55 protein-coding genes and 8 tRNA genes (1 of these 63 cut by a window edge) are annotated in these 54,055 nt (G+C 68.0%); 39 read left to right on the forward strand and 24 right to left on the reverse strand.

All coding sequences use genetic code 11. From position 1 onward, the window contains the following. Positions 1-135 precede the first annotated feature (135 nt). From fnr to ccoN, 11 genes are all read right to left on the reverse strand, one after another. On the reverse strand, positions 136-879 hold the full coding sequence (fnr, locus tag EKG36_RS09390) for a fumarate/nitrate reduction transcriptional regulator Fnr (protein ID WP_126483415.1): 744 nt from the start codon (positions 877-879) through the stop codon (positions 136-138). 92 nt (positions 880-971) lie between these two features. After that, positions 972-2,318: a radical SAM protein gene (locus tag EKG36_RS09395; protein WP_126483417.1), complete on the reverse strand. Its 1,347-nt coding sequence runs from the start codon at positions 2,316-2,318 to the stop codon at positions 972-974. 94 nt (positions 2,319-2,412) lie between these two features. Further along, positions 2,413-3,111, reverse strand: a complete 699-nt coding sequence (locus EKG36_RS09400; RefSeq protein WP_126483419.1) for a sulfite exporter TauE/SafE family protein — start codon at positions 3,109-3,111, stop codon at positions 2,413-2,415. Next, positions 3,111-3,320 (reverse strand): cbb3-type cytochrome oxidase assembly protein CcoS, encoded by a 210-nt coding sequence (ccoS, locus tag EKG36_RS09405; protein ID WP_126483421.1) that lies wholly within the window; start codon positions 3,318-3,320, stop codon positions 3,111-3,113. The genes EKG36_RS09400 and ccoS overlap by 1 nt, the downstream gene beginning before the upstream one ends. After that, on the reverse strand, positions 3,317-5,788 hold the full coding sequence (locus EKG36_RS09410; protein ID WP_126483423.1) for a heavy metal translocating P-type ATPase: 2,472 nt from the start codon (positions 5,786-5,788) through the stop codon (positions 3,317-3,319). Before EKG36_RS09410 ends, ccoS begins: the two co-directional genes overlap by 4 nt. A 9-nt stretch (positions 5,789-5,797) precedes the next feature. Continuing rightward, on the reverse strand, positions 5,798-6,307 hold the full coding sequence (locus EKG36_RS09415; protein ID WP_126483425.1) for a FixH family protein: 510 nt from the start codon (positions 6,305-6,307) through the stop codon (positions 5,798-5,800). Then, complete coding sequence (gene ccoG / locus EKG36_RS09420) at positions 6,307-7,740, reverse strand: cytochrome c oxidase accessory protein CcoG (protein WP_126483427.1); 1,434 nt, start codon at positions 7,738-7,740, stop codon at positions 6,307-6,309. Before ccoG ends, EKG36_RS09415 begins: the two co-directional genes overlap by 1 nt. 133 nt (positions 7,741-7,873) lie before the next feature. Further along, a complete protein-coding gene (ccoP, locus tag EKG36_RS09425; protein ID WP_126483429.1) occupies positions 7,874-8,803 on the reverse strand; it encodes a cytochrome-c oxidase, cbb3-type subunit III in 930 nt (309 codons plus the stop codon). Beyond that, positions 8,800-9,012, reverse strand: coding sequence for a cbb3-type cytochrome oxidase subunit 3 (locus EKG36_RS09430; protein ID WP_126483431.1), 213 nt, complete (start codon positions 9,010-9,012; stop codon positions 8,800-8,802). The genes ccoP and EKG36_RS09430 overlap by 4 nt, the downstream gene beginning before the upstream one ends. 2 nt (positions 9,013-9,014) lie before the next feature. Beyond that, positions 9,015-9,623 (reverse strand): cytochrome-c oxidase, cbb3-type subunit II, encoded by a 609-nt coding sequence (gene ccoO / locus EKG36_RS09435; RefSeq protein ID WP_126483433.1) that lies wholly within the window; start codon positions 9,621-9,623, stop codon positions 9,015-9,017. 22 nt (positions 9,624-9,645) lie between these two features. After that, positions 9,646-11,070, reverse strand: a complete 1,425-nt coding sequence (gene ccoN / locus EKG36_RS09440) for a cytochrome-c oxidase, cbb3-type subunit I (RefSeq protein WP_126483435.1) — start codon at positions 11,068-11,070, stop codon at positions 9,646-9,648. A gap of 164 nt (positions 11,071-11,234) precedes the next feature. On the opposite strand from ccoN, the gene EKG36_RS09445 reads away from it, so the two are divergent. From EKG36_RS09445 to EKG36_RS09490, 10 genes are all read left to right on the forward strand, one after another. Beyond that, positions 11,235-11,957 carry an alpha/beta family hydrolase gene (locus EKG36_RS09445; RefSeq protein ID WP_126483437.1) on the forward strand — a complete coding sequence of 241 codons (723 nt, stop codon included), beginning with the start codon at positions 11,235-11,237 and terminating at the stop codon, positions 11,955-11,957. A gap of 124 nt (positions 11,958-12,081) precedes the next feature. Then, positions 12,082-12,157: transfer RNA gene (locus tag EKG36_RS09450), tRNA-Val, on the forward strand. A 39-nt stretch (positions 12,158-12,196) separates the two neighbouring features. Beyond that, positions 12,197-12,273, forward strand: a tRNA-Asp gene (locus EKG36_RS09455). 25 nt (positions 12,274-12,298) lie between these two features. After that, positions 12,299-12,375, forward strand: a tRNA-Asp gene (locus tag EKG36_RS09460). 33 nt (positions 12,376-12,408) lie between these two features. Beyond that, a tRNA-Val gene (locus EKG36_RS09465) sits at positions 12,409-12,485 on the forward strand. A 3-nt stretch (positions 12,486-12,488) separates the two neighbouring features. Next, positions 12,489-12,565 (forward strand) — tRNA-Asp (locus EKG36_RS09470). Between the two features lie 164 nt (positions 12,566-12,729). After that, on the forward strand, positions 12,730-14,742 hold the full coding sequence (locus EKG36_RS09475) for an NADPH-dependent 2,4-dienoyl-CoA reductase (RefSeq protein WP_126483439.1): 2,013 nt from the start codon (positions 12,730-12,732) through the stop codon (positions 14,740-14,742). 203 nt (positions 14,743-14,945) lie between these two features. Then, positions 14,946-16,868 carry a PrkA family serine protein kinase gene (locus EKG36_RS09480; RefSeq protein ID WP_126483441.1) on the forward strand — a complete coding sequence of 641 codons (1,923 nt, stop codon included), beginning with the start codon at positions 14,946-14,948 and terminating at the stop codon, positions 16,866-16,868. Between the two features lie 73 nt (positions 16,869-16,941). Beyond that, entirely contained in the window at positions 16,942-18,225 is a 1,284-nt protein-coding gene (locus EKG36_RS09485; protein ID WP_126483443.1) for a YeaH/YhbH family protein, read from the forward strand. 19 nt (positions 18,226-18,244) lie between these two features. Next, positions 18,245-19,804: a SpoVR family protein gene (locus EKG36_RS09490; RefSeq protein WP_126483445.1), complete on the forward strand. Its 1,560-nt coding sequence runs from the start codon at positions 18,245-18,247 to the stop codon at positions 19,802-19,804. A gap of 66 nt (positions 19,805-19,870) precedes the next feature. Here EKG36_RS09490 and EKG36_RS09495 read toward each other — a convergent pair whose 3' ends face one another. Beyond that, entirely contained in the window at positions 19,871-20,185 is a 315-nt protein-coding gene (locus EKG36_RS09495) for a high-potential iron-sulfur protein (protein WP_126483447.1), read from the reverse strand. A 283-nt stretch (positions 20,186-20,468) separates the two neighbouring features. Here EKG36_RS09495 and EKG36_RS09500 point away from each other — a divergent pair, with 283 nt between their 5' ends. Both EKG36_RS09500 and EKG36_RS09505 read left to right on the forward strand, forming a co-directional pair. Then, positions 20,469-20,744, forward strand: a complete 276-nt coding sequence (locus EKG36_RS09500) for an Lrp/AsnC family transcriptional regulator (protein ID WP_126483449.1) — start codon at positions 20,469-20,471, stop codon at positions 20,742-20,744. A gap of 26 nt (positions 20,745-20,770) precedes the next feature. Continuing rightward, complete coding sequence (locus tag EKG36_RS09505; RefSeq protein WP_126483451.1) at positions 20,771-21,640, forward strand: DNA/RNA non-specific endonuclease; 870 nt, start codon at positions 20,771-20,773, stop codon at positions 21,638-21,640. 118 nt (positions 21,641-21,758) lie between these two features. Here the strand turns inward: EKG36_RS09505 and EKG36_RS09510 are convergent. From EKG36_RS09510 to EKG36_RS09520, 3 genes are all read right to left on the reverse strand, one after another. Beyond that, positions 21,759-21,845 (reverse strand) — tRNA-Leu (locus tag EKG36_RS09510). A gap of 43 nt (positions 21,846-21,888) precedes the next feature. Further along, a tRNA-Leu gene (locus EKG36_RS09515) sits at positions 21,889-21,975 on the reverse strand. Between the two features lie 50 nt (positions 21,976-22,025). Then, positions 22,026-22,112: transfer RNA gene (locus tag EKG36_RS09520), tRNA-Leu, on the reverse strand. 233 nt (positions 22,113-22,345) lie between these two features. Here EKG36_RS09520 and rnr point away from each other — a divergent pair. The 9 genes from rnr (at position 22,346) to EKG36_RS09565 (ending at position 30,081) form a co-directional block, all read left to right on the forward strand. Further along, positions 22,346-24,739 (forward strand): ribonuclease R, encoded by a 2,394-nt coding sequence (gene rnr, locus EKG36_RS09525; protein WP_126483453.1) that lies wholly within the window; start codon positions 22,346-22,348, stop codon positions 24,737-24,739. Between the two features lie 42 nt (positions 24,740-24,781). Continuing rightward, complete coding sequence (rlmB, locus tag EKG36_RS09530; RefSeq protein WP_126483455.1) at positions 24,782-25,567, forward strand: 23S rRNA (guanosine(2251)-2'-O)-methyltransferase RlmB; 786 nt, start codon at positions 24,782-24,784, stop codon at positions 25,565-25,567. Between the two features lie 170 nt (positions 25,568-25,737). Beyond that, a complete protein-coding gene (gene rpsF, locus EKG36_RS09535) occupies positions 25,738-26,112 on the forward strand; it encodes a 30S ribosomal protein S6 (protein ID WP_126483457.1) in 375 nt (124 codons plus the stop codon). A gap of 32 nt (positions 26,113-26,144) precedes the next feature. Next, positions 26,145-26,372, forward strand: coding sequence for a 30S ribosomal protein S18 (gene rpsR / locus EKG36_RS09540; protein WP_016853668.1), 228 nt, complete (start codon positions 26,145-26,147; stop codon positions 26,370-26,372). 12 nt (positions 26,373-26,384) lie between these two features. Next, the gene (locus EKG36_RS09545) at positions 26,385-27,236 is read left to right on the forward strand and encodes a hypothetical protein (RefSeq protein ID WP_126483714.1); all 852 of its coding nucleotides are present in this window, start codon (positions 26,385-26,387) and stop codon (positions 27,234-27,236) included. Between the two features lie 15 nt (positions 27,237-27,251). Beyond that, the gene (gene rplI, locus EKG36_RS09550; protein WP_126483459.1) at positions 27,252-27,698 is read left to right on the forward strand and encodes a 50S ribosomal protein L9; all 447 of its coding nucleotides are present in this window, start codon (positions 27,252-27,254) and stop codon (positions 27,696-27,698) included. 199 nt (positions 27,699-27,897) lie between these two features. Beyond that, a complete protein-coding gene (dnaB, locus tag EKG36_RS09555; RefSeq protein ID WP_126483461.1) occupies positions 27,898-29,286 on the forward strand; it encodes a replicative DNA helicase in 1,389 nt (462 codons plus the stop codon). Positions 29,287-29,362: 76 nt separating this feature from the next. Next, the gene (locus EKG36_RS09560; protein ID WP_126483463.1) at positions 29,363-29,656 is read left to right on the forward strand and encodes a hypothetical protein; all 294 of its coding nucleotides are present in this window, start codon (positions 29,363-29,365) and stop codon (positions 29,654-29,656) included. A 122-nt stretch (positions 29,657-29,778) separates the two neighbouring features. Then, positions 29,779-30,081 carry a DUF6482 family protein gene (locus tag EKG36_RS09565; RefSeq protein WP_126483465.1) on the forward strand — a complete coding sequence of 101 codons (303 nt, stop codon included), beginning with the start codon at positions 29,779-29,781 and terminating at the stop codon, positions 30,079-30,081. A gap of 3 nt (positions 30,082-30,084) precedes the next feature. Here EKG36_RS09565 and EKG36_RS09570 read toward each other — a convergent pair whose 3' ends face one another. Then, on the reverse strand, positions 30,085-30,477 hold the full coding sequence (locus EKG36_RS09570) for a thiol-disulfide oxidoreductase DCC family protein (RefSeq protein WP_126483467.1): 393 nt from the start codon (positions 30,475-30,477) through the stop codon (positions 30,085-30,087). Continuing rightward, positions 30,474-32,060, reverse strand: coding sequence for a cryptochrome/photolyase family protein (locus EKG36_RS09575; protein ID WP_126483469.1), 1,587 nt, complete (start codon positions 32,058-32,060; stop codon positions 30,474-30,476). The genes EKG36_RS09570 and EKG36_RS09575 overlap by 4 nt, the downstream gene beginning before the upstream one ends. A gap of 119 nt (positions 32,061-32,179) precedes the next feature. Here EKG36_RS09575 and hemH point away from each other — a divergent pair, with 119 nt between their 5' ends. Beyond that, on the forward strand, positions 32,180-33,265 hold the full coding sequence (gene hemH / locus EKG36_RS09580) for a ferrochelatase (protein WP_126483471.1): 1,086 nt from the start codon (positions 32,180-32,182) through the stop codon (positions 33,263-33,265). Between the two features lie 136 nt (positions 33,266-33,401). On the opposite strand, the gene EKG36_RS09585 is transcribed toward hemH, so the two are convergent. The 6 genes from EKG36_RS09585 to EKG36_RS09610 are packed head-to-tail and all read right to left on the reverse strand — an operon-like array spanning position 33,402 to position 39,278. Further along, entirely contained in the window at positions 33,402-33,827 is a 426-nt protein-coding gene (locus EKG36_RS09585; RefSeq protein ID WP_126483473.1) for a Na+/H+ antiporter subunit G, read from the reverse strand. A gap of 16 nt (positions 33,828-33,843) precedes the next feature. Continuing rightward, positions 33,844-34,113: a K+/H+ antiporter subunit F gene (locus EKG36_RS09590; RefSeq protein ID WP_126483475.1), complete on the reverse strand. Its 270-nt coding sequence runs from the start codon at positions 34,111-34,113 to the stop codon at positions 33,844-33,846. Then, entirely contained in the window at positions 34,107-34,604 is a 498-nt protein-coding gene (locus tag EKG36_RS09595) for a Na+/H+ antiporter subunit E (RefSeq protein ID WP_126483477.1), read from the reverse strand. The genes EKG36_RS09590 and EKG36_RS09595 overlap by 7 nt, the downstream gene beginning before the upstream one ends. Beyond that, a complete protein-coding gene (locus EKG36_RS09600; RefSeq protein WP_126483479.1) occupies positions 34,601-36,112 on the reverse strand; it encodes a monovalent cation/H+ antiporter subunit D in 1,512 nt (503 codons plus the stop codon). Before EKG36_RS09600 ends, EKG36_RS09595 begins: the two co-directional genes overlap by 4 nt. Further along, positions 36,109-36,456 carry a Na+/H+ antiporter subunit C gene (locus EKG36_RS09605; protein ID WP_126483481.1) on the reverse strand — a complete coding sequence of 116 codons (348 nt, stop codon included), beginning with the start codon at positions 36,454-36,456 and terminating at the stop codon, positions 36,109-36,111. The genes EKG36_RS09600 and EKG36_RS09605 overlap by 4 nt, the downstream gene beginning before the upstream one ends. After that, positions 36,456-39,278, reverse strand: coding sequence for a monovalent cation/H+ antiporter subunit A (locus EKG36_RS09610; RefSeq protein WP_126483483.1), 2,823 nt, complete (start codon positions 39,276-39,278; stop codon positions 36,456-36,458). The genes EKG36_RS09605 and EKG36_RS09610 overlap by 1 nt, the downstream gene beginning before the upstream one ends. Before the next feature lie 254 nt (positions 39,279-39,532). On the opposite strand from EKG36_RS09610, the gene EKG36_RS09615 reads away from it, so the two are divergent. The 11 genes from EKG36_RS09615 to rloA3 all read left to right on the forward strand — a co-directional run bounded on the left by EKG36_RS09615 (position 39,533) and on the right by rloA3 (position 49,267). Beyond that, the gene (locus EKG36_RS09615; protein WP_126483485.1) at positions 39,533-41,863 is read left to right on the forward strand and encodes a putative monovalent cation/H+ antiporter subunit A; all 2,331 of its coding nucleotides are present in this window, start codon (positions 39,533-39,535) and stop codon (positions 41,861-41,863) included. Continuing rightward, the gene (locus EKG36_RS09620) at positions 41,856-42,290 is read left to right on the forward strand and encodes a Na+/H+ antiporter subunit B (RefSeq protein WP_126483487.1); all 435 of its coding nucleotides are present in this window, start codon (positions 41,856-41,858) and stop codon (positions 42,288-42,290) included. The genes EKG36_RS09615 and EKG36_RS09620 overlap by 8 nt, the downstream gene beginning before the upstream one ends. 12 nt (positions 42,291-42,302) lie before the next feature. Then, positions 42,303-42,650 carry a Na+/H+ antiporter subunit C gene (locus tag EKG36_RS09625; RefSeq protein ID WP_126483489.1) on the forward strand — a complete coding sequence of 116 codons (348 nt, stop codon included), beginning with the start codon at positions 42,303-42,305 and terminating at the stop codon, positions 42,648-42,650. Continuing rightward, positions 42,647-44,158 (forward strand): Na+/H+ antiporter subunit D, encoded by a 1,512-nt coding sequence (locus EKG36_RS09630; RefSeq protein ID WP_126483491.1) that lies wholly within the window; start codon positions 42,647-42,649, stop codon positions 44,156-44,158. Before EKG36_RS09625 ends, EKG36_RS09630 begins: the two co-directional genes overlap by 4 nt. Beyond that, entirely contained in the window at positions 44,155-44,628 is a 474-nt protein-coding gene (locus EKG36_RS09635; RefSeq protein WP_126483493.1) for a Na+/H+ antiporter subunit E, read from the forward strand. The genes EKG36_RS09630 and EKG36_RS09635 overlap by 4 nt, the downstream gene beginning before the upstream one ends. A 16-nt stretch (positions 44,629-44,644) precedes the next feature. Next, a complete protein-coding gene (locus EKG36_RS09640) occupies positions 44,645-44,914 on the forward strand; it encodes an MrpF/PhaF family protein (protein ID WP_126483495.1) in 270 nt (89 codons plus the stop codon). Beyond that, complete coding sequence (gene mnhG, locus EKG36_RS09645) at positions 44,907-45,308, forward strand: monovalent cation/H(+) antiporter subunit G (protein ID WP_126483497.1); 402 nt, start codon at positions 44,907-44,909, stop codon at positions 45,306-45,308. The genes EKG36_RS09640 and mnhG overlap by 8 nt, the downstream gene beginning before the upstream one ends. Positions 45,309-45,521: 213 nt before the next feature. After that, positions 45,522-46,931, forward strand: a complete 1,410-nt coding sequence (locus EKG36_RS09650; protein WP_126483499.1) for a DASH family cryptochrome — start codon at positions 45,522-45,524, stop codon at positions 46,929-46,931. After that, entirely contained in the window at positions 46,928-47,377 is a 450-nt protein-coding gene (locus EKG36_RS09655) for a DUF3429 domain-containing protein (RefSeq protein ID WP_126483501.1), read from the forward strand. The genes EKG36_RS09650 and EKG36_RS09655 overlap by 4 nt, the downstream gene beginning before the upstream one ends. Before the next feature lie 55 nt (positions 47,378-47,432). Then, positions 47,433-48,680 carry a lytic murein transglycosylase gene (locus EKG36_RS09660; RefSeq protein ID WP_126483503.1) on the forward strand — a complete coding sequence of 416 codons (1,248 nt, stop codon included), beginning with the start codon at positions 47,433-47,435 and terminating at the stop codon, positions 48,678-48,680. Between the two features lie 29 nt (positions 48,681-48,709). Then, positions 48,710-49,267 carry a retropepsin-like aspartic peptidase RloA3 gene (gene rloA3, locus EKG36_RS09665; protein ID WP_126483505.1) on the forward strand — a complete coding sequence of 186 codons (558 nt, stop codon included), beginning with the start codon at positions 48,710-48,712 and terminating at the stop codon, positions 49,265-49,267. 6 nt (positions 49,268-49,273) lie between these two features. On the opposite strand, the gene EKG36_RS09670 is transcribed toward rloA3, so the two are convergent. Beyond that, positions 49,274-49,987 (reverse strand): 16S rRNA (uracil(1498)-N(3))-methyltransferase, encoded by a 714-nt coding sequence (locus EKG36_RS09670; RefSeq protein WP_126483507.1) that lies wholly within the window; start codon positions 49,985-49,987, stop codon positions 49,274-49,276. Between the two features lie 100 nt (positions 49,988-50,087). Between EKG36_RS09670 and phaR the strand changes: the two genes are divergently transcribed. The 6 genes from phaR to coq7 all read left to right on the forward strand — a co-directional run. After that, positions 50,088-50,543 (forward strand): polyhydroxyalkanoate synthesis repressor PhaR, encoded by a 456-nt coding sequence (gene phaR, locus EKG36_RS09675; protein ID WP_126483509.1) that lies wholly within the window; start codon positions 50,088-50,090, stop codon positions 50,541-50,543. Positions 50,544-50,623: 80 nt separating this feature from the next. Then, positions 50,624-51,919 (forward strand): phosphoribosylamine--glycine ligase, encoded by a 1,296-nt coding sequence (purD, locus tag EKG36_RS09680; protein ID WP_126483511.1) that lies wholly within the window; start codon positions 50,624-50,626, stop codon positions 51,917-51,919. Between the two features lie 31 nt (positions 51,920-51,950). After that, positions 51,951-52,385: an acyl-CoA thioesterase gene (locus tag EKG36_RS09685; RefSeq protein ID WP_126483513.1), complete on the forward strand. Its 435-nt coding sequence runs from the start codon at positions 51,951-51,953 to the stop codon at positions 52,383-52,385. Next, positions 52,385-53,257 carry a phosphoribulokinase gene (locus EKG36_RS09690; RefSeq protein WP_126483515.1) on the forward strand — a complete coding sequence of 291 codons (873 nt, stop codon included), beginning with the start codon at positions 52,385-52,387 and terminating at the stop codon, positions 53,255-53,257. The genes EKG36_RS09685 and EKG36_RS09690 overlap by 1 nt, the downstream gene beginning before the upstream one ends. A 36-nt stretch (positions 53,258-53,293) precedes the next feature. Beyond that, complete coding sequence (locus EKG36_RS09695; RefSeq protein ID WP_126483517.1) at positions 53,294-53,638, forward strand: histidine triad nucleotide-binding protein; 345 nt, start codon at positions 53,294-53,296, stop codon at positions 53,636-53,638. A gap of 152 nt (positions 53,639-53,790) precedes the next feature. Next, positions 53,791-54,055 carry the start of a 2-polyprenyl-3-methyl-6-methoxy-1,4-benzoquinone monooxygenase gene (coq7, locus tag EKG36_RS09700; RefSeq protein WP_126483519.1) on the forward strand. Its footprint extends 380 nt past the window's final position, so the window shows 265 of its 645 coding nt (coding positions 1-265); it begins with the start codon at positions 53,791-53,793; the stop codon falls past the right edge of the window.

The raw sequence follows: 54,055 nt of genomic DNA on the forward strand, positions 1-54,055 counted from the left end.
CTTCCAGCTTCCAGCTTCCAGCTTCCAGCTTCCAGCTTCCAGCTTCCAGCTTCCAGCTTCCAGCTTCCAGCTTCCAGCTTCCAGCTTCCAGCTTCCAGCTTCCAGCTTCCAGCTTCCAGCTCATGCGAAAGCGTGCTAGCGACAGCCCTCTTCCTCGGCGACCTCGATCAGGGCATCCAGGTCGAGGATGTTGACCTCGCGACCGGAGACGGCCACCAGACCCTGCTGCTGGAAGCGGCCGAGGATGCGGCTGACGGTCTCCACGGCCAGCCCAAGGTAGTTACCGATGTCCGCCCGGGACATGGAGAGCCGGAAGCTGTAGGGCGAGTAGCCCCGCCGGCGGAAGCGGTCGGAGAGGCTGGTGAAGAAGGTCGCCAGGCGCTGGTCGGCGGTCTTGCGTGACAGCAGGCGCATCATCCGGCGATCGTCGCGCATCTCCTTGCTCATGCTGCGGTAGAGCTGAGCACGCAGCTCCGGGAGCTGCTCGGAGAGGGCGTCGAGCCGGTCGAAGGGAATCTCGCAGACGGTGGTGGTCTCGAGCGCCACCACCGAGCCCGGATAGGTCTCCTCGTCGATGCCGTCGAGGCCCACCAGCTCGCTGGGCAGGTAGAAGTTCGTCAACTGGTCGTCACCGCTACCCTCGGTAGTGACCTGCTTGAGGCTCCCGGAGCGCACCGCGTAGACGCTGGTGAAGGGACAGCCCTGGCGAAACAGCGACTCGCCCTTCTTCAAGGGAGCGCGGCGGCGAATGATCGCATCGAACTGATCCATGTCCTCGAGCTCGAGGGCCAATGGCAGACACAGCGAACTCAGGCTGCAGGTCTGACAGCGGGTCTCTTGCAAGAGGGAGCGTCGCCTGCCGGCTGCGACATCGGGCATGCTGTCCTCCTTGATATTGGCTCTGCCCGACATTATGGCGGATGAAGGCGGGTCAGGCATAGCATCCCTTCGGAGGTACCCCGTTTCTCCGCTCAGGGGGAGGCGACGCCGAAGGCCCGGGTCAGCTCCCCGGCCCAGCGCGTCCCGGGGGCGACGAGGTCGAGGCGTTGCCCCCGGCGAGTGACGAGCCCGATGGCCTGCAGGCGATCCAGGGCGGTGGCCAGCTCCGCCGCGGCGTCGATGGCGAAGGCCTGGCCCAGGGCCTCGAGGTCCAGCGTCTCCCGGGTCATCAAGGCCTCGATGGCCTGTGCCCGCAGGCGATCATCCCGCGACAGCCACCGCCCGGTGGCGGTCGGCAGGCCGCCGTCATCCAGCGCTGCCTCGAAGTCCGCCAGGCCCGAGGCATTGCGTGCCCAGGCCCCCTCCAGGCGGGATAGCGCCCCCACGCCCAGGCCCAGGATGTCGCACTCGGCCTGGCGTCGCCACTGTGCTCGGGCATCCTTCAGACTGCCGCCCTGCCGGGCATAGCGGTCCCAGCCGAGGTGCACATAGCCGGCGTCGACCAGGCGGTCATGGGCCGCGCGACGCATGGCGCCCTGCGCCTCGGTACCCGGCAGGTCTCCGGCAGGGATATGGCGCTGCGGCGGAAAGCGCTCCGGACGGTGGAGATACGGGAAGAGCGTCAACCGAGCGGGCGCCATGGCGAGGATCTGCTCGAGCGTGGCGGCGAAACCCTCACGGCTCTGGAGGGGCAGGCCGATGGTCAGCTCCATGTCCAGCGAGCGAAAGCCCAGTCGATCCGCCTCGTCGAGCAGCTGTTCGGTGAGTCCCCGGGACTGCGGCCGGTTGATGGCCTGCAGCACCCGGGCATCCAGGTCGAGCACGCTCAGGGTGAGCCGGTTGAAGCCGAGCGCCTCGAGATGGCGAAGGGTGAGGACATCGGCATCCCGGGGATCGATCTCGATGCCGAAGTCCCGGTCGCGTCCCCGGGCCAGGCGGAAGCGTGCGTCCAGGCGATCGATCAGGTCGCCCATCTGGTTCAGCGTCAGGAAGGTCGGCGACCCGCCGCCCCAGTGCAGGCCGCGCACCTCCCGGCGGCTGCCCAGGTGGCGTCCGAGCAGCACCATTTCGCGGTCGAGCCGCGACAGGTAGGCGTCTGCGCGTCGGCGATCGGTGGTGAGCACCGGGTGGCGCATGCAGTGATAGCAGGCATGTTGGCAGAACGGCAGGCGCAGCGCCAGGGACAGCGGCCGTCCCCCGGCATTGCTATCCTCCAGTGCCTGGCGGTAGTCCGTCGCCGTGAAGGCCGAGGACAGGGCCTCGGTGCCGGGGTAGCCGCGAGAGACAGGGCCCGGCGAGGCATCGCCCAGCCCCCTGGCCGGCCCCGGGACGAGCGGGGCGGCGTGGGCGTGAGGATCGGCTGGCGCGCTGGCGGACATGAGGGCACTCCGGGAGGCTGATGTCCCTTATGCTAGCCGCGGGGGGGCGGGGGCGCGTTGAGCTGGATCAAAGGGCGGCGGCTTCACCACTCCCTCAGTGGTGCCCGCCGGCGGGCAGCAGGGCCCACAGCTGCCCGAGGGCGAAGGCGATGATTGCCAGCGCCGCCAGGGTGCGGGTGGCGGGGTGGCGGATCAGGCTGCCGAGCTGGCGGGCGGCGAGGCCGGTGGCCAGCAGGGCCGGCAGGGTACCGAGGCCGAAGGCCCCCATCAGCGCCGCACCGCGCAGTGGCTCGGCGATGGCCAGGCTCCAGGCCAGCATCGAGTAGACCAGCCCGCAGGGCAGCCAGCCCCAGACCGCGCCCAGGGCCACCGCCTGGGGCAGCTTCACCACCGGCATCAGGCGCCGCCCGAGCGGCTCCAGGTGGCGCCATAGGCGCCGGCCGAGGGCCTCGATGCGCAGCAGCCCCTTCCACCAGTCGGCGATGTAGAGGGCCATCAGGATCAGCATCAGCGCGGCGAGGACCTGCAGCGCTAGGCGGGCACCGGGCGCCACGCCGATCAGGGTGCCGAGGCTGGCCACCAGGGCGCCGGCGGCCATGTAGCTGGCGATGCGTCCCAGGTTGTAGCCCAGCAGCAAGCCACCGAGACGCGCGGGATGGCGCATGCTGGGCGGCACGGCGAAGGTCAGGGCGCTCATGATGCCGCCACACATGCCGATGCAGTGGGCGCCGCCGAGCAGGCCGAAGACGAAGGCCGCGGCCAGGGGCGGCAGGTCGAGACCGGTGGGATCCATCAGTCGCGGCGGGGCTTATCGTCGCCGGGACCGCGTCGTCGCTCCCGCTGCTCCGGCGTCAGGTCGTTGTCGTCCTCGTCGAAGAGGATGCGGTGGGCGGGCCCCTCCAGGTCGTCGAACTGGTCATGCTTGACCGCCCAGAAGAAGGCCCAGACGGCCAGGCCGAGCAGGATCAGCGACAGCGGGATCAACAGATAGAGGATACTCATGCGTTCACCGGGCTCGGGGCGGCGGCGGGGCCGCTTGCGGGCGTGAGACGGGCCAGGCGCAGGGCATTGCCCACCACGACCAGGGAGCTTGCCGACATGCCCAGGGCAGCGAGCCAGGGGGGCACCAGGCCCATGGCCGCCAACGGCAGCGCGACCAGGTTGTAGACCAGCGCCCAGCCCAGGTTCTGGCGGATGATGCGGCGCGTGGCGCGGCCAATCTCGACGGCCTCGACGATACGCATCAAGCGCGGTCCCAGCAAGACGGCATCCGCCCGGGTGCGCGCCAGGTCGGTGGCGCCGTTCATGGCGAAGGCAACATCGGCGCCGGCCAGCACCGGCACGTCGTTGATGCCGTCGCCGACCATGGCGACCCGCTCGCCCCGCGCCTGCAGGGCCTGGAGGTGGGCCAGCTTGGCCTCCGGGCCAGCGGCGGCTCGCCAGGTGGCAATGCCCAGGTGCTCGGCCATGGCGCTCGTGGCCGCCTCGCTATCCCCGGACAGCAGTTCCACCGCGAGACCGCGGGCCTGCAGGGCGGCGATGGCCTCGGCGGCGTCCTCGCGGACCCGGTCGCGCAGGGCGAACCAGGCGCGCGGCCGGCCTTCCTCGGCGAGCAGCAGCCACTGGCCGCTGTCGGGCGGCGCCGGGGCCATGTCGGGGGCGGCGAAGTCGGGCTTGCCGAGGCGCCAGCGGCGGCCGGCGACCCGCCCCTCGAGGCCCTGGCCGGGCCGACTGAGGACGTCCTCGGCGACCAGACTGCCGCGTCGATGGGGGCGGAAGGCCCGGGCGATGGGATGCTCGGAATGGGCCTCCAGTGCCGCGGCCAGGGCCGCCAGACGGTCGGGGGCGTCGTCCGCGAGCGGGCGGATCTCCATCAGGGTCATCTCGCCGAAGGTCAGGGTGCCGGTCTTGTCGAATACCACGCGGTCAAGTCCGGAGAGCGCCTCGAGAGCATCGGCCCGGGTGATCAGCACGCCGCGGCGGTGCAGCTGGCCATGGCCGGCGGTCAGCGCCGTGGGGGTGGCCAGCGCCAGGGCGCAGGGGCAGGTCACCACCAGCACCGACAGGGTGACCCAGAAGGCCCGGGTGGGGTCGATGAACCACCAGATCGCGGCCACGGCGGCGGCGATCAGCAGCACCTGCACCACGAAGTGGTGGGCCAGGCGAGCGGTCATCCGGGCGAGCCGCGGGCGGCTGGCGAAGGCCCGGTCGGTGAGGTCCACCAGGCTCGCCACCCGGGCATCGCGACCGGCCCGGGTCACGCGGACCGTCAGCGGGCTCTCGGTGTTCTGGCTGCCGCCGGTGACATTGTCGCCGACCCCGCGGGTCACCGGCAGGTACTCGCCGGTGAGCATCGATTCGTCGAGGCTGGAAGTGCCGCTCTCGATCACCCCATCGGCGGGCACGCCGTGGCCCGGCTTGACCAGGATGCGATCATCGCGGGCCAGCTCGCTGGCCGGCAGGATGCGCTCTTCGCCGTCCTCGGTGAGACGGATGGCCGACACCGGCAGGGCGTCGGCCAGGGCATTGCCGCTGCGCCCGCTGCGCCGCCGGGCCCGGCCCTCGACGTAGCGGCCGAAGAGCAGGAAGAAGGTGAACATGGCCACCGAGTCGAAGTAGACCTCGCCGTGGCCGGCGATTACCGCCCAGGCGCTGGCCAGGTAGGCCGAGCCGATGGCCAGCGATACCGGCACGTCCATGCCCAGGCTACGGCTGCGCAGGTCGCGGATCGCCCCTGCGAAGAACGGCTGGGCGGAGAACAGCACCACCGGCGTGGTCAGGGCGAAGGCCAGCCAGTGGAAAAGGGCATCGAAGTCGGCGCTGATCCCGTCCTGGCCCGCCACGTAGAGGGGGATGGAGAACATCATCACCTGCATCATCCCCACCGCGGCGACGATCAGCCGGCGCACGTTCATGCGCTCCTCGCGCTGCAGGCGGCCCTGGGCGGCATCGGGCTCGTAGGGCTGGGCCTGATAGCCGATCGCCGCCATCTCGGCGAGGATCCGTGAGAAGGCGAGGCGCGCCGGGTCCCAGCTGACCCTTACCCGGTGGTGGGACAGGTTGACGGCGCTGGCCGAGACCCCCGGGAGGGCATTCAGGCGGTGCTCGATCAGCCAGGCGCAGGCCGCACAGGTGATGCCGTCCACCGCCAGGGTGGCGTGGACGCCATTGCCTTCGGCCTCGGGGTGTACGAAGCGGGCCTGCAGGCCCGGGTCATCGAAGACCGCCCAGGTCTCGGCCCGGGCCGCCTGGCGGTCGTCCGGGCGTTCCGGCAACTCGGTGCGAAAGCGATAGTAGCTGGCCAGGCCGCCGTCGACGATGGCATGGGCTACGGCCTCGCAGCCGGGACAGCACAGCGGATGGACGGTGTCGTCCAGGGTGATCGACCAGGGGGCGTCGGCGGGTACCCGGCTGCCGCAGTGATAGCAGTCGCTGGGCTCGGCCGGGGACAACAGCGTCGTTGCGGTCATGGTGGCGCGTCAGATCCCCGGGACCAGGGCGATCTCGTCCTCGCTGGGGAAGCGCGCCTCGCCGGTCAGTCGCCACTCGGCCGCCTCGTCCGGGGTGGGCTGCAGGTGCAGGTACCAGCGGTAGCGCAGGGGCTCGTCGACCATGGTCACGTAGCGGCCATCATGGACATGCTCGAGGGTGAGGGTGCGGTCGCGCTGGCTTTCAGTGGGGAAGATCAGCTTGAGCGTCAGTTGCTCGGGGCGTCGCTCGCCCGCCAGATCGACGACGATGTCGCCGGTGCGGGGGTCGGCCCGCAGCGTTGCCGCCAGGCCGAGCTGCTGGGCATGCTCCTGCTTGGCGATCTGCTCGTTGATCGCCAGCCCCTCCTTGTAATAGTCCTGAGCCACGGTGCCGTCGAAGTAATGAATCGACAGCGCCAGGTAGACCATGCTGAAGGTCACCGACGACCCCAGCAGGCCGATCAGGAACCACGGCCAGAACTGCTTGTACCAGGGGGGGATGTCGTGTTCTGCAGTCATCAGCGGCTCTCTCCTATGAAGCGGCTGTCGCGTTCGAGGCTGATGTCGGCGTCGGTGGCCTCGAGGCGCAGCAGGATATCGTGGCTCGGCCGGTCGATGGCCTCGCGCGGCACCGTGGCCTCGATCACCAGCTGGCGAGACTCGCCGGCGGGCACGCTGACCCGGTCGGTGTCCAGGCGCAGGCCGGGCAGGCCGGAAGCCTCCAGGCGATAGACATGGTCCTGCTGGTCGAGATTGCGCACGATCAGGGTGTAGACGTTGCTGATCTCGCCGTCCCGGGTCACCTGGAACAGCTGATTGCGGTCGCGCTCCACGTCGAAGCCCACCGCCGTGCGGTCGGCCACGGCCCAGGCGAACAGCCCGATCATCACCAGCAGCGCGGCCAGGTAGCCCAGCAGGCGCGGGCGCAGGATATGCGTCGGCTTGCCCTCCAGGGCATTCTCCGTCGTGTAGCGGATCAGTCCCCGCGGATACCCCATCTTGTCCATGACGCTGTCGCAGGCGTCGATGCAGGCCGCGCAGGTGATGCACTCGTACTGCAGACCCTCGCGGATGTCGATGCCGGTGGGACAGACCTGCACGCAGAGGTCGCAGTCGATGCAGTCGCCGTGCCCGGCGGCCCGGGCCTGCTCGTGGCTGAGGCGTTTCTTGCGCGGGCCGCGGGGTTCGCCCCGATCGGCGTCGTAGGAGACGATCAGGGTATCGCGGTCGAACATCACCGACTGGAAGCGGGCATAGGGGCACATGTAGATGCACACTTGCTCGCGCAGCCAGCCGGCGTTCAAGTAGGTGAAGACCGTGAAGAAGCCGACCCAGAAGTAGGACCAGCCATGGGCCTCCAGGGTGGGAAGTGCCACTACCAGCTCGCGGATCGGCGTGAAGTAGCCGACGAAGGTCACCCCGGTGGCGGCGGCAATGACCAGCCAGATGGCGTGCTTGGCGACCTTGCGTCGGGCCTTGTCGGCGTTCATCGCCTGCTTGTCGAGCTTGATGCGGCGGTTGCGGGGGCCTTCGACGCGATGTTCGACCCAGATGAACAGGAAGGTCCAGACGCTCTGTGGGCAGGTATAGCCGCACCACACCCGGCCGGCGAAGACGGTGATGAAGAACAGGCCAAAGGCGCAGATGATCAGCAGCCAGGACAGCAGCATGAACTCCTGCGGATAAAAGGTCGCCCCGAAGATATGGAACTCCCGCCCGGGCAGGTCGAACCACACCGCCGGGCGATCGCCCCATTGCAGCCAGGGAGTCAGGAAGAAGGCCAGCATCAGGGCCCAGTTGGCGCTGCGGCGCAGCCGCTGGAACACGCCCTTGATCTCGCGCACGTAGATATGACGCCGGCTGGCGTACATCTCCTGGGTGACGGTGCCCTGGGGCTCGTGATGCTGCACGGGCTCTGGGGTGACATCACGGGTGGGGATCTTCTCGCTCATGATAGGCTCACGGCAGGCAAGGAGGGCAGGGTCCGGGACCCCGGTCTGGCCTCGATTGTAGCGACAAGGCCGTTCAACGAGAAAGGGTGCGACCCCTGGCCACACCCTTTGCTCGGCACCCGCGGGGGCGGGCTTAGTCCTGCTGGCTCAGGCTATAGACATAGGCGGCCACGAGGTGGACCTTGTCCTCGCCGATGTAGGCGGCCTGGGCCGGCATGTGACCATTGCGGCCGTTGCGCAGGGTCTGGCGGATGGCCTCGTCCAGCGGCTGGCCGGGCTGGCGATAGAGCCAGGCGTTGTCGGTCAGGTTGGGCGCGCCCAGGGCCTGGTTGCCGGTGCCATCGGGAGAGTGGCAGGCGGCACAGACGGAGGCGAAGACCGCCGCGCCCTGTTCGGCCCGCTCGGCATCCTCGGCCTGGCCGGACAGCGACAGCACGTGCTGGGTCAGGTTCTCGATGTTCTGCTCGCCGAGCTGCTGCCAGGAGGGCATCAGGCCGTTACGCCCATTGGTGAGGGTCTGGACGATGTTCTCCGGCGCGCCGCCATACAGCCAGGCGTCGTCGGTCAGGTTGGGGAAGCCGTAGCCGCCCTGGGCGTTGGAGCCGTGACAGATCGCGCAGTTGTTGAGGAAGATGCGCTCGGCCACCTGCATCGCCTCGGCGTCCTGGGCCAGCTCCGGGATGGGGACCTGCTGGTACTGCTCGAAGATCGGCGCGTAGCGCTCCTCGGCCTGGGCCACCTCCTGCTCCCACTGGCCTTCCTGGGTCCAGCCGAGCACGCCGGCGAAGTTGCCGAGGCCCGGGTAGAGCACCAGGTAGCCCAGCGCGAAGATCACGGTGCCCACGTAGAGCTGGAACCACCAGCGCGGCAGCGGGTTGTCGTATTCCTCGATATCGTCGGCCGCATGACCGGTGGTCTCCACGTTGCCTTCGGCATCCGGGGTCTTGTCGGTCTTGCGGTTGGCGAAGAGCAGCCAGGCGCTGATGGCGATGGTGCCCAGCGTGATGACGATGATCCAGGCACTCCAGAAGCCGGAAAGGGAGTCACCCCAAAGATTGTTCATGTGTTCCTGTCTCCCTTGTCGTGTCGGGAATCGGCCTCTCGGGAGGCGTGCGTGTCACGGTTCGGCTGCTCATCCTCATCGGCGAAGGGCAGGTTGGCCGCTTCGTCGAAATCCGCCTTGCGGCGCTTCGAGTAGGCCCACAGGGTGAGCCCCACGAAGGCGATGATCAGCAGGCCGGTGATGATGCCGCGGACGGTCCCGATATCCATGGTCAGCGCGTGTCCTTGAGCACGGTGCCGAGTTGTTGCAGGTAGGCCACCAGGGCGGTGATCTCACGCTCGCCGCGCACCTCTTCCCCGGCACCGGCGATCTGCTCGTCGGTGTAGGGCACGCCCAGGGTGCGCATGGTGCGCATCTTGTCGGCGATATGCTCGCCGTCGAGGGTGTTCTCGAACAGCCACGGATAGGCCGGCATCACCGATTCCGGCACCACGTCACGCGGGTTGTAGAGGTGCGCACGGTGCCAGTCGTCACTGTAGCGACCGCCCACCCGGGCCAGGTCCGGCCCGGTACGCTTGGAGCCCCACAGGAAGTTGTGCTCGTAGACCGACTCGCCGGCCACGCTGTAGTGGCCGTAGCGCTCGGTCTCGGCGCGGAAGGGACGGATCATCTGCGAGTGGCAGCCGACGCAGCCTTCCCGGCGGTAGATGCCGCGGCCAGCCAGCTCCAGGGCGGACAGTGGCTTCAGTCCCTCGACGGGTTCGGTCGTCTGCTTCTGGAAGAACAGCGGCACGACCTCGGCGAGGCCGCCGAAGCTGATCACCACCAGCACCAGTACGGAGAGCAGGCCGACGTTCTTTTCGACAATCTCGTGTCTCATTGGTGTTTCGTTCCCTGTTGGCTCAGGCGGACTGCGGAAGCGGCTGGCGGAGGCCTTCTTGACGACGCACGGTCATGAAGACGTTGAAGGCCATGATCAGCATGCCGGTCACCCAGCACAGGCCCCCGATCATCCGCACGATATAGCCCGGACCGCTGGCTTCCACGGACTCGACGAAGGTGTACATCAGGGTGCCGTCGGGGTTGACGGCGCGCCACATCAGGCCCTGCAGGATGCCGTTGACCCACATGGCGGCGATGTAGAGCACGGTGCCGATGGTGGCCAGCCAGAAGTGCACGGCGATCAGGCTGACCGAGTACATCTCGGTGCGGCCGAACAGGCGCGGGATCAGGTGGTACATGGAGCCGATGGTGATCATTGCCACCCAGCCCAGGGCCCCGGCGTGGACGTGGCCGATGGTCCAGTCGGTGTAGTGGGAGAGGGCATTGACCGTCTTGACCGCCATCATCGGGCCCTCGAAGGTCGACATGCCGTAGAAGGACAGGGCCACCACCAGGAAGCGCAGGGTCGGGTCGGTGCGCAGCTTATGCCAGGCGCCGGAGAGGGTCATCATGCCGTTGATCATGCCGCCCCAGCTCGGAGCCAGCAGGATGATCGACATGATCATGCCCAGCGACTGGGCCCAGTTGGGCAGGGCGGTGTAGTGCAGGTGGTGCGGGCCGGCCCACATGTAGACCATGATCAGCGCCCAGAAGTGGACGATGGACAGGCGATAGGAATAGACCGGGCGCTCGGCCTGCTTGGGCACGAAATAGTACATCATCCCGAGGAAGCCGGCGGTCAGGAAGAAGCCCACCGCGTTGTGGCCGTACCACCACTGGGTCATCGCATCGATCGCCCCGGAGTAGATCGAGATGGAGTACATGGCGGAGACGGGAATGGCGGCGTTGTTGACGATGTGCAGCACCGCCACGGTGAGGATGAAGGCGGCGAAGAACCAGTTGGCCACGTAGATGTGGGAGGTCTTGCGCAGCTTGATGGTGCCCAGGAAGACAATGGCATAGCTGATCCACACGACGGCGATCAGGATGTTGATCGGCCACTCGAGCTCGGCATATTCCTTGGTGGTGGTGTAGCCCATGGGCAGGGTCACCACCGCCGAGAGGATCACGGCCTGCCAGCCCCAGAAGGTGAAGGCGGCGAGCTTGTCCGAGAAGAGGCGAGTCTGGCAGGTACGCTGCACCACGTAGTAGGACGTGGCGAACAGCGCGGACCCGCCGAAGGCGAAGATCACGGCGTTGGTGTGGAGGGGGCGCAGGCGGCCGAAGCTCGTCCATGGCAGTCCCAGGTTCAGTTCCGGCCATACCAGCTGTGCGGCAATGATGACACCGAGGGACATGCCCACGATGCCCCACACCACAGTCATGATCGCGAACTGCCGAACTACCTTGTAATTGTAGGTCGGGTGTTCAAGTGCTGTGTTCATGTCAGGTTCCCATCGAACGCGGTTTGGGGGTAGCCCGCGGCATTCTGCCCCGAGTCGACCGCCCGCAGGATGATGTAGGTCAATAACCACCTCGGATTCTAGCGCAGGCCTGCCTCAAGCTGAACTAGCGAATGGATGGAATCGTGAACGAAAGGAGCCCTTGAATGTCCGACTACTCTTATCAATCTTTGCCCCTTGTCGATGGGGAAAGGCTGGGGCAATACCTGTGTGAAGGTGCTGAGGGAGGCTGGGACATCGACGACCTGGGGGCCGTGCAAGTCCAGGGCGATGGACGCACGGGGCGCCTGCTGTTGACCCATGGCGCCGGGGCCGGACAGGACAGTGCCTTCCTCGTGACCCTGCGTCGGGAGCTGGCCGATGCCGGCGTACAGACGCTGGCGATCGAGTTCGACTACCTGCGTCGCATGCGCGAGGAAGGGCGGCGCCGTCCCCCTCCCCGCGTCGATCGGCTGGTCGACGAGCTGGCCCGCTGGTGCGACAGTGTGTCACACCGGCTGTCCACACCGCTGTGGCTCGGAGGCAAGTCGATGGGTGGCCGCGTGGCCAGCCTGCTGGCGGCCCGCGAGAGCGTCGCGGGACTCGTGCTCTGCGGCTATCCCTTCCATCCCCCGCGAAAGCCCGAATCCCTGCGCCTCGACCACTGGCCTTCGCTGGCCTGTCCGACACTGGTGGTGCAGGGCAGTCGCGACCCCTTCGGCACCCGCGCGGAGGTGGACGGCTATACCTTGCCGCCCTGTGCCGAGGTGCACTGGCTGGAGGACGGCGATCACGACTGGAAACCCCGCCGGAGCTCGGGACGCGATCAGGCCGACTTGTTGCGCGAGGGCGCACAATGCATTGCCGCCTTCATGACCCGCCATCAGTGACCCTCGGTGTCGGCCCAAGTGGATGAATCCTTGTGGATTCCCCGGCGCGGACAAAGTGGGATCAGGTAAAAAAACGCGTTGACAATGACCGCGGTCCCTGTAGAATGCAGCGCCACGTGACCGGGGGTGGTTAGCTCAGCTGGGAGAGCACCAGCCTTACAAGCTGGGGGTCACAGGTTCGATCCCTGTACCACCCACCATTGCCCAGGCAATGCCCGATCATGTCGCAGAGACGCTGCGGACCGGTAGTTCAGTTGGTTAGAATGCCGGCCTGTCACGCCGGAGGTCGCGGGTTCGAGTCCCGTCCGGTCCGCCAACGTTTTTGCACCGCATCATCTTGCGGACCGGTAGTTCAGTTGGTTAGAATGCCGGCCTGTCACGCCGGAGGTCGCGGGTTCGAGTCCCGTCCGGTCCGCCACGATGACGCACACAATCTATTGCAGTAACGCGTGGGCGATTAGCTCAGTTGGTTAGAGCACCAGCCTCACATGCTGGGGGTCACTGGTTCGAGTCCAGTATCGCCCACCACGCGGACCGGTAGTTCAGTTGGTTAGAATGCCGGCCTGTCACGCCGGAGGTCGCGGGTTCGAGTCCCGTCCGGTCCGCCATCTGCAAACGAATTCGAAAGCCTCGAGTCCTAGGACTCGGGGCTTTTTCGCGTTGGGCCCCGAATCGGCTATCCTCGACGAGCGGGTGCTTGCCCTTTGCGCATGTCGGCTAGCTATCATACAGTTGTTTGAAACTTGGTCGCCCGACAGCGAGGACTCAGATCGTGAACGCCTTTCCTAACCTGCTTCGCCCCCTCGAGCTGGGGCACCTGACCCTGCCCAATCGCGTGTTGATGGGCTCGATGCACACCAACCTGGAGGAGGCTCCGGAGGGGTTCGCGCGCCTGGCCGCCTTCTACGCCGAGCGTGCCCGGCAGGGGGTCGGGCTGATCGTCACGGGGGGGATCGCCCCCAATGCGGAAGGGGCAGTCTTCCAGGGGGCGGCGACCCTGGAGCATGCCGGTCAGGTGGGCGACCACCGCCGGGTCACCGGCGCCGTGCATGACGAGGGCGGCCGGATCTGCCTGCAGATCCTGCACGCCGGCCGCTATGCCTATTCTCCGGCCCTGGTCGCCCCCTCGCCGATCCGCGCGCCGATCAACCCCCGCGAGCCCCGCGAGCTCAGCGCCACGGAGGTCGCGGGGCAGATCGACGACTACGTGCGCTGCGCTTCCCTGGCGCGGGAGGCCGGCTACGACGGTGTCGAGGTGATGGGGTCCGAGGGCTACCTGATCAACCAGTTCGTCTGTCGGCGGACCAATCATCGCCAGGACGCCTGGGGCGGCGCCTTCGACAACCGCATCCGCTTCCCGGTGGAGATCGTGCGGCGCATGCGCGAGGCGCTGGGCCCGGACTTCCTGATCATCTTTCGCCTGTCGATGATCGATCTGGTGGAGGAGGGCAGCACCTTTGATGAGGTGGTGGCCCTGGGGCGCGCCATCGAGGCCGCTGGTGCGGATGTCATCAACACCGGTATCGGCTGGCACGAGGCTCGGGTCCCGACCATCGTCACCAGCGTGCCACGGGCGGCCTTCAGTGAGGTGACCCGGCGCATGAAGGCCGAGCTAAGGGTGCCGCTGATCACCACCAACCGCATCAACATGCCAGAGGTGGCAGAGCGGGTGCTTGCCGAGGGGCATGCCGACATGGTGTCCATGGCGCGCCCCTTCCTGGCCGACCCGGCCTGGGTCGCCAAGGCTCGGGAAGGCCGCGAGGCCGAGATCAACACCTGCATCGCCTGCAACCAGGCCTGCCTGGATCACACCTTCCAGGGCAAGCTGACCTCCTGCCTGGTCAATCCGCGGGCCTGTCACGAGACCGAGCTGACCATCGCGCCGGCCGCCGAGCCGCGGGCCGTTGCCGTGGTCGGGGGCGGGCCGGCGGGACTCGCCGCCGCGGTCACGGCCGCCGGTCGCGGGCACGCCGTCACCCTGTTCGAGCGTCAGTCGATGCTCGGCGGACAGTTCAACTACGCCCGGCGCATTCCCGGCAAGGAGGAATTTGACGAGACCCTGCGCTACTACCAGGTGATGCTCGACAAGCACGCCGTCACCGTGCGCGTCGGCGTGGAGCCCAGCCTCCACGACCTCCAGGCCTTCGACGAGGTGATCCTGGCCACCGGGGTGCGGCCACGGTCTCTCGACCTGCCGGGCATCGACCATCCCAAGGTGCTCTCCTATCCGATGGCCATCATGCATCCCGAGCGGATCGGCGCCCGCGTGGCCATCATCGGCGCCGGCGGCATCGGCTTCGACGTGGCGGAGCTGTTGACCCATGCGGGCCACCCGGCCCTCGACACCGAGGTCTGGTGTGATGAATGGGGCGTGGACCTCTCCGTGAGCTCACCGGGCGGGCTGCGCGAGCCGCAGCGTCCTCCGGTGCCGCGCCGGGTCACCCTGCTGCAGCGCAAGACCTCCAAGCCCGGCAAGGGGCTCGGCACTTCCACGGGCTGGGTGCATCGCGCCTCGCTGCGTCATCGCGGCGTGGAGGCCCTGGCGGGCTGCGAGTACGTGGGGATCGACGACGCGGGGCTGCATATCCGCCTCGACGGCGTGCCGCGCCTGCTCAAGGTCGACACGGTGGTGGTCTGTGCCGGCCAGGAATCGGTCCGCGACTGGCTGGAACCGCTGCGCGAGGCCGGCGTGTCGGTGCACCTCATCGGCGGCGCTCTGGAGCCCGCGGAGCTCGATGCCAAGCGGGCGATCGATCAGGGCACCCGGCTGGGGGCCTCTCTCTAGGAGTGGCCGTTACGTCGAGGCGTGAAAATCTGTACAGGTTTCAACGAAACGCTTCCCGCCTTCGGGGTTCATAGGAAGTAGTAGCACGATGCGTTGAAGTCCCAGGACCCCTTCGTCCGATCGAGCTGACTACGCTGAAGCTACCGACGCCGGCTGGCAGGTTGGTCCGTCAGGCCGGAGCTCCGGGCTTTAAGGAGGCATCGATGAGCATCTTCGATCATGTGCAGAACCGCTATGAACGTATCCAGCAGGAGGAAATGAGCCTGCAGGAGTATCTGGAACTCTGCCGTGAGGACCCCTCGGCCTATGCCAGCTCTTCAGAGCGCATGCTGGAGGCCATCGGCGAGCCGGAGGTCATCGACACGGCCAAGGATCCGCGCCTGTCACGGATCTTCTCCAACAAGGTGATTCGGCGCTATCCGGCGTTCTCCGAGTTCTATGGCATGGAGGAGGCGATCGAGCAGATCGTTGCCTACTTCCGTCATGCTGCCCAGGGACTCGAGGAGAAGAAGCAGATCCTCTACCTGCTCGGTCCTGTGGGGGGCGGCAAGTCGTCCCTGGCCGAGCGGCTCAAGCTGCTGATGGAGCACATTCCTTTCTATGCCATCAAGGACTCTCCGGTGCAGGAGTCCCCGCTGGGGCTGTTCTCGCCGGAGCATGACGGCGAATTGCTCGAGAAGGAATATGGCATTCCCCAGCGCTGCCTGAAGAGCGTGATGTCGCCTTGGGCCGCCAAGCGGCTCAAGGAGTACGGCGGGGATATCACCAAGTTTCGGGTGGTGCGTCTCTACCCCTCGCGGCTTAACCAGATCGCGGTCTCCAAGACCGAGCCCGGTGACGAGAACAACCAGGATATCTCCTCGTTGGTCGGCAAGGTGGACATTCGCCAGCTGGAGCTTTACTCCCAGGACGACCCCGATGCCTACAGCTTCTCCGGTGGCCTGTGCAAGGCCAACCAGGGGCTGATGGAGTTCGTCGAGATGTTCAAGGCGCCGATCAAGGTGCTGCACCCGCTGCTCACCGCGACCCAGGAGGGCAACTACAACCCCACCGAGGGCATGGGGGCCATCCCCTTCGACGGCATCGTCCTGGCGCACTCCAACGAGAGCGAGTGGCAGACCTTCCGCAACAACCGCAACAACGAGGCCTTCCTCGATCGGGTCTACATCGTCAAGGTGCCGTATTGCCTGAGGGTCACCGAGGAAATCAACATCTACAAGAAGCTTCTCGAGCACTCTACGCTGGCCGAGGCGCCCTGTGCGCCGGACACCCTGCGCATGCTGGCCCAGTTCTCGGTGCTCTCGCGCCTCAAGGAGCCGGAGAACTCGAGCATCTACTCCAAGATGCGGGTCTATGACGGCGAGAACCTCAAGGACACCGATCCCAAGGCCAAGTCGATCCAGGAGTACCGCGACGCCGCCGGGGTCGACGAGGGCATGGACGGGCTCTCCACCCGTTTCGCCTTCAAGATCCTCGCCAAGGTGTTCAACTTCGACAATGTCGAGGTGGCCGCCAACCCCGTGCACTTGCTCTACGTCCTCGAGCAGCGCCTCGAGCAGGAGCAGTTGCCCAAGGAGGCCTTCGAGCGCTACCTGCGCTTCATCAAGGAGTTCCTGGCGCCGCGTTACGTGGACTTCATCGGCAAGGAGATCCAGACGGCCTACCTGGAATCCTATTCCGAGTATGGCCAGAACATCTTCGACCGCTACGTGACCTATGCCGACTTCTGGATCCAGGATCAGGAGTACCGGGACCCGGAGACCGGCGAGCTGTTCAACCGCCAGTCTCTCAACGAGGAGCTGGAGAAGATCGAGAAACCGGCCGGCATCTCCAATCCCAAGGACTTTCGTCACGAGGTGGTCAACTTCGTGCTGCGGGCCCGGGCCCAGAACAACGGCATGAACCCGAGCTGGCAGTCCTACGAGAAGCTGCGCGGCGTGATCGAGCACAAGATGTTCGCCAACACCGAGGAGCTGCTGCCGGTCATCTCCTTCAACGCCAAGGCCTCGACGGCCGACCAGAAGAAGCACGAGGACTTCGTGGCCCGCATGGTCGACCGCGGCTACACCGAGAAGCAGGTGCGGCTGCTCTCCGAGTGGTACCTGAGGGTGCGCAAGTCGCAGTAGCCCGTCGTGGCGGTCAGCCGCGGCGGCCCCCGCCGCCGCGGTGCCCGGGCGAGTCGCATCCAAGGAGGTCTGCATGACCTATTTCATCGATCGTCGTGCCAATGCCAAGCGCAAGAGCGCGGTCAACCGCCAGCGCTTCCTCGATCGCTATCGCACCCATATCAAGCGCTCCGTCGAGGAGGCGGTCAACCGTCGTTCCATCACCGACATGGAGCGGGGCGAGAAGGTGTCGATTCCCACCCGGGACATCTCCGAGCCGGTCTTCCAGCACGGCCCGGGCGGGAAACGCTCGATCATCGCACCCGGCAACAAGGAGTTCGTCGAGGGCGATCGCCTGCGTCGTCCTGGTGGCGGGGGAGGGGGTGGCGGCGCTGGCGAGGGCGGCGCCTCCAACCAGGGTGAGGGCATGGACGAATTCGCCTTCACCCTCTCCCGCGAGGAGTTCCTCGACTTCGTCTTCGATGGCTTGGAGCTGCCGCACCTGGAACGCAAGAGCCTGGTGGACCTGGACGAGGTCCGTCCGGTCCGCGCCGGCTTCACCCGCGAGGGCGTGCCGGCCCGTATCAACATCGTGCGCTCCATGCGCGAGGCGCATGCCCGACGCATCGCCATGCGCGGGCCAATCCGCCGTGCCCTGCGCGAGGCCCAGGAGGCGCTGGAGGTCGAGGAGCGCAAGGACCCGGTGCTGCGCAACCCGGCCCGCATCGAGGAGCTCAGGGCCGAGATCGAGCGCCTCGAGAAGCGCCTCGAGGCGGTGCCCTTCATCGACACCTACGATTTACGCTACAACAACCTGATCAACCAGCCCCAGCCCTCCAGCAAGGCGGTGATGTTCTGCGTGATGGACGTGTCCGGGTCCATGACCCAGGCCCACAAGGACATCGCCAAGCGCTTCTTCCTGCTGCTCTACCTCTTCCTGGAGCGCAACTACGAGAAGGTCGAGCTGGTCTTCGTGCGCCATCACACCGCCGCCAAGGAGGTCGACGAGGAGGAATTCTTCTACTCCCGGGAAACCGGCGGCACCATCGTCTCCAGCGCTCTGACCCTGGTCGACGAGATCATCGAGGCGCGCTATCCCCCCACCCAGTGGAACCTCTACGTGGCCCAGGCCTCCGACGGGGACAACTGGGACGACGACTCCTTGACCTGCCGTGACCTGCTGGCGAAGTCGCTGATGCCGCGCCTGCAGTACTTCACCTACGTGGAGATCACGCCCCATGCCCACCAGGCGCTGTGGGAGGAGTACGAGCGGGTGGAGGCCGAGTATCCCGAGCGCTTCGCCATGCGCCAGATCGTCGAGGCCGGCGACATCTATCCGGTGTTCCGCGAGCTGTTCCGGCGTCGCAGTACCCAGTGAGTGGCGTCAAGGAGGTACCATGACCGATCGCAAGCCCATCGCCACCGGTTCCGACTGGAACTTCGAGATCCTTCACGAGTTCGAGGACGAGATCGCTCGACTGGCCGATGAGTATCGCCTGGATACCTATCCCAACCAGATCGAGATCATCACCACCGAGCAGATGATGGACGCCTATGCCAGCGTGGGCATGCCGGTGGGCTACCACCATTGGTCCTTCGGCAAGCAGTTCCTGGCCGTGGAGCAGGCCTACCGACGCGGGCAGATGGGGCTGGCCTACGAGCTGGTCATCAACTCCGATCCCTGCATCGCCTACCTGATGGAGGAGAATACCCTGATGATGCAGGTGCTGGTGATGGCCCACGCCTGCTATGGCCACAACTCCTTCTTCAAGGGCAACTACCTGTTCCGGACCTGGACCGACGCCAGCTCCATCGTCGACTACCTGCTGTTCGCCCGGCGCTACATCGCCGAGTGCGAGGAACGCCATGGAGTCACCGCCGTGGAGCAGCTGCTGGATGCCTGCCATGCGTTGCAGAACTACGGGGTCGATCGCTACAAGCGGCCCTCGCCGATCTCCGCCGAGGAGGAGGCGCGTCGCCAGAAGGAGCGCGAGGCCTATCTCCAGGCCCAGGTGAACACCCTGTGGCGGACCATTCCCGAGCGGGTCCCCAGCGACGGCGAGCGGGAGACGATCGCCGGCGAGGGAGAGGATCCCCTGGGCCTGCATGCCGGCGGCCGCTATCCCCCGGAGCCCCAGGAGAACCTGCTCTACTTCATCGAGAAGAATGCGCCACTGCTGGCGCCCTGGCAGCGCGAGGTGGTGCGCATCGTGCGCAAGCTCGCCCAGTACTTCTATCCCCAGCGCCAGACCCAGGTGATGAACGAGGGCTGGGCGACCTTCTGGCACTACACCCTGATGAATCGCCTGTTCGACGAGGGGATGGTCGACGAGGGGCTGATGCTGGAGTTCCTGCAGTCCCATACCTCCGTGGTACAGCAGCCGCCCTTCGACAGCCCGCATTACAGTGGCATCAATCCCTATGCCCTGGGCTTCGCCATGTTCACCGATATCCGGCGCATCTGCGAGGCGCCTACCGAGGAGGACCGCGAGTGGTTCCCGGACACCGCCGGCAGCGACTGGGTGGAAACGCTGCATTTCGCCATGCGCAACTTCAAGGACGAATCCTTCATCCAGCAGTTCCTGTCGCCCAAGGTGATCCGCGACCTCAAGCTGTTCATGGTGATCGACGATGACCAGGACGAGATGCTCGAGGTGGCGGCGATCCACGACGAGCACGGCTATCGGCGCATACGCGAGGCGCTGGCTATCCAGTATGCGCTGTCGGTGCGGGAGCCCAATATCCAGATCTATTCGGCGGACATCCGCGGCGACCGCTCCCTGACCCTGCGCCATGTCCAGGACAGCCGTCGTCCCCTCGCACGCAGCGTCTATCCGGTGATGCGCCACCTGCACCAGCTGTGGGGCTTCCCGGTGAAGCTCGAGTCGATGGAGGGCGAGGAGATTGTGCGCCGCTACCACTGGCCGCTTCCCGAGGAGGACAAGGCGGTCGAGTGACCGGCCTGGCTCCAAACGAGGAGACCCGCGCCGGTCGGCGCGGGTCTCCTCGTTGGGGGCAGGGGGTCAGGCCTTGGCAGTCCAGGACTGGCACCAGCCCTCGGGGCTCACGCTGTTCTGCGGGAACAGCTGACAACCCTGATTGTCGGCATTGAAGAACATGCAGTTGGCGCAGTGCTCGCCTTCCGCATAGGCTGGGTGGTCGCTGGCCTCGCTGGCGTTCTCGACGTAGTTCAGGGCCTTGGCCTGCTCGCTGTTCGGGTCCAGGGGCGGCAGCTCCTGGGCGAAGGCGGACTTGGACAGGATCCCCACGCCCAGCGGCAGGGCGGCGAGGCCCAGCAGGCTGTGGCGCATGAAATCACGACGGCTGTGATTGGCCATGGTCTCTCCTTGTCATCATGAGTCGTGGTCTGGTCGCGTTGGCCGGTGGGCCGGCCATTTTTCTGGTCGGGTGGTGAGCCCACCTCTGGGTCCGACGGGGTCGTGCCCGCGGAGTTTGTCCGCTTCATGGTAGTCACTCGGTCGAGCGCTGGCGAATGCTGCGGCAATGCGTCGCGACAGCGGCAGTGATTCTGCCGGGTCGGCGCCGCTGGTATACTCGCAGCAGGGGCGGTCCCCGGCCGCCCAGGTCAGCCCCCTTTGTTACCCAGATGGAGAGTGCCCGATGCAGAACGCCGTGATCCTGATCAATGCCGAGAAGGGCCAGGTCAAGGCCGTGGCCGAGCGCCTGGCGGATGTCGAAGGCATCAGCGAGGTGTTCTCCACCTGTGGCCGCTATGACCTGGTCGCCATCGCCCGCACCCGGGACTTCGAGAGTCTGGCGGAACTGGTGACCGGACGCCTCAACGACGTGGAAGGCATTCGCGAGACCGAGACCCTCAACGCCATGCAGGTGCACTCCCGTCACGACCTCGAGACCATGTTCTCGCTGGGCTGGTAAGCCCCGCCGGCGCCTCCGTCTCGCCCATGCCGCCGCGTCGTCGTTCCGCTGCCTCCCGGCTGCGCCCCCTGCTGCGCCGGGCCGCCATCGCCGTGCTGTTCGCCGCGGTGGGCAGCGGCTTGTGGTACGCCGAGGAGCGCGAGGTCCGTGACGGCCTCAGCTGGATGGGCGTACCCGACTGGCAGCGGCTGACGCCGCTGAGCCTGCATCGCGTGCTGCGCAACGACGGCTACCTGGTGGGCTGGTCGGACGTGCGGGTCGGCCCGCTGTGGGTCAGCTACCGCCTCGCCGCGGCCGGCGACGCCCGCATCGGCGAGCGCCCCGGCTTTCGTCGCGACTGGCGCACCCTCTGGCCGGTCACCCCGGACAGTTACCTGGGCAGCGGCTACGACCGTGGCCACCTGGCCCCCAACTATGCCATCGCCGCCGTGCATGGCCGCGGCGCCCAGCGTGACACCTTCCTGATGAGCAACATGGTCCCCCAGCGCCCGTCCCTCAATCGGCGCCTCTGGCAGCGCCTCGAGGAGGTGGTGATCGACCGCTTCGTCCCGCGGGTCGGGGCCCTGCAGGTCATTGCCGGCCCGGTGTTCGCACCGCGCTTCCAGGAAGGGGCCCTGCATCGGGTGGGGCTCGTCGAGGTGCCGGTGGCCTTCTACAAGATTCTGGTGGTGCCAGGGGCGCGGCCGCGTGCCCTGGCTTTCGTCATGCCGCAGGAGGTGAGTGGCGACGAGCCGCTGGACCGTTTCGTGGTCAGCATCGACCGCGTCGAGGCGCTGACCGGGCTGGACTTCTTTCCCCGGCTGCCCGTGGCCGCGGCCGAGGCCCTGGAGGGTCGGGTCGACACCAGTGGCTGGGGGCTGGAGGCGGTGGCGCGCTTGCCCGGCCGCTTCGACTAGGCGGTTGAGCGCATTCGGTCGGCCATGCCGCAGGCGCAAAAAAACCGCAACAGGGTGCGGCCGATGGGAGTGCTCTTGTTGCAGTCTGGGGGGGATAGCTCTGTGTGCATGACGCGAATGGTGCCCAGGAGAGGACTTGAACCTCCACGTCCGTAAGGACACTAGCACCTGAAGCTAGCGCGTCTACCAATTCCGCCACCTGGGCGCGTCATGCATCGTCGTGTTGCGGGCCATCGCGTGAGCGATGATGGTGCCCAGGAGAGGACTTGAACCTCCACGTCCGTAAGGACACTAGCACCTGAAGCTAGCGCGTCTACCAATTCCGCCACCTGGGCGAACACGAGCGATTTCGAGCTGACAAAGAGCAGTGATACCGAGGTATCGATGGTGCCCAGAAGAGGACTTGAACCTCCACGTCCGTAAGGACACTAGCACCTGAAGCTAGCGCGTCTACCAATTCCGCCATCTGGGCAAGTGGCGCGTATGTTACCGGATCCTGGCGCGGATGCAAGTCTCTCCTTGAGGTCGCCGCGAAATTTTTTGCCGCTCCCGGGGCGCGTGAGGTCCTCGCATGGTTGGGTGATGCCCATGGCGGCGCTATACTGCCGCCATGACACGATATCCCGACCGCATTACCTCATGCCCGCGGCGCCTGCGCGCCACCCCCCTCATGCCGTCCCCGACCCTGCCAAGGATGCTCTCTGCATGAACCACTGGACGCTCAGCGACGATACGCACGCCAGCCGTGAGGCCCACAAGTACGACAAGCCCGCCCCCAGTCGCGAATACCTGCTGGCCCGCCTGGAAGAGTATGGCAAGCCGATCACCCACGAGGCGATGAGCCAGCTGCTGGGGCTCGAGGACGAGGACCTGCAGGAGGCGGTTCGCCGCCGGCTGGCTGCCATGGAGCGGGATGGCCAGGTACTGCGCAACCGCCGGGGGGCCTATGCGCTGATCGACAAGCTCGACCTGATCAAGGGCCGGGTGCTCGGCCACCGGGATGGTTTCGGCTTCCTGCTGCGCGATGACGGCAAGAAGCCCGACCTGGTGCTGCCGCCGCGGCAGATGCGGCGGGTCTTCCACGGCGACCACGTGCTGGTGCGGGTCAGCGGGCGCGATCGTCGCGGCCGCGACGAGGCCACCATCGTCGAGATCCTGGCCCGCAACACCCAGACCATCGTCGGCGTCTACCGGGAGAACACCCCCGAGTTCGGCGTGCTGATTCCCGAGAACCCACGCATCGCCCAGGAAGTGATCATTCCCCACAAGGCCAACGGTGGGGCCCGGGACGGCCAGGTGATCTCGGCGACGATCATCAAGCAGCCCGAGACCCGGGTGCAGCCGGTGGGCGAGGTGGCCGAAGTGCTCGGCGAGCGCATGGATCCCGGGATGGAGATCGATATCGCCATCCGCAGCTACGAGATTCCCGCCGAGTTTCCGCCGGAGGTCCACGACCAGATCGCCGGCATGTCCGCCGAGGTGGCCGAGGGCGACAAGCAGAACCGCATCGACCTGCGCGATATCCCCCTGGTGACCATCGACGACGAGTCCGCCAAGGACTTCGACGATGCCGTCTGTGCCTGGAAGACCAAGTCCGGCAGCTGGAAGCTGCTGGTGGCCATCGCCGACGTCTCCCACTACGTGCGACCCGGCAGCTCCCTGGACCAGGAGGCCATCACCCGGGGCAACTCGGTGTACTTCCCGGGGCAGGTGGTGCCCATGCTGCCGGAGCTGCTGTCCAACGGCCTCTGTTCGCTCAATCCCGACGTGGATCGCCTGGCACTGGTCTGCGAGATGAACATCTCCAAGACCGGGGCCATCAGCCGCTACCGCTTCTACGAGGGAGTGTTCCGCTCCCATGCGCGACTGACCTACAACAAGGTCGCCGCCATCCTCGACGACGACGGCGAGCAGGGCGAGGCCCTGCGCGAAGAGCACCGCGAGCTGGTGCCCTCGCTGAAGAACCTCCACGCCCTCTACCGCCTGCTGCGCGAGGCCCGGGTGGAGCGCGGCGCCATCGACTTCGAGACCACCGAGACGGCGATCCTCTTCAATGAGGAACGCAAGATCGAGAAGATCGTCCCGCGCTCGCGCAACGATGCCCACAAGATCATCGAGGAGTGCATGCTGGCGGCCAACGTCGCCACCGCTCGCTTCCTCGACAAGCACGACCTGCCGGCCCTCTACCGGATCCACGAGCGCCCCTCGCCGGAGCGCCTCGACAAGCTGCGCCTGTTCCTCAATGAGCTGGGCCTGTCGCTGGGCGGCGGCGACGAGCCGACGCCCCAGGACTACCGCGACCTGGCCGAGGCCATCAAGGAGCGCGATGACAGCGACATCATCCAGACGGTGATGCTGCGCTCCATGAGCCAGGCCGTGTACTCGCCCCAGAACGAGGGGCACTTCGGCCTGGCCTATCCGGCCTATGCCCACTTCACCTCGCCGATTCGCCGCTACCCGGACCTGATCGTCCACCGGGCCATCCGCTCGGTGATCCGGGGGCCGCGCCAGACCAACACCGTGCTGCGGGCCGAGAGCGCCCCGGTGGAGCCGCCGAGCAAGTGGTGCCCCTACACCTTCGAGCAGATGCTCGAGCTCGGTGAGCACTGCTCCATGACCGAGCGGCGCGCCGACGACGCCACTCGCGACGTCGAGGGCTGGCTGAAGTGCGAGTTCATGTCCGACAAGCTGGGCGAGGTCTTTGATGGCACCATCGCCTCGGTGACCCAGTTCGGCATCTTCGTGCGCCTCGACGAGGTCTATGTGGAAGGCCTGGTGCACGTCACCTCGCTGCCCTCCGACTACTACCACTACGAGCCGGAGAAGCATCGTCTCAAGGGCGAGCGCAGTGGCATGAGCTACCGGCTCGGCGATGGGGTCAGCGTCCAGGTGGCACGGGTCGACCTCGACGACCGCAAGATCGACTTCGAGCTGGCCGACGACAAGCCCCGGCCGCGCCGGGCGCCGCGCAAGCGCCGCGGCGCTCAGGGCGGGGGCGCCGGCAAGTCCGCGACGCCCCCGGCCGCGGCCCGCGGCAAGGCCGGCGGGGATGACGACGGCGGCAAGAAGCGTCGTCGCCGGGGCCCGCGTCGCCGCTGATCGTCGCGACATCCCTTCCTCCTTCGTCAAGACGCCATCATCATGAAGAAGCACGCTCAACGCCGGGGCCCCAGGGCCCCGGGTGGTCTCGACGCCGTCTACGGCATCCATGCGGTGCGGGCCCTGCTCGAGCGGGGCGAGGTGCCCCGGGAACTGTGGGTGCAGGAAGGAGAGGCGACGACACGCCTGGCCGACCTCGTGGCGGCGGCCCGCCACGGCGGCGCCCGGGTGCTGTCACGACCCCGGGACGAGCTCGACCAGCTCGCCCAGGGCGCCGCCCACCAGGGCCTGGTGGCCTTCTGCCCGCCGCTGGCCTTCGAGGCCGAGGCCGCGCTGTGGCATCGCCTGCAGGGCTGGTCGTCGCCGACGCCGCCCCTGCTGTTGGTGCTCGATGGCATCACCGACGTGCACAATTTCGGGGCCTGCCTGCGCAGCGTCGATGCCGCCGGTGCCCACGGCGTGGTGGTGCCCAAGGACCGCGCCGCGCCGCTCAACGCCACGGTGCGCAAGGTGGCCTGCGGGGCCGCCGAGAGCGTGCCCGTCTATCAGGTGACCAATCTGGCGCGGGCGCTGGCCAAGCTCAAGGACCTCGGTGTCTGGGTCACCGGCACCGCCGGCGAGGCCGAGGCCAGCGTCTTCGAGGCCGACCTCAGCGTGGCCACCGCCCTGGTCATGGGTGCCGAGGGCAAGGGCATGCGGCGGCTGACCCGGGAGGCCTGCGACAGCCTGGTCAAGCTGCCCATGGCCGGGCAGGTGTCGAGCCTCAACGTCTCGGTGGCGACGGGCATCTGCCTGTTCGAGGCGGTGCGCCAGCGCCGGATGCGCTAGTCTCCGCACGCCGCCGCGACCTTGCCTTGCATGTCGGGGCGAAGATCACTAGAATGCCTGCGCCCGTTCGTCCGACGAGCGGGCGTCGTGCATTTCGATAATCACCTCCTTGCTTCCCCTGGAGCGCCCCGTCGCCTCCACCGGAAGCTGCCAAACCGCAAGGAGAACCCATGCGTCACTACGAGATCGTCTTCATGGTCCACCCGGACCAGAGCGAGCAGGTCCCCGCGATGGTCGAGCGCTACACCAGCATCGTCACCGAGAACGGCGGCACCGTGCATCGTCTCGAGGATTGGGGGCGCCGTCACCTGGCCTACCCGATCAACAAGATCCACAAGGCTCACTACGTGCTGATGAACGTCGAGTGCCGCGGCGAGACCCTCGAGGAAATCGAGAACATCTTCCGCTTCAACGATGCCATCATTCGCAGCCTGGTCGTGCGCTGCAAGGAAGCCATCACCGAAGCCTCACCGATGATGAAGCCGGCGGAAGACAAGCGCGCCCGTCGTGACGAGAAGCCGTCACGCACCGCCGAGTCCGCCTGAGCCCACCTCGCACGTCTGAAGGAGTCTCCCCCATGGCACGTTTTTTCCGTCGCCGTAAGTTCTGCCGTTTCACCGCCGAGGGCGTGAAGCAGATCGACTACAAGGATCTGGACACGCTCAAGGCCTACATCACCGAGACCGGCAAGATCGTTCCCAGCCGCATCACCGGGACCAAGGCCCGTTACCAGCGCCAGCTGTCCACCGCCATCAAGCGGGCACGCTACCTGGCGCTGCTGCCCTACACCGATAGCCACCAGTAAGACCCAGGCGTGATGCTGCCCGTCGCCCGCTGGATGATGCGCGGCACGCCGCAAGCGGTCCTTGGGGCCGCCGCGGCCACGGTGATCCCCTGGCTGTTCTGGCTGGGGGCCGCCATCGCCGCCCTGGTCACCCTGCGACGCGGCCTCTCGGCAGCCCTGCCGGTGATCGTTGCTGCCGCCGTGCCCGCGGGCTGGTGGTGGACCCGTGGCGACGTCATTCCGCTGGCCAGCATCCTGCTGGTTACGCTGATGGCCGTGGTGCTGCGGGCCCGGCTGCGCTGGAGCGAGGCGCTGATCGTCGGCGCCCTGGCCGGGGCGGCGATGATCCAGCTCGGCATCTTCCTGCCCCCCGGGGGCGCCGGGCCGGTGCTGGACCAGCTCCGCCAGGGGTCGCCGGAGGTCGCGGCGATGCTCGACGACCTTGCCCGGCAGGGCATGCCTACCGAGCAGCTCGCCGGCCTGCTGATCGGCGGCGTCACCGGCCTGGTGGTGCTGCTGGCGGCGGTGGCCTGTCTGGCCCTGGCGCGCAGCTGGCAGGCCGGGCTTTACAACCCCGGCGGCTTTCGCGAGGAGTTCCATGCCCTGCGGCTGGCCCCTCGCGAGTTGCTGGTGCTGTTCGTGCTCGGTGCGGTCGGCATGGTGCTGGGGCTGCCGTCCCTGGGCATGCTGCTGTGGGTGCCGCTGCTGGTCACCGGCATCGCCCTGGTACATGGTTTTATCGGATTGAAGGGAATGAACGGGCTGTGGCTGGTCGCCTTCTATGTGTTGCTGATCACCACCTGGCCCATGATTCTCATCGTGCTGCTCGCGGCCCTGACGGACTCGTTCGCGGACTTCCGCGCCCGACTCGGCCGCAGCGACTGACAAGAGGTTAACGAGATGGAAGTCATTCTGCTCGACAAGATTGGCAAGCTGGGCGGTCTGGGTGACCAGGTCACCGTCAAGCCCGGTTATGGCCGTAACTACCTGGTGCCCTACGGCCTCGCCGTGCCGGCCACCAAGGACAACATCGCGGCCTTCGAGGCCCAGCGCGCCGAGCTCGAGGCCCAGGCCGCCGAGCGCAGGGCCGAGGCCGAGGCTCGCGCCGAACAGCTCAACGATATCGAGCTGTCGCTGGTCGCCAAGTCCGGTGACGAGGGCAAGCTGTTCGGCTCCATCGGTCCGCGTGACCTGGCCGAAGCGATCTCCTCCGCCGGCATCGAAGTGGCCAAGAGCGAGGTCCGCATGCCGGAAGGCCCGATTCGCCAGACCGGTGAATACGACATCGACCTGCACCTGCATGCCGAAGTCGAAGCCACCGTGCGCGTGGTGGTCGTGGCCGAGTGAGCCCGATTCCCTGACGCCGTCCCGACGGCGTCGGCATCGGTTGCCAAGGGGCGCGAGGAGAGATCCTCGCGCCCCTTTTCGATGTCGAAAGCCGCGTCCCTCGGCATCGGTCGGGGCGGTTTTTCCGGGTGGGGGCATGGGGTCGGCGCGACCCTTCGGGTAGAATGAGCCGGCCGTTTTCGCGAAGGTCCCCGCCGTCATGAACGAAGCTCTCGAGCTCGACAAGGAAACCGCGGCCCTGAAGGTGCCGCCCCACTCGCTGGAGGCCGAGCAGTCGGTGCTCGGCGGCCTGATGCTCGACAACCAGGCCTGGGACAGCGTGGCCGACCGCCTGGTGGCGGGCGACTTCTATCGCTACGAGCATCGGCTGATCTTCAACGTCATGGCCGGACTGGCCGAGGCGGCCCGGCCCCTGGACGTGGTGACCCTGTCCGAGGCCCTGGAGGGGCGTGACCAGCTGGAAACCGTCGGCGGACTCGCCTACCTGGCGGAGCTGGCCCGCAACACCCCCTCGGCCAGCAACATCCGCGCCTACGCCGACATCGTTCGCGAGCGGGCCACCCTGCGCAAGCTGATCCACGCTGCCAACCAGGTGGCGGAGAGCGCCTTCGCCCCCCAAGGGCGTCCCGCCGACGAGCTGGTCAACGAGGCCGAGCGTCTGGTCTTCCAGATCAGCGAGGAGCGCCCCAAGGAAGGCGGTCCCATCGGCATGAGCGAGCTGCTGGCCAAGGCGGTGGACCGCATCGACGAGATGTTCAACATGCAGGGCGAGATGACCGGCTTGTCCACCGGCTTCCGCGACCTGGACGACATGACCTCCGGCCTGCAGCCCTCGGACCTGGTGATCGTCGCCGGGCGGCCCTCCATGGGCAAGACCACCTTCGCCATGAACCTGGTCGAGCATGCGGTGATCGCCAGCGACAAGCCGGTGATGGTGTTCTCCATGGAGATGCCCGGCGAGTCGATCATGCTGCGCATGCTCTCCTCGCTGGGGCGCATCGACCAGACCCGGGTGCGCACCGGCCAGCTCGAGGACGAGGACTGGCCGCGGCTGACCTCGGCGGTGAACCTGCTCAAGGACAAGCAGCTGTTCATCGACGATACGGCGGCGCTGTCGCCCAACGAGATGCGTTCGCGGATCCGGAGGGTGGTGCGCGAGCACGGCAACCTGGCGCTGATCATGATCGACTACCTGCAGCTGATGCAGATCCCCGGCTTCTCCGAGAACCGCACCGGCGAGATCTCCGAGATCTCGCGCTCGCTGAAGGGCCTGGCCAAGGAGTTCGGCTGCCCGGTGGTGGCGCTTTCGCAGCTCAACCGCTCCCTGGAGCAGCGACCCAACAAGCGCCCGGTGATGTCGGACCTGCGCGAGTCCGGCGCCATCGAGCAGGACGCCGACCTGATTGGCTTCGTCTATCGCGACGAGGTCTACAATCCGGATAACCCCGACAATCAGGGGCTGGCCGAGTTCATCATCGGCAAGCAGCGTAACGGCCCCATCGGCACGGTGCACATGGCCTTCATCGGCAAGTACACCCGCTTCGAGGACCTGGCGCCGGACAGCTACGGAGAGGCCTTCGGCGAGTGAGCCGGCGCGGCGCTTGAGCCGTCGGCTGGTCACCGTATAATCCGACCCCCCCTGAACATCATAATGGAGGAGCACCATGGCAGGCGGATTCCGACGCGGCAACCGGCGTCGCACCCCGAAACTCGAGGCCCGCGGCGAGCTGCAGTCCATGGAGCGGGAAGGCCCGTTCAAGGAGTGGCTGGGCATGCCGGACCTCTACCGCTACCACATCGTGGTGGACGGTGAGAGCTACAGCTACCAGACCGAGGACTCGGAGCTGCCCGTCCAGGTCGGCGACCGGGTGGTCTTCCGCTACAAGGAGACCAAGGCCGGCAAGTGGGTCGATCGCAACTCCCTGGGCAAGGCCATCGACCCCGCCGACTACCAGTAGCGCCGGGAACCCCTGATCCCGCCATCGGTCACACCTACGACACGGATCGGTCATGCGCGTGTCATCGGTCACCCTCAGGCTGTGACCGATCCGCCAAGTCGACTCTTCTGATGGAGGGATCCATGGAATTCAATGACCTCAAGGCCTTCGTGGCCGACCACGACAACTTCGAGATCCGCGTGATCGGCCATGCGGGCAGCCATTTCTACCAGGTCGAACTCGAGGACGTGGAGGGCCAGCGCCATATGCTGACCCGCAGCGGCAAGCCGATGCTGTTCCGCGCCCTGGACGATGTCTACCTCGAACTCAAGCGCGCCGGCATCCATCGGGCCTACCTGGTCCAGCAGGTGCCCCATGACGAGATGATCGGCCGCGAGACCCACTACGCGGATCCACTGGCCTCGCGCATGCCGCTGGTCTTCTGATCCTCACTTCCGGCGCTGTCCCAGCCGGCGTCCGAGCCACCCCCGGTGGCGGGCAAAGACGCGGTACCCCGCATCCAGCAGCCCTGCCAGCCCCGGCAGGCAGCTGATCCACACCAGCCGCCGATAGCCCAGCACCGCGTAGAGGGCGCGGCTGGCTTCCAGTCCCACGAACCAGCGTCCCTCGGCGTCGCGCAGGTGCAGCCTGCCCATCATGTCGGCGAAGCTCGGCCCCCAGGCCGCGGGCTCGAACTCCGCGGCGCGGATGTCCACCAGGACGATGCGCTCTCGTCGGGAATGCCGCACCAGCCAGGCCACTTCCCGCTGGCACAGCGGACAGCGCCCGTCGTGGAAGAGCGTCACCGGTGCCCGGGCTGCCAGGGCGGCATGGCGGTTCATGGCGCACTCCCCGGGGCCTGGCCGTAGCCGTCCCGATGCTCGCCGCGACCATAGGGAGGCTCGGTCTCCAGCCCGGCCAGGAAGGCCTGCGCCTGTTCGCGCATCGCCGTCCGCTTGGCGTCGCTCATCCGCGCCAGGGACGCGTAGATCACCCTCATGCGCGGGTTGTGTCGCAGTGTGTCCGCATGGCGCTCGAGGAAGTGCCAGTAGAGGCTGTTGAGGGGGCAGGCCTGCGGCCCGGTGACCTGCCGGGGGTCGAAGCGGCAGTGGCGGCAGTGATCCGACATGCGGTCGATGTACTTGCCCGAGGCGCAGTAGGGCTTCGAGCCCATCAGCCCGCCATCGGCGTGCAGCACCATGCCCAGGGTGTTGGGCAGCTCCACCCATTCGCAGGCGTCGGCATACACCGCCAGGTACCAGTCGCACAGGGCCGCGGGGGCCACGTCGCAGAGCAGGGCGAAGTTGCCGGTGACCATCAGGCGCTGGATATGGTGGGCATAGGCATTGTCTCGGGTCATCTCGATGGCGCGTCGCAGGCAGCGTAGCTCGGTATTCCCCGTCCAGTAGCAGGCGGGCAGCCCGCCTTGCGCCTCGAGGGCATTGCCACGCTTGTAGCCGGGCATGCGCGTCCAGTAGAGGCCACGCACGTACTCTCGCCAGCCGAGGATCTGGCGGATGAAGCCCTCCGTCGAATTGAGCGGGGCCTCGCCGCGGTAGTAGGCCGCCTCGACGGCCTCGCAGACTTCCCGGGGGGAGAGCAGGCCCAGGTTCAGGGCCGCGGACAGCCGCGAGTGGAAGAGGAAGGGCGCCTCGTCGCTGATGGCGTCCTGGTAGCGCCCGAAGTCCGGCAGCAGGGCCTCGACGAAGTGGCTGAGGTCATTCAGCGCCTGGCCTCGGGTGACCGGCCAGTGGAAGCCCTCGAGCGAGCCGAAGTGATCGCCGAAGTGGTCGGCCACCAGCGTGAGGACCGCCCGGGTGGTGGCATCCTGGCGGTGACGGGGGGGCGTGGCGGGGGCGAGCCCGTCCGGCAATGGCTCGCGATTGTCGTGGTCGAGATTCCAGCGGCCGCCGGCGGGCTGGGTGTCCTCCATCAGCAGGCCCGTGCGGCGGCGCCACTCGCGATAGAAGTGCTCCAGGCGCAGGGTCCGGCGTCCCCGCGCCCAGCTGGCAAAGTCGTCCGGGGTGGTGAAAAAGCGGTCATCCTCATGAAGCCGCCAGGGCCGGGGAGCCGACTGGCGTGCCACCATGGCTTGCCACAGGCGCCACTCCCCGGGGCGGGTGGCGTGGATCTCGTCACATCCGTAGCAGTCGGCCAGGCGCTCGGCCTCGCCGAGCAGCTCCTGGGCATTGGCGGGATCGTCCAGGGGGCTGTAGTGAACGTGCCAGCCCCGCTCGCGGAGTTCGTCGGCGAAGTGGCGCATGGCCGAGAACATCATGGCGATCTTCTGCGGATGGTGGGGCACGTAGCGGCCTTCCTCGGCGACCTCGCAGAGGGCGATCACGGCCTCGTCGGGCGCCTGGCGCAGGCTGGCCAGCCCATGGCTGAGCTGGTCGCCGAGAATCAGGATCAGGGAGCGGGGCATAAATTGTCCAAGAGCTATACATAGCTGTCGATCTAGTATAACTGGATTCCGCCGACATGCCTGCCGATGGTATCGTAGGGATTCACTCTCGCTTCATGCCACCACAGGGACCGCGCACCATGGCTGCTCTCGAGAATTCCGCCGGCAACGAGCTCGTCCATCCGGGCGAGGACCGCCTCGCTCAGGCCCCCGTCGATCACCCGCCCGTGCCGCGCCAGAAGGTCGGGGTGGTGCTGGCCAATCTGGGCACCCCGGATGCCACCGATTACTGGTCCATGCGTCGCTATCTCAACGAGTTCCTCTCCGACCGGCGGGTGGTGGACTACTCCCGCTGGCTGTGGCAGCCGCTGCTGCAGCTGGTGATCCTCACCAAGCGGCCCTTCGCCTCGGGCCGGGCCTATCGCAGCATCTGGAACGAGGCCCTCGACGAGAGCCCGCTGCTGACCATCACCCGGGAGCAGACGGAAAAGCTGGCGGCCCGTCTCGAGGCCGAGCATGGCGGGCGGGTCGAGGTGGACTTCTGCATGCGCTACGGCAACCCCTCGACCGAGAGCGTGCTGCGTCGCCTCCAGGCACGCGGCTGTGAGCGGATCCTCTTCTTCCCGCTCTATCCTCAGTACGCCTCGCCCACCACGGCCACCGCCAATGACCAGGCCTTCCGCACGCTGATGCGGCTCAAGTGGCAGCCCGCCCTGCGCACGGTCCCGGCCTACTTCGCGCACCCCGACTATATCGCCGCCCTGGCGGCCTCGGTACGCGAGGCCTATGACGCAGCGACCTCGACACCCGAGGTGCTGGTCGCCTCCTATCACGGCGTGCCCAAGCGCTATCTCGAGGAGGGGGATCCCTACCACTGCCAGTGCCTGAAGACCACCCGGCTGCTCAAGGAGCATATGGGCCTGGCCGACGAGGCCGTCGTCACCGCCTTCCAGTCGAAGTTCGGCCCCGAGGAGTGGGTAGGCCCGGCCACCGTTGACCAGGTGGCGGCGCTGGCTCGCCAGGGCAGGAAGCATATCGCCGTGATCTCGCCGGCCTTCGCCGCCGACTGCGTGGAGACGCTCGAGGAGATCCAGCAGGAAATCCGCGATGCCTTCCTGGCCGCCGGCGGCGAGACCTTCACCTATGTGCCCTGTCTCAACGCCCGGGACGACCATGTTCGGGCGCTGGCGGCGATCGCCGAGAACGAGCTGGCCGGCTGGCTCTAGTGTCTCGTAGCGAGGTGGACGGTCGGCTTCCCCGGGCCGCCAGGCGGCGTTGCCACGCCTCGCCACAGCCCGGCCATGTCACGTCGTGCTGCCCTGCCTGCCCCCAAGACGCTCTCCAGCCCGCGGTAACCGGACACTAGCGGGAGGGGGGCTGGCGCTCGTGCGTGAGTGGGTCGTGCCCCTGTTCGGGATGCGGCACGGGCTTCTCGCCGACCTCCTCGCCGCGCAGCTCCGCCGGTCGGCCCCGGGTCTTGTCGACGTGGGGCAGCTTCTGGTGCAGCCCCGACTTGGCCAGCAGGTGGGCGCTGACCGGGGCAGTGATGAACAGGAAGAGGGTGATCAGCATCTCCTGGACCACCGGCTGGCTGTCGATCACCCCGAAGTAGAGCATCGAGGCGATCAGGGTACAGCCGATGCCCATGGTGGTGGCCTTGGTGGGGCCGTGAAGACGCATGTAGAAGTCGCGCAGGTGGGCCATGCCCAGCGAGCCGATGAAGGCGAAGGCCCCGCCGGCGATCAGGAAGAGCGAGATCACGCCCTCGAGGATCACAAAGGTCGTCATGATGGCTCCGATGCCCCTATTCGATGATATCGCCGCGTAACAGGTACTTGCAGACGGCCACGGTACTGATGAAACCGAGCATGGCGATCAGCAGGGCCGCCTCGAAGTAGGTCTTGGTATTGAGCCATAGCCCCATCAGCACGATCAGGGCGATGGAATTCACGTACATGGTATCCAGGGCCAGGATGCGGTCGGGCATGCTCGGGCCGACCGCCAGGCGAAAGGTGTTCAGTACGATGGCCATCAGGATCAGTGCCAGGCTGATCTTCAGCGCGATGTCTAGCATTCGTAGATCTCCTTGAGCGGCCGCTCGTAGCGTTCCCGGATCTCGGCGATCAGCTCGTCCTCATCCTCCACGTTGAGGGCATGGACCAGCAGCGTCTTGCCGTCCATGCGCAGGTTGGCCGACACCGTGCCCGGGGTGAGGCTGATGGTGTTGGCCAGCAGGGTGATGGTGAACCGCTCCTCCAGCATCAGGGGGTATTCGACGAAGTGGGGGCGGGAGCGCTGCCAGGGATTGATGATCAGCCAGGCGACCTGGAAGTTGGCGACGATGATGTCGCCCAGCACGCGGAGGATGAAGCGCAGCAGCAACAGGGGCTTCTTGACCCGGGGCTGCACGTCCCAGAAGCGATAGGTGAACAGCGGGATGGCGACCGCCAGTGCGCTGCCCAGCAGCAGGTGGCCGAAGGCCAGGCTGCGCACCAGCAGCAACCAGACCACCAGCAGCAGCAGCGAGAGCAGCGGGATGGGAAGCCAGGAACGGGGTGTGATCATGGGGCGTCTCCAGCATCGTGCAGCAGGGCATCGACGACGGCGTCCGGGCGGGCCAGCTGGTCGGCCGTGGCCCGGGTGTAGTCGCTGACCGGCCCGGCCAGGGCGACCAGCAGCGGCGAGGTGGCCAGCAGCAGGCCCACGCCCGCCCAGTGGTGGCGGGGCAGCCGCTCACCATGGCGCTCGCCGGACTGGCTGCGCCAGAAGAAGGTCGAGCCGGCGCGGGACAGAGCGATCATCGCCGCCAGGCCGCTCGCCAACAGCAGCGGCCACAGCCAGGGCTGCTGGTCCGGGGTGGCCGCGTTGAGCAGCAAGGCCTTGCCGATGGCGCCAGATAGCGGCGGCAGGCCGGCCACTGCCACGGCGCCGGCCAGGAACAGCAGCGCCAGCAGGCCGCCCTGGGTGAGTGGCTTGCCCTTGACGATGCGGGTGCCGGCCTTGCCGCGCTGCAGGCCGATCATCTCGGCGAGCAGGAAGAGGCCGCCGGTAACCAGGGTGGTGTGCAGCAGGTAGTAGAGCAGGGAGGCGGTGGCCTCGACGCTGCCCATGCCGACCCCGGCCAGCAGGGTGCCTACCGAGACCAGTACCAGGTAGGCGATCAGCAGGCGCAGGTCACGAGCCGCCAGCACCCCTGCCGTGGCGATCGCCAGGGTCGCCAGCGACAGCCACCAGACCCAGGGCTGCTCGAGGCCGGCCAGGTCGCCGGCCTGCTCGCCGAAGACCAGGGAGTAGACCCGCAGGATGGCGTAGATGCCGACCTTGGTCATGATCGCGAACAGCGCCGCCACCGGTGCCGGGGCCGCGGCATAGGCTCGGGGCAGCCAGAAGTACAGCGGCAGGATCGCCGACTTCAGGCCGAACACCACCAGCAGCATCAGGGCTCCGGCGGTGACCAGGCCGGCGCGTTCGGCAGGCAACTGGCCGAGGCGCACCGCCATGTCGGCCATGTTGAGGGTGCCGGTGGCGCCATACAGGGTACCCACGGCGATCAGGAACAAGGCCGAGCCGGCGAGGTTGAGCACCACGTAGTGGACGGCGGCCTGGATGCGCGACTTGCCGCCGCCATGCAGCAACAGGGCATAGGAGGCCAGCAGCAGCACCTCGAAGAACACGAACAGGTTGAACAGGTCGCCGGTGAGGAAGGCGCCGTTGATGCCCATCAGCTGCAGCTGGAAGAGGCCATGGAAGTTGCTGCCTTTCTCGTCGTCGCCGCCGCAGGCGAAGATCACGCAGCCCAGGGCGAGCACGGCGGTGAGCAGCACCATCAGTGCCGAGAGGCGGTCCAGCACCAGCACGATACCGAAGGGCGGCTGCCAGCCGCCCAGCGCGTAGTAGGCGATCTCGCCGTCGGCAGCGCGCATCAGCAGGGCGACGGCGACGAGTGTGAGCAGCCCCGTGGAGGTCACGCCGAGCACGCGCTTCAGGCGGGTCCTGCCGCGGAGGCTGCGCAGCAGAAACAGGCCCGTCAGCAGCGGCAGGACCACGGGGAGGACGATCAGATGCTGCATCACCGGTGGCTCTCCTCTCGTTCCTCGTGCTTGCGACCGTCGACATGGTCGTTGCCCATGTCACCCCGGGCCCGCATCGACAGGATGACGGCAAAGGCCGTCATGGCGAAGCCGATGACGATGGCGGTCAGCACCAGGGCCTGGGGGAGGGGGTCGGCATAGTCGCGGACACCGTCGATGATGGTCGCGCCATCGGTGGTCAGCCCGCCCATGGAGAACAGGAAGAGGTTGACCGCATAGGACAGCAGGGTCAGCCCGACCACCACGGGGAAGGTTCGCCCCCGCAACATCAGGTAGAGCCCGCAGGCGCTGAGTACGCCGGTGGTGATGGCATAGAGGCTTTCCATCAGCGTTTCTCCTTGGCGGTGGTCGTGGCGGGGGTGGCCGCGTCCTTGGCCGGGCGGTGCGGGGTGGTCACCTTGCCGAGGTTGGCCAGGATCATCAGGGTGGCGCCGACCACGGCCAGGTAGACTCCCAGGTCGAAGATCATCGCCGTGGCCAGCTCGAGATCGCCGATCAGCGGCAGGTAGAAGTGGCCGAAGGCCGAGGTCAGGTAGGGGTGGCCGAACAGCCAGCTGCCTACCCCGGTCACCGCGGCGACGCCGACGCCGGCGATGGCCACCGGCTGGTACTGGAAGTCGAGGCGTTCCTGGGCCCATTCCACGCCCCGCGCCATGTACAGCAGGATCAGTGCCACTGCGGTGATCAGCCCGGCGATGAAGCCGCCGCCGGGGAGGTTGTGGCCACGCAGGAAGATGAACACCGAGACCAGCAGGGCCAGCGGCAGCAGTGCCTGGGAGATGGTGGTCAGGATCATCGGATAGCGGTCCGGTGACCACAGGCGGCCCTCGCCGTCACTATGGGGCATGAACAGTCTCAGGCGGTTGAGCAGCTTGAAGATGGCCAGGCCCGCCAGGGCCAGCACGGTGATCTCGCCCAGGGTATCGAAGCCGCGGAAGTCGACCAGGATCACGTTGACCACGTTGTGGCCGCCGCCGCCCGGGACGCTGTTGTCGAGGAAGAAGCCCGAGATGCTGGAGGTGTCGCGGGTCAGCACGGCGTAGTTGAGGCTGGTGATGGTCACGCCCAGGGCCCCGGCCAGCAGGACATCGCGCATGCTGCGCGGCAGCGAGGATTCCCGCGGGGTCTTCTGGGGCAGGAAGAACAGCGCCAGCATCAGCAGGATCATGGTGACCACCTCCACCGACAGCTGAGTCAGGGCCAGGTCGGGCGCCGAGAAGCGGGCGAAGGTCAGCGAGACCAGCAGGCCGACCATGGACAGCAGCAGCAGCGAGATCAGGCGGTAGCGATGGGCGATGGCCGTGCCCAGGCCGCTGAAGATCAGCAGGATGGCTCCGCTCAGCAGCACGCCATCCACCGGGCGCTGGGGTCGGTCGCCGGCAAGGCTTGGCACCATGACCAGACCCAGGGCCGTCAACACCAGGGCGGTGATCAGCAGCAGGCCCATGTAGCGCTGCAGCGAGGCATTGTCGATTCGGGCGAGCAGCGCTTCCGATCGCCGCCCCAGGCGCTGCACGCTCGCCTCGAAGATCATCCGCGCGTCCACCGGTCGGAACCCCCTGAGGAAGCGCCGCAGGTAGCGATGCAGGTGATAGAGGGCGATGCCGGCGATGAGGGCGATGGCGCTCATCAGCAGCGGCAAGTTGACGCCATGCCAGATGGCCAGGTGGAACTCCAGCGGCGCCAGCAGCACGTCGCGGCTGGCGAGGTCGAGCAGCCCCCCGGCCAGGGCAGAGGGGAAGAGCCCCACCAGCACGCACAGGGCCGTCAGCAGCTCCACGGGGGCACGCATCAGGCGGGGCGGCTCATGGGGCGTCCTGGGAGGGGACTGGCGGGGCGGCTTGAAGAAGACAGCGTGAACCAGGCGCAGCGAATAGGCCACCGAGAGCACGCCGCCCAGGGTCGCCATCACCGGCATCAGCCAGCTCAGGCCACCCAGCACCGGGGTGGCCAGGCTCTCGGCGAAGAACATCTCCTTGGAGAGGAAGCCGTTGAGCAGGGGGACCCCGGCCATGGCCGCGCCGGCGATCGAGGTGAGCAGGGCGGTGATCGGCATGGCCCTCGCCAGGCCGCCGAGGCGGGCCAGTTCCCGGGTGCCGGCCTCGTGGTCGATGATCCCGGAGCTCATGAACAACGCCGCCTTGAAGGTGGCGTGGTTGAGGATGTGGAAGAGCGCCGCGAGTACCGCCATGGGGCTGCCGATGCCCAGCAGCACCGTCACCAGGCCCAGGTGGCTGACCGTGGAGAAGGCGAGGATGCCCTTCAGGTCGGTCTTCATCAGCGCGAACCAGGCCCCGTAGAGCAGGGTGGTCATGCCCACCAGGGAGACGACCACCGTCCACAGCTCGTTGCCGGCCAGCGCCGGGTGCAGCCGGGCCATCAGGAAGATGCCGGCCTTGACCATGGTCGCCGAGTGAAGATAGGCCGAGACCGGGGTGGGCGCGGCCATGGCGTGGGGCAGCCAGAACTGGAAGGGAAACTGCGCCGACTTGGCGAAGGCCCCCAGCAGCACCAGGCCCAGCATCAGCGGGAAGCGGGGGTCGGCCTGGATGGTCTCGCCGCTGGCCAGTACCTGGTCCAGGGCGAAGCTGCCGACCATGTCACCGAGCAGCAGGAAGCCGGCCAGCAGCGCCAGCCCCCCGGCACCGGTCACGGCCAGCGCCATGCGCGCCCCCTTGCGGGCATCGCTGCGGTGGGACCAGAAGCCGATCAGCAGGAAGGAAGAGAGGCTGGTGAGCTCCCAGAACATCCACAGCAGCAGCAGGTTGTCGGCCATCACGATGCCGACCATGGAGGCCATGAACAGGATCAGATAGGCATAGAAGCGCCCATAGGGCTCCTCGGGGGCGAGGTAGAAATGGGCATACAGCAGGATCAACAGGCCGATCCCCAGGATCAGCAGGTTGAACAGCAGGGTGAGCCCATCCAGCCGGAAGGCCAGCTCGAGGCCCAGCGCCGGAATCCACTCGGCGGAGAAGCGCAGCGCCTCCCCGGCGTTGAGGGCCGGCACCTGAAAGAGGGTCAGGGCGAGGGCCAGGGCCGGCAGGGCTGCCGTGGCCAGGGAACAGTCACGACGCCCCCGGTTCGCCACCAGTGGCGGCACCAGTACACCGAGGAGGGGCAACAAGGCGATCCACAGCAATGTCATCGATCGGTCATCCTGCGCGTTTGCGTTGGGCCAAGGGTCCCATCCTGCCGAGGGACGGCCCCGAGCAAGCGGCAAGGCGTCGCATCCGTCCCTGGGCGAACAGGCCCATCAATGGCATTCGCCCCACACTCTACCGCAAAGCAAGGCGTCTCGCGCCCTCCTTGCCCTGCAACGCGTCGCCTCGACTAGAGTGAAGCGAGAGACGGGGGACAACCGACCCAGGCGGAAGGCCACGTCCGGCGCGGAGGGACTTCATGCAACTGGCTGTGCTGGCAGGTTTCGTGACGGCGGGGCTGGCGCCGCTGCTGCACCACTGGCTCGGTGCCCGGACGGCGCTGGCGATGGCTCTGCTGCCTGCCAGCCTGGTGCTGTGGCTGCTCTGGCAGTGGCCGCTGATTGCCGCCGGCGAGACGCTGCTGCTGGCCTGGCCCTGGGTCCCCGCCCTGGAGATCTCCCTGACCTTCTTCCTCGACGGCCTGGCCTGGCTCTTCGCCCTGCTGATCTGTGCCATCGGCGCCCTGGTGCTGGTCTACTCGGGGGATTACCTGCGCGATGATCCTGCCCAGCCCCGCTTTCTGGTGCTGATCGTCGCCTTCATGATGGCGATGCTGGGACTGGTGCTGGCCGACAACCTGGTGACCCTGTTCATCTTCTGGGAGCTCACCAGCCTGACCTCCTACCTGCTGATCGGCTTCCACCACACCGATCCGGCGGCGCGCAAGGCGGCGCTGCAGAGCCTGATGGTCACCGCCGGTGGGGGATTGGCACTGCTGGCCGGCCTGGTCATGCTGGCCCTGGCCGGGGGCAGCTGGTCGCTGGCCGAGCTGGCCGGCCGTGGCGACGCCGTCCAGGACCACGCCCTGCATGGGCCCCTGCTGGTCTGCGTGCTGCTGGGGGCCTTCACCAAGTCGGCGCAGTGGCCCTTCCACTTCTGGCTGCCCAATGCCATGGCCGCGCCCACCCCGGTCTCGGCCTATCTTCACTCGGCGACCATGGTCAAGGCCGGCATCTACCTGTTGGCCCGGCTGCATCCCGTCCTGGGCAGCAGTGACGCCTGGGTCGTCACCCTCACGCTGGTGGGGGGGCTGACCATGGCCCTGGGCGCCTGCCTGGCGATCCGCCAGACCCACCTCAAGATCCTGCTGGCCTACTCCACGGTGATGGCGCTGGGGGCCATGACCCTGCTGCTGGGCATCGGCACCCGCGCCGCGCTGGCCGCCTTCATCGTCTTCCTGGTGGCGCATGCGCTCTACAAGGGCGCGCTGTTCCTGGTCGCCGGCATCCTCGACCAGGCCACCGGGACCCGGGACCTGACCGGCATGGGCGGCCTGCGCCATGCCATGCCGTGGACCGCCCTGGTGGCCGGGCTCGCCGCCCTGTCGCTGGCCGGCCTGCCGCCGCTGCTGGGCTTCATCGGCAAGGAGGCGCTGTTCAGCGCGGTGCTCGAGGCCCCCCTGCTGCGCGGGATCGCCCTGTCACTGGCCTTCCTGGCCGCCCTGCTGACCCTGGCAGTGGCGGCCCTGATCCTGCTGCGTCCCTTCTTCGGGGCCAGGCGGGAGATGCCCAGACGACCCCGCGAAGGCTCCCCGGCGATGCTCGCCGGACCGGCCCTGCTGGCGGGCCTCTCGCTGTGGCTGGGGCTTGTGCCGCACGGCCTCGAGGTCCTGGTGACGGCTACCGTGCAGGGCCTGGGCGTGCGCGAGGCGGCGGTTCACCTGACGCTCTGGCATGGCGTCACCCTGCCCCTCGGGCTGTCGCTGGCCAGCCTGCTGCTGGGCGCGCTGGTGGTGCGCCACTGGGATGGCCTGCGGGCCCGGTCGGCTCGGCTCGAACCGTTCATGACGCTCGGCCCGGAAGGCGGCTATGGGGCCCTGATGCGCGGGTGGATGCGTCTCGCCGAGGCGCAGACCCGGTGGCTGCAGAATGGCCACCTGCGCAGTTACCTGGTGATGACCCTGCTGGTGCTGTTGGGGCTGGTCGGTCATGCCCTGTTCGTGCGCAACGGGCTCTCGCGGGCCTCCATGCCGTCGGTCCAGCTGCACGAGGCCCTGGTCGCCGCGCTGATGGTGAGCGGGGCGGTGACGGCCTGCCTGATGCGCTCCCGACTGGCGGCGGTCGCCGCCCTGGGCGCCATGGGATTTTCCATCGCCCTGACCTTCGTGCTGTTCAGCGCACCGGACCTGGCGATCACTCAGCTGCTGGTGGAGACCCTGACGGTGGTCCTGCTGGCGTTGGTGCTGTATCGCCTGCCGCGCTTCGCCATCCTCTCCACGCCCCTGCGGCGCCTGCGGGACCTGGTGGTGGCGAGCCTGGTCGGCGGGCTGGTCGGCCTGCTGATGCTGTCGGTGCTGGGCGGCGAGCGGCTGCCGCGCATTTCCGGGTACATGATCGCCAACGGCCAGCCCCTGGGGCATGGCCACAACCTGGTCAACGTCATCCTGGTGGACTTCCGGGCGCTGGACACCCTCGGCGAGATCATCGTGCTGGGGCTCGCCGCCACCGGCGTCTTCGCCATGCTCTGCCTGCGTCCCGGGAGTGCCGCGGACCGGCGGGACGAGGGGCCCGGGGAGAACGATCATGGTTAAGTCGGGCACCCTCATCCTCGAGGTCGCGGCGCGCCTGCTGGTGCCGCTGCAGCTGCTGTTCTCGCTGTTCCTGCTGCAACGCGGCCATGACGCGCCGGGCGGCGGCTTTATCGCGGGCCTGGTGGCTGCAGGGGGGCTGGCGTTGTTTCTCTTTGCCCATGGGCGCCAGGCCCTGCGCGCCCTGCTCAAGGTGTCTCCACGCGACCTCGTCGGCCTGGGGCTGCTGATCGGCGTGCTCTCGACCCTGCCTGCCTGGTGGCGGGGCGAGCCCCTGTTTACCGCCCAGTGGTGGCGAATCCCGATCGTCGGTCTGGAGATCTCGACCCCGCTGATCTTCGATATCGGCGTCTACCTGGCGGTGATCGGCTCGGTGCTGACCGCCATCATCGCCCTGGTGGAGACCGACCGCGACGATACTATCCGCTGATCAGGAGGTCCCATGGAACCCGTATTGGCCGTGACCATCGGCATCCTCTTTGCCGCCGCCATCTACATGATGCTGCGCCGGTCCATCGTCAAGCTGGTGATCGGCCTGATGCTGCTCTCCAATGCGGCCAACCTGCTGGTCTTCGTCACTGCCGGGCTGACCCGCGATGCGCCGCCGCTGGTCCCCCCGGGCATGAGCATGCCCGCCGGAGTGGTGGCCGACCCGCTCCCCCAGGCGCTGGTGCTCACCGCCATCGTCATTTCCTTCGGCGTGCTGTCCTTCGCCGTGGTGCTGGTGCATCGCGCCTGGGAGGTGGTGCGCACCGATGACCTCGACCAGCTGAAGGAAACCGATACGTGAACCCGGCGGTTACGCTGCCCCTGCTGATCCCCCTGCTCGCCGGGACCTTGTCCCTGATGGCCTGGCGTCTGCCTCGGCTGCAGCGATGGCTCGCCGTGGCCGGGACCGGCGGGTTGCTGCTCGCCGGGAGCTGGCTGCTCCACCGGGTGTGGCAGGACGGCATCCTGGTGGTCCAGGTGGGCGCCTGGCCGGCGCCCTTCGGCATCAGCCTGGTCGCCGACCTGCTGGGCACCCTGATGGTGGTCATCACCGGGCTGATCGGCGTCGCCGTGGCGCTCTTCTCGCTGGCGACCACCGGCCGAGGGCACCAGGCCTTCGGCTATTTTCCGCTGCTGCACCTGCTGCTGGCGGGGGTCGTGGGGGCCTTCCTCACCGGTGACCTGTTCAACCTCTACGTGTGGTTCGAGGTGATGCTGGTGGCGTCCTTCGCGCTGCTGATCCTGGGCGGGGAGAAGGCCCAGATGGAGGGGGCGATCAAGTACGTCACCCTGAACCTGCTGTCGTCGGTGATCTTCCTGGTCGCCGTGGGCCTGCTCTACGGCATGCTGGGCACGCTGAACATGGCCGATGTCGCCCGGCGCCTGGCGTTGCTCCAGGGCGACGGCATGATCGAGGTGCTGGCGATGATGTTCATGGTCGCCTTCGGCATCAAGGCCGCGGCCTTCCCGCTGTTCTTCTGGCTGCCCGCTTCCTACCACACGCCGCCGGTCGCGGTCTCGGCCCTGTTCGCGGGGCTGCTGACCAAGGTGGGCGTGTATGCCCTGTTTCGCATGTTCACCCTGATCTTTCCTCACAGCCCGGGCTATACCCATCAGATCCTGCTTTGGGGCGCAGGCCTGACCATGCTTTCGGGGGTGCTCGGGGCGGCGGCCCAGTTCGAGTTCCGGCGTATCCTGTCGTTTCATATCGTCAGCCAGATCGGCTACATGCTGCTGGGTCTGGCGCTGTTCACGCCCCTGGCCGTGCTCGGTGGGCTCTTCTACATCGTTCATCACATCATCGTGAAGACCAACCTCTTCCTGATCAGCGGCATCGTCCATCGCCTGCGCGGCAGCTATCGTCTCGAGTGCCTGGGCGGGCTCTATCGGCAGCGCCCCTGGCTGTCGGTACTGTTTCTGGTGCCGGCACTGTCGCTGGCCGGCATGCCGCCACTCTCCGGCTTCTTCGCCAAGTTCATCGTGATCCGGGCCGGCCTCGAGGCCGGGGCCTATGGAGTGACCGCCATTGCCCTGCTGGTAGGGCTGCTCACCCTGTTCTCGATGGTCAAGATCTGGGCCGAGGTGTTCTGGAAGGCCTCTCCGCAGGCGGGTGACACGCCGCCCGCGGTAGAACGGGGCGAGCTATGGCTGATGATGGCGCCGGTGGTGGGGCTGGCGCTGTGCACGCTGTTCATCGGCCTGTATGCCGGCCCCCTCTATGGCCTGGCCGAAGCGTCGGCCGAGCAGTTGCTCGACCCCGAGCGCTATATCCGCGCGGTGCTCGGTCCAGAGGGAAGGGGGACGCCATGATCGGCATGATGTGGAACCTGTTGCTGGGCCTGGGCTGGCTGCTGCTCACCGGCGACTTCAGCGGCGCCAACCTGCTGACCGGGCTGGTCTTCGCCTATCTGGTGCTGGCGCTGGTGCAGCCTCGCATTGCCGCCCTGTCGGGCTATGCGCAGCGGCTGCCGCGGCTGGTCGCCTTCGTCGGCTTCTTCATCAGGCAGCTGCTGCTGGCCAACCTCAAGGTCGCCTACGACATCCTGACGCCGCCCTGGTACATGAAGCCGGGGGTGATCGCCATGCCGCTAGCGGCCCGCAGCGATTTCGAGATCGCCTTCGTCGCCAACCTGATATCCCTGACCCCGGGGACCCTGAGCCTGGATATCTCCGACGACCATCGCGTGCTCTACATCCATGCCATGTTCCTCGGCGACGAGCCGGCGCTGCGACGCAGCCTGGCCGAGCTCGAGCGCCGAGCTCTGGAACTGTTCCGCTAGCCACGGGAGACCCGCCATGCCGATCGTGATCCTGCTCTGCCTGACACTGCTGACCCTGGCGCTGGGCCTGGCATTCCTGCGCCTGTTTCGCGGGCCCGGCCTGCCCGACCGGGTGGTGGCCCTCGAGCTCTTCGCGACGATCATCGTGGGGATCATCGGGTTGCTGGCCATCGCCACCGACATCGCCCTGCTGCTCGACGTGGCCATCGTCATGGCGCTGATGAGCTTCATGGCCACCATCGGCTTCGCCCGCTTCGTGGAGCGGGGAGGGCCGCGGGATGATTGAGTGGCTCGAGGTCGGCATGATCCTCGCCGGCACCACCTTCATGCTGGTGGCCGCGCTCGGTGTGGTCCGCCTGCCCGACCTGTTGACCCGCATGCATGCCACCACCAAGGCGGCCACCCTCGGGGTCTCCCTGATCATGCTGGCGGTGGCGCTGCATTTCGACGAAGCGGGCGTGGTCGCCCGGGCCCTGGGGGTGGTGCTCTTCCTGATGATGACGGCCCCGGTGGCGGCCCATGTCATCGGCCGGGCGGGCTACTTCGTCGGTACGCGGCTGTGGAGCGGCACCGTGAAGGATGAACTCCGCCCCCACTATCATCCCCTCTCGCACCGCCTCGACAGCGGCCTGGAAGCGCCGGGCGAGCCGTCGGACCCCGGCCCTCGCGATCCCTCCTGACCCACCGGACGGCCAGGGCAGCCTGGCGGCCACCGTCGGGCGGCCTCGGCTTCGGATCACGCCACCTCGCATATCATGTACAATAGCTATACAGTTATTGGTTCAGTGTCCATTTTTCGGCAGCCATCACCGCATGTCCTGCACACATCGGCGACGGCGAGGATCCGCGGCTGGCGGCGACGGCGAGCCACGCCAGCCGGGCGAGGAGGGCCCATGAAGACCGAGATCGTCTGGCTACGTAACGACCTGCGCGTGGCCGACAACCCGCTGTTCGGCGGCGACCCCCGCCCGGACCAGCTGCTCTGCGTGCACGTGCTGGATCGGCGCTGGCTCGCGGACCGACGCATCGGGCCCGCCCGGCTGGCCTTCCTGTGGCAGTGCCTGATCGGGCTGCGCGGCGAGCTGCTCAAGCGGGGCAGCGACCTGCTGGTGCGTGTGGGGGAGCCGGAGACGATAGTGGCGTCGCTGGCGGAAGCGCTGGATGCCACCCGCGTGCGGGTGCGCCAGGAGGCCGGCTGGGAGGAGGCGCGCGGGGTCGCCCGGTTGCGTCGGCGCCTGGAGGCGGTGTGTCCCGTGGAGACGCAGGAAAGCGGCACGCTGCTCGACACCCCGCGGCTGCCGATGGCCATCGAGGCCGTGCCGCCGAGCTTCTCGCGCTTCCGGCGTCGGGTGGCACGGGCGTGGCGGGTGCCGGGGGCTCGGGGGGCGCCGGTCACCCTGCCGCCCTGGCCGTCCGGAGCGCCGCGGGGCCTGCCGGCCCTGCATGAGGTTTGCCCGACGGCGGCAGCCTGGCGCGCCTCACCGGCGGGGGGCTTTCGCTTCGAGGGCGGCGAGGCGCCGGCACGGGTGCGCCTCGAGCATTTCCTGTGGGGCAGCGGCGCCGTGGCCCGCTATCGGCAGACCCGCAACGGTCTGGTGGGCGCCGACTTCTCGACGCGCCTCTCGCCCTGGCTGGCGCATGGCTGCCTGTCGGCGCGCCAGGTCCACGACGCCCTGTGCGACTGGGAGGACGAGCACGGCGCCAACCCGTCGAGTGAGGCCTTGCGCTCGGAGCTGCTGTGGCGAGAGTACTTCCATTGGGCCGCTCGCCAGGAGGGCCGGGCACTTTTCGGGGGGCGCGAGCCCCCGGCGCGGGATTCGCGATTCGAGGCCTGGTGTCGCGGGGCGACCGGGGTGCCCTTCGTCGATGCCGGCATGCGCGAGCTGGCCGGGACCGGCTGGTTGTCCAACCGGGCGCGCCAGAATGTCGCCAGCTACCTGATCAAGGACCTGGGCGTCGACTGGCGCCTGGGGGCGGCCTGGTTCGAGCGCTGCCTGATCGACTACGACGTGGCCAGCAACTGGGGCAACTGGCGCTACGTGGCCGGCGTGGGCCGCGATACCCGGGAGCGTGGCTTCCATATCCTGCGACAGGCCGAGCACTACGATCCCGAAGGCGCCTATGTGGCCCGCTGGCAGCCGGCCCTGGCCGAGCTGGCTCCCGGCATGGCCCGGCACCAGCCCTGGCGGGCCGCCCCGGGGGCCTTTCCGGCACCTCTGGCGGTGCCCGACCACTGGCAGGAGGCGTTGCTGCCGCGCCCTGACCAGGGCGCGTGGCCGCATCGCCCAGGAGGCCCGTCATGACCGTCGTTTCTCCCGATCCCTGGCCCCGCTGGCTGGGCCTGGCCGGCCTGCTGCCCTTCGTCGCCAGCCTGGCCGCGGCCTGGTGGGGCCCGCCTCCCTGGCAGGGTGTCGCCATCCACGCCTTCCTGGGCTACGCGGCGGTGATCCTGTCGTTCCTGGGAGGTGTCCACTGGGGCCTGGCGCTCGGTACCCTGGCGCCGGGCAGTGTCGCCTTCCGGCGCCGGCTGGGGATGGCGGTGCTGCCGAGCCTGGTGGCCTGGTCGGCGCTGCTGCTCGAGCCGCTGCCCGGCACCTGGCTGCTGGTGGCCGGGTTCGTCCTCCTGCGCGCTTTCGAGGTGGGCACCACGGGACTGCCGGCCTGGTATCGGCGACTGCGCAGCGCCCTGACCCTGGGCGTGGTCGCCTGCCATCTGCTGCTGATCCTCGGCGTGCTGCTACTGGCCTGAGACGGCGTTCTGCGCGATGATCGTCGGCCCCATGTCGCCAAGGAACGTCACCCCCATGATGCCCAGGATCGTCTCTCTCGCCCTGCTGTGTGCCGCCCTGGCCGGTTGCCAGGCCCGGGCCGCCGCGCCAGAGCCCGTCGCCGCGAGCGGTGTGCCGGCCGCCGAGCGGGCGCAGACGGCTGGCTTCGATGCCTGGCGGGCGTCCTTCCGGGCGCGCGCCCGGGCGGCGGGTATCGCCGAGGCGACCCTGGCCCGCACCCTGGATGGCCTGCGCTATCGCCCCCGGGTCATCGAGCTGGATCGAAGCCAGCCGGAGTTCGTCCGCCCGCTCTGGGCCTACCTGGACAGTGCCGTCTCCGCGCCCCGGATCCGCAACGGCCGTGCGCGACTGGCCGAGCATCGGGCCGCCGCCCGGACGGCGGCCCGCCGCTACGGGGTGCCGGCCGAGATCCTGGTGGCCATCTGGGGCATCGAGAGCAGCTATGGGGGCTATCTCGGCGACTTCTCGACCCTCGAGGCCCTGGCCACCCTGGCCTACGAGGGGCGCCGCCGCGACTTCGCCCGGGACGAGTTGATCGCGGCGCTGCGCATCATCGAGGCCGGTGACATCGCTCCGGCACGCATGGTCGGCTCCTGGGCCGGCGCCATGGGGCATACCCAGTTCCTGCCTTCGAGCTACCTGGCCTATGCGGTGGACGGCGATGGCGACGGGCGTCGCGACATCTGGGGCAGCATTCCCGATGTGCTGGCCTCCACTGCCCACTACCTCGACGCGGCCGGCTGGCGCGAGGGAGAGGCCTGGGGCGTGGAGGTCGTGCTGCCGGCAGACTTCGACTACGGGCTGACCGATCCGGCGATCCGTCGCCCCAGCGCCGAGTGGGCCGCCGCCGGCATCCGGAGCCGGCAGGGCCGGCCGCTGCCGGCGCTCGCCGCCGCCGCGGTGATCGCTCCAGCGGGCGCCCGAGGTCCAGCCTTCCTGGTCGGCCACAACTTCCGGGTCATCCGCCGCTACAACAATGCCACCAGCTATGCCCTGGCAGTGGCCAGCCTGAGCGACGTCCTCGCCGGTCGACCGGCCATCGAGGGGGCCTGGCCCCGGGAGGAACCCTCGCTGAAGCGCGCGCAAGTCAGCGAGATGCAACGTCGCCTGAATGCCCTCGGCCACGACGTTGGTGCGCCGGACGGCATCCTCGGGCCGAATACCCGGCGTGGTCTGCGCGCCTTCCAGCGTTGGCTCGGCCTGGTCCCCGACGGCTTCGCCACCCTCGGCCTGCTCGAGCGCCTGCGACACCAGACCCCGTGATCCCCGGCATGACCTTCAGGAGACCTCCCATGAGCGCCATCCTTCGCCCCCTGCTGCTGGCCGTGGCCCTGTGGCCGGCCCTGAGCTCGGCCGCCGCCCCCGACCGGGTGGTGGGCTGGATCGAGACAGTGACGCTGGCACCCTGGGACGTGTCGGTCAAGGCCAAGCTGGACAGCGGCGCCCTGACCTCGTCCCTGGACGCCCGCCACATCGCACGTTTCGAGAAGGCGGGGGAGGAGTGGGTGCGCTTTCGACTGATGCTCGAGGACGAGGCCTCCGGCGAGACCTTCTCGATGACCCTGGAGCGGCCCCTCTACCGCGACATGGTGGTGCGCGGCGCCGGGGGACGCGACGAGCGGCTGGTGGTGTTGATGGACATCTGCGTGGGGCAGACCCGCTACGAGGAGGAGTTCAGCCTGCGCAATCGCGAGGAGATGACCTACCCCATGCTGCTGGGGCGCCGCACCATCGGGCATCTCGGCCGGCTGGACGTGCGCGAGACCTTCCTGACCGAGGCGGACTGCGACGAGGCCTCGCCCCGGGTGCCCCACGCGCCCGACCGGGGCGAGACCGGCGACGCGGACTGAGCCGCGCTAGAAGAGCCGGCTGAGCAGGGCGGTCACGGCGGTCTCCACCCGCAGGATGCGCGGCCCGAGGTGGATCCCCCGGCAGCCGGTGGCGAGCAGCCGCTCCACCTCCCAGGGGATAAAGCCGCCCTCCGGCCCGACCACCAGCAGGGTGGGAGTCTCGACACCCCGGGGGCAGGCCTCCGCCATGCCCGGATGGGCCAGCAGGCCCTGGCGACCCGCCAGCAGTGCGGGCAGGCGGTCCTCGACGAAGGGCCGGAAGCCCTTGGCCAGGGTCACCGTCGGCAGCCGGGTGTCCCGGGCCTGTTCCAGGCCCAGCACCAGGTGACGGCGGATCTTGTCGTCACCGAGTTCCGGCGACTGCCAGTAGCTCTTCTCCACCCGACGGGTGTTGAGCAGGGTCAGCTCCTTCACCCCCAGCGCCGTGACGTGTTCCAGGGTCCTGGCCAGCATGCGCGGGCGCGGCAGGGCCAGGACGAGGTGCACCGGCAGCGGTGGCGGCGGGGCCTGGTCGAGGCCGGACACGTCGAACACCGCCTCCCGCTCGTCGAGGGTCAGCAGCGCGCCGCGTCCCAGCCGGCCGTTGGCGATGCCCAGCGTCATGACATCGCCGGCTCGCGCCCGATGGACCTCCGTGAGGTGCGCCAGGCGACGCGGGTCGCGGACCCGCGCCAGATGGTCGTTTTCGATGTCCTCGGGCGAGAGCAGGATCAGGTTCATGGGGCCTCGTGATGCCTTTTGCCTTGCATGGATGGTGGCGCGGTGCACAATAACTGCATAAGGGGGCGACCGCCCACCTGCCACGACAAGGAGCAGCGCCGTGCGCGTGATTCGCAAGTATGCCAACCGCAGGCTCTATGATACCGAACAGAGCCGCTACGTGACCCTCGAGGATCTGCGGGGCCTGATCCTCGACGAGGTGCCCTTTCGCGTCGAGGATGCCAAGTCCGGCGAGGACCTGACCCGGACCATCCTGCTGACCATCATCATCGAGCAGGAACAGGCCGGGGGCGATGCCGAGGTATTCTCCAACGATCTGCTGGCCCAGTTCATCCGCGTCTACGACATGGCCCAGCCGCTGCCCCTGGCGCGCTACCTGGAGCAGGGCACCCGGCTGATGCTGGAGCAGCAGAAGCGCATGCAGGACCAGTGGCAGCAGGCCATGCGCCATACCCCGATGGAGATGATGCGTGAGCTGGCCGAGGAGAACATGCGCTTCTGGCAGCAGAACCTCGGCGCGACCGGCAAGAAGAACGACGACTCCGAGGACAAGTGAATCTACCCGGGGCGGCGGTCGGGAGCGGTTTCTGACATAATGCCGCGATGTTTCCCCGAGGTATTGAGGTAGAGCAGCGGATGAAGGTTCTGATCATCGGCGGCGGTGGCCGCGAACATGCCCTGGCCTGGAAGGTCGCCCAGTCGCCCCGGGTCGAGACCGTCTTCGTGGCGCCCGGCAATGCCGGCACCGCCCGAGAGCCGGGACTCGAGAACGTGGCCATCGGCGTCGACGACCTGGACGGCCTGGTGGCCTTCGCCCGGGACGAGGATGTCGCGCTGACCATCGTCGGCCCCGAGGCACCGCTGGTGGCGGGCGTGGTGGACCGCTTCCGCGAGGCGGGGTTGGCGATCTTCGGGCCCACCGCCGGCGCGGCCCAGCTCGAGGGCTCCAAGGCCTTCACCAAGGATTTCCTGGCCCGGCATGCCATCCCCTCCGCCGAGTACCGCACCTTCGTGGCGGTGGAGCCGGCTCTCGCGTATCTCGCCGAGAAGGGCGCGCCCATCGTGATCAAGGCCGACGGCCTGGCCGCCGGCAAGGGCGTGATCGTCGCGGAGACCGTCGAGGAGGCCGAGGCGGCGGTACGCGACATGCTCGAGGCCAATGCCTTCGGCGACGCCGGGGCCCGGGTGGTGATCGAGGAGTTTCTCGAGGGCGAGGAAGCCAGCTTCATCGTCATGGTCGACGGCGAGACGGTGCTGTCCCTGGCCACCAGCCAGGACCACAAGCGCGCCTTCGATGGGGATAGTGGCCCCAATACCGGCGGCATGGGAGCCTATTCTCCGGCGCCGGTGGTCAGCGAGACGGTCTTCGAGCGCATCATGGCGCGGGTCATCCGGCCCACCGTGCAGGGCATGGCCGAGGAGGGCCACCCCTATACCGGCTTCCTGTATGCCGGGCTGATGATCGATACCGAGGGCAATCCCAAGGTGATCGAGTACAACTGCCGCTTCGGCGATCCCGAGACCCAGCCGATCCTGCTGCGCCTGACCTCGGATCTCGCCGAGCTGTGCCTGGCCGGGGCCCGCGGCGAGCTGGCAGGGCACGGCTGTGACTGGGACGAGCGGGCCGCGTTGGGAGTGGTGATGGCCGCCGGCGGCTATCCCGGCAGCTACCGCAAGGGTGATGCCATCCAGGGCCTCGAGGCCGCCGAGGCCACCGGCTGCAAGGTCTTCCACGCCGGCACCGCCGAGGGCGAGTCGGGCGAGGTCGTCACCGCCGGCGGCCGGGTGCTGTGCGTCACCGCCCTGGGCGAGGGCGTCTCCGCCGCCCGTGATCTGGCCTACCGGGGGGTGGCCGAGATCCACTGGCCGGAGGCTCTCTATCGCCGCGACATCGCCCACCGCGCCATCGCCCGCGAGCGCGGCGAGCGCTGATCCTGCCGCCGCACAACAACAAGGAGGCTGCATGGAGCGCGTCAGACTGGACTTTCCCGAGGCGGACATTCGCCATCGCCACCCGCTAACGGTGCGGGTCACCGACATGAACTACGGCCGTCACCTGGGGCATGATGCCCTGGTGTCGCTGCTGCACGAGGCACGCATTTCGGCGCTGGCGGCGCTGGGGCTCGCCGAGGGCGACATGGGGGGCTACCCCAGCGTGGCCGCGGACCTCGCGGTGCAGTACCAGGCCGAGGCCCGCTGGCCCGACGCCCTGGTGGTCGATACCGCGATTCCCGAACCCTCGCGCAAGGCGATCACCGTCTACCACCGCATCCGTCGCGAGGCGGATGCGGCGGTCGTCGCCACCGCCCGCCTCAACCTGATGCTGGTCGATCCGGCGGTGGGCCGTCCGGTGCCGATCCCCGGTCCGGTGCGTGACTGCCTGACGGGAGCGGCCTGATGTCCCGCGAGTATCCGATCATTGCCGTGACCGGCTCCTCCGGGGCCGGGACCACCACGGTCAAGCGTACCTTCGAGCGCATGTTCGCCCGCGAGGACGTGCATGCCGCCTTCGTTGACGGTGACGCCTTCCATCGCTACACCCGCCAGGAGCTGGCGCGGATCTTCCGCGAGGAACCCGAGCGCAAGGACGAGCTCTCCCACTTCGCCGTGGAGGCCAACCTGCTCGACCACCTGGACGCGCTCTTCCAGGCGTACGGCGACAAGGGTGCCGGGACCTACCGGCACTATATCCACGCCGAGGACAAGGCGATGATCGAGGCCGGCTACCAGGTCGGTACCTTCACGGAATGGCAGCCGCTGCCCACGGGCACCGACCTGCTGTTCTACGAGGGCCTGCATGGTGGCCTGGTCACCGCCGAGCACGACATCGCACGCCATGTCGACCTGCTGGTGGGGGTCGCGCCGACCATGAACCTGGAGTGGATCCAGAAGATCGACCGCGACATGCGCTATCGGGGCTACTCCCAGGAGGCGGTGATCGACACCATCCTGGGCCGCATGGACGACTATGTGCGCTATATCCAGCCGCAGTTCTCGCGCACCCATATCAACTTCCAGCGGGTGCCGACGGTGGATACCTCGAACCCCTTCGAGGTGCAGGACATCCCCACCGATGCCGAGTCTTTCGTAGTGATCCGTTTCCGTGATCCCGCCACCGTGGATTTCCCCTATCTGCTGGCGATGATCCAGGATGCCTTCATGAGCCGGCCCCACACCCTGGTGGTCCCGGGCTCGCGCCTGCCGCTGGCCATGGAGCTGATCCTGGGACCGCTGGTGCGTCACCTGCTGGCCCAGCGACGTTTCCGCTGAGCGCCAGCCGAGCCAACCGCCGAGGAGCCCGAATCCATGGACTGCCTGTTCTGCAAGATCATCGACCGCGAGATTCCCGCCGACATCGTCTTCGAGGACGACGAGGTGCTGGCCTTCAAGGATCTCAATCCCCAGGCCCCGACCCACCTGCTGATCGTGCCCAAGCGGCACATCGCCACCCTCAACGACATCGAGGAGGACGGCGACCTGGCTCTGGTGGGACGCCTGCAGTTCACCGCTGCCCAGCTGGCCAAGCAGGCCGGCTTCGCCGAGGATGGCTACCGGGTGGTGATGAATTGCAATGAGCAGGGAGGCCAGACGGTCTATCATATTCACATGCACCTGATGGGCGGTCGTCGCTTCACCTGGCCGGCTGGCTAGCCGGCGCTCTGCGGTTCGCCGCACGCCCCTGGCGCTCGACGCATCGGGTGCATGCCCACGACGCCGCCCCTCGGGGCGGCGTCGTCTCATGGGGCCTGCTCGGCGAGCGGCGACTCGGTTACAATGTCGCCACGACCGACCAAGGGGGTGTCATGAACCGTCAGTATTCCCGTGCCGATGACCTGGTCCGCCAGTTCGATGCCGTGCTGCGCACCCTGGTGCCCCGCGCCGCCCAGCCCTCGCGACCCTCGCCGGCCGCGCCGGAGCTCCGCGACGACGCCATGAGCGAGCCGGAGCGGCGTCATGCCGAGGGCCTGATGCGCATCAACCATACCGGCGAGGTCTGCGCCCAGGCGCTCTACCAGGGACAGGGACTGACCGCCAAGCTGCCCGAGATCCGCGGGCAGATGGAGGCTG

It is taken from the genome of Halomonas nitroreducens, assembly GCF_003966155.1.
GTDB lineage: Bacteria > Pseudomonadota > Gammaproteobacteria > Pseudomonadales > Halomonadaceae > Halomonas > Halomonas nitroreducens.

Excerpts from the sequence above, each read along its gene's own strand:
- EKG36_RS09505 (WP_126483451.1), top strand. The coding sequence starts at position 20,771 with ATGCCGCCGCGTCGTCGTTCCGCTGCCTCCCGGCTGCGCCCCCTGCTG.
- EKG36_RS09445 (WP_126483437.1), top strand. The coding sequence starts at position 11,235 with ATGTCCGACTACTCTTATCAATCTTTGCCCCTTGTCGATGGGGAAAGG.
- EKG36_RS09650 (WP_126483499.1), top strand. The coding sequence starts at position 45,522 with ATGAAGACCGAGATCGTCTGGCTACGTAACGACCTGCGCGTGGCCGAC.
- EKG36_RS09640 (WP_126483495.1), top strand. The coding sequence starts at position 44,645 with ATGCCGATCGTGATCCTGCTCTGCCTGACACTGCTGACCCTGGCGCTG.
- EKG36_RS09635 (WP_126483493.1), top strand. The coding sequence starts at position 44,155 with ATGATCGGCATGATGTGGAACCTGTTGCTGGGCCTGGGCTGGCTGCTG.
- rplI (WP_126483459.1), top strand. The coding sequence starts at position 27,252 with ATGGAAGTCATTCTGCTCGACAAGATTGGCAAGCTGGGCGGTCTGGGT.
- EKG36_RS09590 (WP_126483475.1), bottom strand. The coding sequence starts at position 34,113 with ATGCTAGACATCGCGCTGAAGATCAGCCTGGCACTGATCCTGATGGCC.
- EKG36_RS09695 (WP_126483517.1), top strand. The coding sequence starts at position 53,294 with ATGGACTGCCTGTTCTGCAAGATCATCGACCGCGAGATTCCCGCCGAC.
- mnhG (WP_126483497.1), top strand. The coding sequence starts at position 44,907 with ATGATTGAGTGGCTCGAGGTCGGCATGATCCTCGCCGGCACCACCTTC.
- EKG36_RS09545 (WP_126483714.1), top strand. The coding sequence starts at position 26,385 with ATGCTGCCCGTCGCCCGCTGGATGATGCGCGGCACGCCGCAAGCGGTC.
- EKG36_RS09670 (WP_126483507.1), bottom strand. The coding sequence starts at position 49,987 with ATGAACCTGATCCTGCTCTCGCCCGAGGACATCGAAAACGACCATCTG.
- EKG36_RS09605 (WP_126483481.1), bottom strand. The coding sequence starts at position 36,456 with ATGGAAAGCCTCTATGCCATCACCACCGGCGTACTCAGCGCCTGCGGG.
- purD (WP_126483511.1), top strand. The coding sequence starts at position 50,624 with ATGAAGGTTCTGATCATCGGCGGCGGTGGCCGCGAACATGCCCTGGCC.
- EKG36_RS09585 (WP_126483473.1), bottom strand. The coding sequence starts at position 33,827 with ATGACGACCTTTGTGATCCTCGAGGGCGTGATCTCGCTCTTCCTGATC.
- EKG36_RS09560 (WP_126483463.1), top strand. The coding sequence starts at position 29,363 with ATGGCAGGCGGATTCCGACGCGGCAACCGGCGTCGCACCCCGAAACTC.
- EKG36_RS09595 (WP_126483477.1), bottom strand. The coding sequence starts at position 34,604 with ATGATCACACCCCGTTCCTGGCTTCCCATCCCGCTGCTCTCGCTGCTG.
- EKG36_RS09610 (WP_126483483.1), bottom strand. The coding sequence starts at position 39,278 with ATGACATTGCTGTGGATCGCCTTGTTGCCCCTCCTCGGTGTACTGGTG.
- ccoN (WP_126483435.1), bottom strand. The coding sequence starts at position 11,070 with ATGAACACAGCACTTGAACACCCGACCTACAATTACAAGGTAGTTCGG.
- EKG36_RS09400 (WP_126483419.1), bottom strand. The coding sequence starts at position 3,111 with ATGGATCCCACCGGTCTCGACCTGCCGCCCCTGGCCGCGGCCTTCGTC.
- EKG36_RS09500 (WP_126483449.1), top strand. The coding sequence starts at position 20,469 with ATGCAGAACGCCGTGATCCTGATCAATGCCGAGAAGGGCCAGGTCAAG.
- ccoP (WP_126483429.1), bottom strand. The coding sequence starts at position 8,803 with ATGAACAATCTTTGGGGTGACTCCCTTTCCGGCTTCTGGAGTGCCTGG.
- EKG36_RS09495 (WP_126483447.1), bottom strand. The coding sequence starts at position 20,185 with ATGGCCAATCACAGCCGTCGTGATTTCATGCGCCACAGCCTGCTGGGC.
- EKG36_RS09395 (WP_126483417.1), bottom strand. The coding sequence starts at position 2,318 with ATGTCCGCCAGCGCGCCAGCCGATCCTCACGCCCACGCCGCCCCGCTC.
- ccoO (WP_126483433.1), bottom strand. The coding sequence starts at position 9,623 with ATGAGACACGAGATTGTCGAAAAGAACGTCGGCCTGCTCTCCGTACTG.
- EKG36_RS09685 (WP_126483513.1), top strand. The coding sequence starts at position 51,951 with ATGGAGCGCGTCAGACTGGACTTTCCCGAGGCGGACATTCGCCATCGC.
- hemH (WP_126483471.1), top strand. The coding sequence starts at position 32,180 with ATGGCTGCTCTCGAGAATTCCGCCGGCAACGAGCTCGTCCATCCGGGC.
- EKG36_RS09575 (WP_126483469.1), bottom strand. The coding sequence starts at position 32,060 with ATGCCCCGCTCCCTGATCCTGATTCTCGGCGACCAGCTCAGCCATGGG.
- rpsR (WP_016853668.1), top strand. The coding sequence starts at position 26,145 with ATGGCACGTTTTTTCCGTCGCCGTAAGTTCTGCCGTTTCACCGCCGAG.
- EKG36_RS09565 (WP_126483465.1), top strand. The coding sequence starts at position 29,779 with ATGGAATTCAATGACCTCAAGGCCTTCGTGGCCGACCACGACAACTTC.
- EKG36_RS09625 (WP_126483489.1), top strand. The coding sequence starts at position 42,303 with ATGGAACCCGTATTGGCCGTGACCATCGGCATCCTCTTTGCCGCCGCC.
- dnaB (WP_126483461.1), top strand. The coding sequence starts at position 27,898 with ATGAACGAAGCTCTCGAGCTCGACAAGGAAACCGCGGCCCTGAAGGTG.
- rnr (WP_126483453.1), top strand. The coding sequence starts at position 22,346 with ATGAACCACTGGACGCTCAGCGACGATACGCACGCCAGCCGTGAGGCC.
- rpsF (WP_126483457.1), top strand. The coding sequence starts at position 25,738 with ATGCGTCACTACGAGATCGTCTTCATGGTCCACCCGGACCAGAGCGAG.
- EKG36_RS09410 (WP_126483423.1), bottom strand. The coding sequence starts at position 5,788 with ATGACCGCAACGACGCTGTTGTCCCCGGCCGAGCCCAGCGACTGCTAT.
- EKG36_RS09490 (WP_126483445.1), top strand. The coding sequence starts at position 18,245 with ATGACCGATCGCAAGCCCATCGCCACCGGTTCCGACTGGAACTTCGAG.
- EKG36_RS09615 (WP_126483485.1), top strand. The coding sequence starts at position 39,533 with ATGCAACTGGCTGTGCTGGCAGGTTTCGTGACGGCGGGGCTGGCGCCG.
- EKG36_RS09415 (WP_126483425.1), bottom strand. The coding sequence starts at position 6,307 with ATGACTGCAGAACACGACATCCCCCCCTGGTACAAGCAGTTCTGGCCG.
- EKG36_RS09660 (WP_126483503.1), top strand. The coding sequence starts at position 47,433 with ATGATGCCCAGGATCGTCTCTCTCGCCCTGCTGTGTGCCGCCCTGGCC.
- EKG36_RS09485 (WP_126483443.1), top strand. The coding sequence starts at position 16,942 with ATGACCTATTTCATCGATCGTCGTGCCAATGCCAAGCGCAAGAGCGCG.
- EKG36_RS09620 (WP_126483487.1), top strand. The coding sequence starts at position 41,856 with ATGGTTAAGTCGGGCACCCTCATCCTCGAGGTCGCGGCGCGCCTGCTG.
- EKG36_RS09655 (WP_126483501.1), top strand. The coding sequence starts at position 46,928 with ATGACCGTCGTTTCTCCCGATCCCTGGCCCCGCTGGCTGGGCCTGGCC.
- fnr (WP_126483415.1), bottom strand. The coding sequence starts at position 879 with ATGCCCGATGTCGCAGCCGGCAGGCGACGCTCCCTCTTGCAAGAGACC.
- rloA3 (WP_126483505.1), top strand. The coding sequence starts at position 48,710 with ATGAGCGCCATCCTTCGCCCCCTGCTGCTGGCCGTGGCCCTGTGGCCG.
- EKG36_RS09570 (WP_126483467.1), bottom strand. The coding sequence starts at position 30,477 with ATGAACCGCCATGCCGCCCTGGCAGCCCGGGCACCGGTGACGCTCTTC.
- EKG36_RS09690 (WP_126483515.1), top strand. The coding sequence starts at position 52,385 with ATGTCCCGCGAGTATCCGATCATTGCCGTGACCGGCTCCTCCGGGGCC.
- EKG36_RS09430 (WP_126483431.1), bottom strand. The coding sequence starts at position 9,012 with ATGGATATCGGGACCGTCCGCGGCATCATCACCGGCCTGCTGATCATC.
- rlmB (WP_126483455.1), top strand. The coding sequence starts at position 24,782 with ATGAAGAAGCACGCTCAACGCCGGGGCCCCAGGGCCCCGGGTGGTCTC.
- EKG36_RS09480 (WP_126483441.1), top strand. The coding sequence starts at position 14,946 with ATGAGCATCTTCGATCATGTGCAGAACCGCTATGAACGTATCCAGCAG.
- ccoS (WP_126483421.1), bottom strand. The coding sequence starts at position 3,320 with ATGAGTATCCTCTATCTGTTGATCCCGCTGTCGCTGATCCTGCTCGGC.
- ccoG (WP_126483427.1), bottom strand. The coding sequence starts at position 7,740 with ATGAGCGAGAAGATCCCCACCCGTGATGTCACCCCAGAGCCCGTGCAG.